The 56,072-nt window shown below is 56.6% G+C and carries 59 protein-coding genes (1 of these 59 running past the window's edge); 19 read left to right on the plus strand and 40 right to left on the minus strand.

Annotated elements, in window-relative coordinates:
* From E0L16_RS12015 to fkpA, 9 genes are all read right to left on the minus strand, one after another.
* Positions 1–87 (minus strand): GTP-binding protein (locus tag E0L16_RS12015; protein ID WP_002436303.1); only part of this gene is annotated, 87 nt, incomplete at its 3' end.
* A 69-nt stretch (positions 88–156) separates the two neighbouring features.
* Entirely contained in the window at positions 157–2,271 is a 2,115-nt protein-coding gene (gene fusA, locus E0L16_RS12020; RefSeq protein WP_063449470.1) for an elongation factor G, read from the minus strand.
* 96 nt (positions 2,272–2,367) lie between these two features.
* Positions 2,368–2,838, minus strand: coding sequence for a 30S ribosomal protein S7 (gene rpsG / locus E0L16_RS12025; RefSeq protein ID WP_003861706.1), 471 nt, complete (start codon positions 2,836–2,838; stop codon positions 2,368–2,370).
* 96 nt (positions 2,839–2,934) lie between these two features.
* Positions 2,935–3,309 carry a 30S ribosomal protein S12 gene (rpsL, locus tag E0L16_RS12030; protein WP_000246815.1) on the minus strand — a complete coding sequence of 125 codons (375 nt, stop codon included), beginning with the start codon at positions 3,307–3,309 and terminating at the stop codon, positions 2,935–2,937.
* Positions 3,310–3,433: 124 nt separating this feature from the next.
* Complete coding sequence (tusB, locus tag E0L16_RS12035) at positions 3,434–3,721, minus strand: sulfurtransferase complex subunit TusB (protein WP_063449471.1); 288 nt, start codon at positions 3,719–3,721, stop codon at positions 3,434–3,436.
* Between the two features lie 7 nt (positions 3,722–3,728).
* Positions 3,729–4,088 carry a sulfurtransferase complex subunit TusC gene (tusC, locus tag E0L16_RS12040; RefSeq protein ID WP_131637004.1) on the minus strand — a complete coding sequence of 120 codons (360 nt, stop codon included), beginning with the start codon at positions 4,086–4,088 and terminating at the stop codon, positions 3,729–3,731.
* Positions 4,088–4,474: a sulfurtransferase complex subunit TusD gene (tusD, locus tag E0L16_RS12045; RefSeq protein ID WP_063865797.1), complete on the minus strand. Its 387-nt coding sequence runs from the start codon at positions 4,472–4,474 to the stop codon at positions 4,088–4,090. The genes tusC and tusD overlap by 1 nt, the downstream gene beginning before the upstream one ends.
* Positions 4,474–5,196, minus strand: a complete 723-nt coding sequence (locus E0L16_RS12050) for a helix-turn-helix transcriptional regulator (protein WP_023333674.1) — start codon at positions 5,194–5,196, stop codon at positions 4,474–4,476. The genes tusD and E0L16_RS12050 overlap by 1 nt, the downstream gene beginning before the upstream one ends.
* Before the next feature lie 166 nt (positions 5,197–5,362).
* A complete protein-coding gene (gene fkpA, locus E0L16_RS12055) occupies positions 5,363–6,181 on the minus strand; it encodes an FKBP-type peptidyl-prolyl cis-trans isomerase (RefSeq protein WP_107534032.1) in 819 nt (272 codons plus the stop codon).
* Between the two features lie 238 nt (positions 6,182–6,419).
* Here fkpA and E0L16_RS12060 point away from each other — a divergent pair, with 238 nt between their 5' ends.
* Entirely contained in the window at positions 6,420–6,638 is a 219-nt protein-coding gene (locus E0L16_RS12060; protein WP_063449475.1) for a protein SlyX, read from the plus strand.
* A 51-nt stretch (positions 6,639–6,689) separates the two neighbouring features.
* Here the strand turns inward: E0L16_RS12060 and slyD are convergent, their stop codons facing one another.
* The 4 genes from slyD to kefG form a co-directional block, all read right to left on the minus strand.
* Positions 6,690–7,274, minus strand: coding sequence for a peptidylprolyl isomerase (slyD, locus tag E0L16_RS12065; protein ID WP_131637005.1), 585 nt, complete (start codon positions 7,272–7,274; stop codon positions 6,690–6,692).
* A gap of 94 nt (positions 7,275–7,368) precedes the next feature.
* Complete coding sequence (locus tag E0L16_RS12070; RefSeq protein ID WP_003861689.1) at positions 7,369–7,569, minus strand: YheV family putative zinc ribbon protein; 201 nt, start codon at positions 7,567–7,569, stop codon at positions 7,369–7,371.
* Positions 7,570–7,582: 13 nt separating this feature from the next.
* Complete coding sequence (kefB, locus tag E0L16_RS12075) at positions 7,583–9,388, minus strand: glutathione-regulated potassium-efflux system protein KefB (protein ID WP_063865786.1); 1,806 nt, start codon at positions 9,386–9,388, stop codon at positions 7,583–7,585.
* The gene (kefG, locus tag E0L16_RS12080; protein WP_074160922.1) at positions 9,388–9,939 is read right to left on the minus strand and encodes a glutathione-regulated potassium-efflux system ancillary protein KefG; all 552 of its coding nucleotides are present in this window, start codon (positions 9,937–9,939) and stop codon (positions 9,388–9,390) included. Before kefG ends, kefB begins: the two co-directional genes overlap by 1 nt.
* Positions 9,940–10,071: 132 nt before the next feature.
* Between kefG and E0L16_RS12085 the strand changes: the two genes are divergently transcribed.
* The gene (locus tag E0L16_RS12085) at positions 10,072–11,976 is read left to right on the plus strand and encodes an ABC transporter ATP-binding protein (protein WP_131637006.1); all 1,905 of its coding nucleotides are present in this window, start codon (positions 10,072–10,074) and stop codon (positions 11,974–11,976) included.
* A gap of 15 nt (positions 11,977–11,991) precedes the next feature.
* Positions 11,992–12,924, plus strand: coding sequence for a LysR substrate-binding domain-containing protein (locus E0L16_RS12090; protein WP_063865781.1), 933 nt, complete (start codon positions 11,992–11,994; stop codon positions 12,922–12,924).
* An 85-nt stretch (positions 12,925–13,009) separates the two neighbouring features.
* Here E0L16_RS12090 and mdcH read toward each other — a convergent pair whose 3' ends face one another.
* The 8 genes from mdcH to mdcA form a co-directional block, all read right to left on the minus strand.
* Positions 13,010–13,906 carry a malonate decarboxylase subunit epsilon gene (mdcH, locus tag E0L16_RS12095; RefSeq protein WP_131637007.1) on the minus strand — a complete coding sequence of 299 codons (897 nt, stop codon included), beginning with the start codon at positions 13,904–13,906 and terminating at the stop codon, positions 13,010–13,012.
* Positions 13,906–14,523 carry a malonate decarboxylase holo-ACP synthase gene (locus E0L16_RS12100; protein ID WP_107534038.1) on the minus strand — a complete coding sequence of 206 codons (618 nt, stop codon included), beginning with the start codon at positions 14,521–14,523 and terminating at the stop codon, positions 13,906–13,908. Before E0L16_RS12100 ends, mdcH begins: the two co-directional genes overlap by 1 nt.
* Positions 14,524–14,525: 2 nt before the next feature.
* Positions 14,526–15,485: an AEC family transporter gene (locus E0L16_RS12105; protein WP_131637008.1), complete on the minus strand. Its 960-nt coding sequence runs from the start codon at positions 15,483–15,485 to the stop codon at positions 14,526–14,528.
* A 123-nt stretch (positions 15,486–15,608) separates the two neighbouring features.
* Positions 15,609–16,409, minus strand: coding sequence for a biotin-independent malonate decarboxylase subunit gamma (gene mdcE / locus E0L16_RS12110; protein ID WP_131637067.1), 801 nt, complete (start codon positions 16,407–16,409; stop codon positions 15,609–15,611).
* Positions 16,409–17,242 (minus strand): biotin-independent malonate decarboxylase subunit beta, encoded by an 834-nt coding sequence (locus E0L16_RS12115; RefSeq protein ID WP_063865774.1) that lies wholly within the window; start codon positions 17,240–17,242, stop codon positions 16,409–16,411. Before E0L16_RS12115 ends, mdcE begins: the two co-directional genes overlap by 1 nt.
* Complete coding sequence (gene mdcC, locus E0L16_RS12120; protein WP_015571419.1) at positions 17,235–17,534, minus strand: malonate decarboxylase acyl carrier protein; 300 nt, start codon at positions 17,532–17,534, stop codon at positions 17,235–17,237. The genes E0L16_RS12115 and mdcC overlap by 8 nt, the downstream gene beginning before the upstream one ends.
* Before the next feature lie 9 nt (positions 17,535–17,543).
* On the minus strand, positions 17,544–18,401 hold the full coding sequence (locus E0L16_RS12125) for a triphosphoribosyl-dephospho-CoA synthase (protein WP_063865768.1): 858 nt from the start codon (positions 18,399–18,401) through the stop codon (positions 17,544–17,546).
* Positions 18,401–20,056, minus strand: coding sequence for a malonate decarboxylase subunit alpha (mdcA, locus tag E0L16_RS12130; protein ID WP_063449487.1), 1,656 nt, complete (start codon positions 20,054–20,056; stop codon positions 18,401–18,403). Before mdcA ends, E0L16_RS12125 begins: the two co-directional genes overlap by 1 nt.
* 228 nt (positions 20,057–20,284) lie before the next feature.
* Between mdcA and E0L16_RS12135 the strand changes: the two genes are divergently transcribed.
* Genes E0L16_RS12135 through E0L16_RS12145 form a run of 3 tightly spaced genes read left to right on the plus strand, consistent with a single transcriptional unit; the run spans position 20,285 to position 22,422 of the window.
* On the plus strand, positions 20,285–21,307 hold the full coding sequence (locus E0L16_RS12135) for a hydrolase (RefSeq protein ID WP_063449488.1): 1,023 nt from the start codon (positions 20,285–20,287) through the stop codon (positions 21,305–21,307).
* Positions 21,304–21,522 (plus strand): YheU family protein, encoded by a 219-nt coding sequence (locus E0L16_RS12140; protein WP_003861664.1) that lies wholly within the window; start codon positions 21,304–21,306, stop codon positions 21,520–21,522. Before E0L16_RS12135 ends, E0L16_RS12140 begins: the two co-directional genes overlap by 4 nt.
* A gap of 30 nt (positions 21,523–21,552) precedes the next feature.
* On the plus strand, positions 21,553–22,422 hold the full coding sequence (locus E0L16_RS12145) for a phosphoribulokinase (protein ID WP_063449489.1): 870 nt from the start codon (positions 21,553–21,555) through the stop codon (positions 22,420–22,422).
* A gap of 85 nt (positions 22,423–22,507) precedes the next feature.
* Here the strand turns inward: E0L16_RS12145 and E0L16_RS12150 are convergent, their stop codons facing one another.
* The gene (locus E0L16_RS12150; RefSeq protein WP_063449490.1) at positions 22,508–22,912 is read right to left on the minus strand and encodes an OsmC family protein; all 405 of its coding nucleotides are present in this window, start codon (positions 22,910–22,912) and stop codon (positions 22,508–22,510) included.
* A gap of 311 nt (positions 22,913–23,223) precedes the next feature.
* Here E0L16_RS12150 and crp point away from each other — a divergent pair, with 311 nt between their 5' ends.
* A complete protein-coding gene (crp, locus tag E0L16_RS12155; RefSeq protein ID WP_000242758.1) occupies positions 23,224–23,856 on the plus strand; it encodes a cAMP-activated global transcriptional regulator CRP in 633 nt (210 codons plus the stop codon).
* Between the two features lie 57 nt (positions 23,857–23,913).
* Complete coding sequence (locus tag E0L16_RS12160; protein WP_131637068.1) at positions 23,914–26,001, plus strand: YccS/YhfK family putative transporter; 2,088 nt, start codon at positions 23,914–23,916, stop codon at positions 25,999–26,001.
* Here the strand turns inward: E0L16_RS12160 and argD are convergent.
* The 4 genes from argD to ppiA all read right to left on the minus strand — a co-directional run bounded on the left by argD (position 25,998) and on the right by ppiA (position 29,162).
* Positions 25,998–27,218 carry a bifunctional acetylornithine/succinyldiaminopimelate transaminase gene (gene argD, locus E0L16_RS12165; RefSeq protein ID WP_207388505.1) on the minus strand — a complete coding sequence of 407 codons (1,221 nt, stop codon included), beginning with the start codon at positions 27,216–27,218 and terminating at the stop codon, positions 25,998–26,000. The genes E0L16_RS12160 and argD overlap by 4 nt on opposite strands.
* Positions 27,219–27,305: 87 nt before the next feature.
* Positions 27,306–27,869 (minus strand): aminodeoxychorismate synthase component 2, encoded by a 564-nt coding sequence (pabA, locus tag E0L16_RS12170; protein ID WP_131637010.1) that lies wholly within the window; start codon positions 27,867–27,869, stop codon positions 27,306–27,308.
* Positions 27,870–27,899: 30 nt separating this feature from the next.
* Positions 27,900–28,484, minus strand: coding sequence for a putative adenosine monophosphate-protein transferase Fic (locus E0L16_RS12175; protein ID WP_063865755.1), 585 nt, complete (start codon positions 28,482–28,484; stop codon positions 27,900–27,902).
* Between the two features lie 105 nt (positions 28,485–28,589).
* Positions 28,590–29,162 (minus strand): peptidylprolyl isomerase A, encoded by a 573-nt coding sequence (ppiA, locus tag E0L16_RS12180; RefSeq protein ID WP_022649614.1) that lies wholly within the window; start codon positions 29,160–29,162, stop codon positions 28,590–28,592.
* A gap of 278 nt (positions 29,163–29,440) precedes the next feature.
* Between ppiA and tsgA the strand changes: the two genes are divergently transcribed.
* The 5 genes from tsgA (at position 29,441) to E0L16_RS12215 (ending at position 35,574) form a co-directional block, all read left to right on the plus strand.
* Positions 29,441–30,625, plus strand: coding sequence for an MFS transporter TsgA (gene tsgA / locus E0L16_RS12190; RefSeq protein ID WP_063449495.1), 1,185 nt, complete (start codon positions 29,441–29,443; stop codon positions 30,623–30,625).
* Positions 30,626–30,885: 260 nt separating this feature from the next.
* A complete protein-coding gene (nirB, locus tag E0L16_RS12200) occupies positions 30,886–33,429 on the plus strand; it encodes a nitrite reductase large subunit NirB (protein ID WP_107534052.1) in 2,544 nt (847 codons plus the stop codon).
* Complete coding sequence (nirD, locus tag E0L16_RS12205) at positions 33,426–33,752, plus strand: nitrite reductase small subunit NirD (protein ID WP_063449497.1); 327 nt, start codon at positions 33,426–33,428, stop codon at positions 33,750–33,752. The genes nirB and nirD overlap by 4 nt, the downstream gene beginning before the upstream one ends.
* A 134-nt stretch (positions 33,753–33,886) precedes the next feature.
* Positions 33,887–35,260: a siroheme synthase CysG gene (cysG, locus tag E0L16_RS12210; RefSeq protein ID WP_063865750.1), complete on the plus strand. Its 1,374-nt coding sequence runs from the start codon at positions 33,887–33,889 to the stop codon at positions 35,258–35,260.
* Positions 35,261–35,403: 143 nt separating this feature from the next.
* Positions 35,404–35,574: a YhfL family protein gene (locus E0L16_RS12215; RefSeq protein ID WP_008503029.1), complete on the plus strand. Its 171-nt coding sequence runs from the start codon at positions 35,404–35,406 to the stop codon at positions 35,572–35,574.
* Between the two features lie 72 nt (positions 35,575–35,646).
* Here E0L16_RS12215 and trpS read toward each other — a convergent pair whose 3' ends face one another.
* From trpS to E0L16_RS12280, 12 genes are all read right to left on the minus strand, one after another.
* Positions 35,647–36,651 (minus strand): tryptophan--tRNA ligase, encoded by a 1,005-nt coding sequence (gene trpS / locus E0L16_RS12220; RefSeq protein WP_023298773.1) that lies wholly within the window; start codon positions 36,649–36,651, stop codon positions 35,647–35,649.
* Positions 36,644–37,405, minus strand: coding sequence for a phosphoglycolate phosphatase (gene gph / locus E0L16_RS12225; RefSeq protein ID WP_107534058.1), 762 nt, complete (start codon positions 37,403–37,405; stop codon positions 36,644–36,646). Before gph ends, trpS begins: the two co-directional genes overlap by 8 nt.
* Positions 37,398–38,075, minus strand: coding sequence for a ribulose-phosphate 3-epimerase (gene rpe, locus E0L16_RS12230; protein WP_003861634.1), 678 nt, complete (start codon positions 38,073–38,075; stop codon positions 37,398–37,400). The genes gph and rpe overlap by 8 nt, the downstream gene beginning before the upstream one ends.
* Positions 38,076–38,114: 39 nt before the next feature.
* A complete protein-coding gene (dam, locus tag E0L16_RS12235; RefSeq protein ID WP_063449500.1) occupies positions 38,115–38,927 on the minus strand; it encodes an adenine-specific DNA-methyltransferase in 813 nt (270 codons plus the stop codon).
* Positions 38,928–38,994: 67 nt separating this feature from the next.
* Complete coding sequence (gene damX, locus E0L16_RS12240; protein WP_131637012.1) at positions 38,995–40,293, minus strand: cell division protein DamX; 1,299 nt, start codon at positions 40,291–40,293, stop codon at positions 38,995–38,997.
* Between the two features lie 92 nt (positions 40,294–40,385).
* Positions 40,386–41,474: a 3-dehydroquinate synthase gene (gene aroB, locus E0L16_RS12245; RefSeq protein WP_131637013.1), complete on the minus strand. Its 1,089-nt coding sequence runs from the start codon at positions 41,472–41,474 to the stop codon at positions 40,386–40,388.
* A 57-nt stretch (positions 41,475–41,531) separates the two neighbouring features.
* Entirely contained in the window at positions 41,532–42,053 is a 522-nt protein-coding gene (aroK, locus tag E0L16_RS12250) for a shikimate kinase AroK (protein ID WP_003861630.1), read from the minus strand.
* A gap of 286 nt (positions 42,054–42,339) precedes the next feature.
* Positions 42,340–43,578 (minus strand): DNA uptake porin HofQ, encoded by a 1,239-nt coding sequence (gene hofQ, locus E0L16_RS12260; protein WP_131637014.1) that lies wholly within the window; start codon positions 43,576–43,578, stop codon positions 42,340–42,342.
* The gene (locus E0L16_RS12265; protein ID WP_131637015.1) at positions 43,490–43,894 is read right to left on the minus strand and encodes a HofP DNA utilization family protein; all 405 of its coding nucleotides are present in this window, start codon (positions 43,892–43,894) and stop codon (positions 43,490–43,492) included. Before E0L16_RS12265 ends, hofQ begins: the two co-directional genes overlap by 89 nt.
* Positions 43,884–44,336 (minus strand): HofO family protein, encoded by a 453-nt coding sequence (locus E0L16_RS12270; RefSeq protein ID WP_131637016.1) that lies wholly within the window; start codon positions 44,334–44,336, stop codon positions 43,884–43,886. Before E0L16_RS12270 ends, E0L16_RS12265 begins: the two co-directional genes overlap by 11 nt.
* 3 nt (positions 44,337–44,339) lie before the next feature.
* The gene (locus E0L16_RS12275; protein WP_131637017.1) at positions 44,340–44,834 is read right to left on the minus strand and encodes a PilN domain-containing protein; all 495 of its coding nucleotides are present in this window, start codon (positions 44,832–44,834) and stop codon (positions 44,340–44,342) included.
* Entirely contained in the window at positions 44,834–45,607 is a 774-nt protein-coding gene (locus tag E0L16_RS12280; protein WP_131637018.1) for a type IV pilus biogenesis protein PilM, read from the minus strand. Before E0L16_RS12280 ends, E0L16_RS12275 begins: the two co-directional genes overlap by 1 nt.
* Positions 45,608–45,727: 120 nt before the next feature.
* Between E0L16_RS12280 and mrcA the strand changes: the two genes are divergently transcribed.
* Positions 45,728–48,280 (plus strand): peptidoglycan glycosyltransferase/peptidoglycan DD-transpeptidase MrcA, encoded by a 2,553-nt coding sequence (gene mrcA, locus E0L16_RS12285; protein WP_131637019.1) that lies wholly within the window; start codon positions 45,728–45,730, stop codon positions 48,278–48,280.
* A gap of 93 nt (positions 48,281–48,373) precedes the next feature.
* Here mrcA and nudE read toward each other — a convergent pair whose 3' ends face one another.
* A complete protein-coding gene (gene nudE / locus E0L16_RS12290) occupies positions 48,374–48,934 on the minus strand; it encodes an ADP compounds hydrolase NudE (RefSeq protein ID WP_063449510.1) in 561 nt (186 codons plus the stop codon).
* A gap of 327 nt (positions 48,935–49,261) precedes the next feature.
* Here nudE and E0L16_RS12300 point away from each other — a divergent pair, with 327 nt between their 5' ends.
* The 4 genes from E0L16_RS12300 to hslO all read left to right on the plus strand — a co-directional run bounded on the left by E0L16_RS12300 (position 49,262) and on the right by hslO (position 53,449).
* The gene (locus tag E0L16_RS12300; protein WP_131637020.1) at positions 49,262–51,400 is read left to right on the plus strand and encodes an intracellular growth attenuator family protein; all 2,139 of its coding nucleotides are present in this window, start codon (positions 49,262–49,264) and stop codon (positions 51,398–51,400) included.
* 64 nt (positions 51,401–51,464) lie between these two features.
* Complete coding sequence (gene yrfG, locus E0L16_RS12305; protein WP_006812237.1) at positions 51,465–52,148, plus strand: GMP/IMP nucleotidase; 684 nt, start codon at positions 51,465–51,467, stop codon at positions 52,146–52,148.
* Positions 52,145–52,546: a ribosome-associated heat shock protein Hsp15 gene (hslR, locus tag E0L16_RS12310; RefSeq protein WP_063449514.1), complete on the plus strand. Its 402-nt coding sequence runs from the start codon at positions 52,145–52,147 to the stop codon at positions 52,544–52,546. Before yrfG ends, hslR begins: the two co-directional genes overlap by 4 nt.
* A gap of 18 nt (positions 52,547–52,564) precedes the next feature.
* The gene (gene hslO, locus E0L16_RS12315) at positions 52,565–53,449 is read left to right on the plus strand and encodes an Hsp33 family molecular chaperone HslO (protein ID WP_006812239.1); all 885 of its coding nucleotides are present in this window, start codon (positions 52,565–52,567) and stop codon (positions 53,447–53,449) included.
* Positions 53,450–53,571: 122 nt separating this feature from the next.
* Here the strand turns inward: hslO and E0L16_RS12320 are convergent, their stop codons facing one another.
* The gene (locus tag E0L16_RS12320; RefSeq protein WP_131637021.1) at positions 53,572–55,329 is read right to left on the minus strand and encodes a DUF4153 domain-containing protein; all 1,758 of its coding nucleotides are present in this window, start codon (positions 55,327–55,329) and stop codon (positions 53,572–53,574) included.
* A gap of 376 nt (positions 55,330–55,705) precedes the next feature.
* Between E0L16_RS12320 and pckA the strand changes: the two genes are divergently transcribed.
* Positions 55,706–56,072, plus strand: the 5' end (the start) of a protein-coding gene (pckA, locus tag E0L16_RS12325) for a phosphoenolpyruvate carboxykinase (ATP) (RefSeq protein WP_131637022.1). It continues 1,253 nt past the right edge of the window; the window shows 367 of its 1,620 coding nt (coding positions 1–367); the start codon lies at positions 55,706–55,708; its stop codon lies beyond the right edge, outside the window.

Raw genomic sequence — 56,072 nt, forward strand, 5'->3', positions numbered from 1 at the left:
AGTCAGGGTAGTTTTACCATGGTCAACGTGGCCGATAGTACCAACGTTGACGTGCGGTTTTGTACGTTCAAATTTTTCTTTAGACACGGCTATATTCCTTACTATAGTGCTCTCCCCTTCGGAGAGAGCACGGGACTTAGGTTTTAATCCTGTGGATTACTTACCACGGGCTTCGATAACGGCCTGAGCAACGTTGTTCGGCGCATCATCATACTTCAGGAATTCCATAGTGTATGATGCACGACCTTTGGTCAGAGAACGCAGCTGAGTTGCATATCCGAACATTTCAGACAGCGGAACTTCAGCGTGGATCTTAACGCCAGTTACTTCGGATTCCTGACCACGCAGCATACCGCGACGACGGCTCAAGTCACCGATAACGTCACCGGTGTTCTCTTCCGGAGTTTCTACTTCAACCTTCATGATTGGCTCAAGCAGAACTGGTTTTGCTTTCTTAAAGCCTTCTTTAAAGGCAATAGACGCAGCCAGTTTAAACGCCAGTTCAGAGGAGTCAACGTCGTGGTAAGAACCGAAGTGCAGACGAACACCCATGTCTACAACCGGGTAACCAGCCAGAGGACCAGCTTTCAGCTGCTCCTGGATGCCTTTATCAACGGCAGGGATGTATTCGCCAGGAATTACACCACCTTTGATGTCGTTGATGAACTCGTAACCTTTAGGGTTAGAGCCCGGCTCCAGTGGGTACATGTCGATCACAACGTGACCGTACTGACCGCGACCACCAGACTGCTTAGCGTGTTTACCTTCAACATCGGTAACTTTCGCGCGAATCGCTTCGCGGTAAGCAACCTGAGGTTTACCCACGTTCGCTTCAACGTTGAATTCACGTTTCATACGGTCAACGATGATGTCCAGGTGCAGTTCACCCATACCAGCGATGATGGTCTGGTTAGATTCTTCATCAGTCCATACGCGGAATGATGGGTCTTCTTTCGCCAGACGGCCCAGAGCCAGACCCATTTTTTCCTGGTCAGCTTTGGTTTTTGGTTCAACCGCGATGGAGATTACCGGCTCTGGGAATTCCATACGCTCCAGAATGATTGGGTGATCCGGGTCACACAGGGTGTCACCAGTAGTCACGTCTTTCAGACCGATAGCAGCAGCGATGTCGCCCGCACGAACTTCTTTGATCTCTTCACGTTTGTTAGCGTGCATCTGTACGATACGGCCAAAACGTTCACGCGCCGCTTTCACGGAGTTCAGGATGGTGTCACCGGAGTTAACCACACCAGAGTAAACGCGGAAGAAGGTCAGGTTACCCACGAATGGGTCGGTAGCAATTTTGAACGCCAGTGCAGAGAACGGCTCGTCATCACTTGCGTGACGCTCAGCCGGAGTATCTTTACCGTCGTCCAGGATGCCGTTGATCGCAGGAACGTCAACCGGGGATGGCAGGTAGTCAACTACCGCATCCAGCATTGCCTGAACACCTTTGTTCTTGAACGCAGAACCACAGGTTACCAGGATGATTTCGTTGTTCAGAACGCGCTGACGCAGAGCAGATTTGATCTCTTGCTCAGTCAGTTCTTCACCACCCAGGTATTTCTCCATCAGCTCTTCAGAAGCTTCTGCTGCGGATTCGATCAGGTTCTGGTGCCATTCGTCAGCCAGGTCCTGCATCTCTGCCGGGATATCTTCGTATTCGAAGGTAACGCCCGCATCTGCTTCGTTCCAGTTGATCGCTTTCATTTTCACCAGGTCGATAACGCCGGTGAAACCTTCTTCAGCACCAATTGCCAGCTGAAGCGGAACAGGGTTCGCGCCCAGACGGGTTTTGATCTGGCCAACAACTTTCAGGAAGTTAGCACCCATACGGTCCATTTTGTTAACGAACGCGATGCGTGGAACTTTATATTTGTTCGCCTGACGCCATACGGTTTCAGACTGTGGCTGAACACCACCAACTGCGCAATAAACCATTACCGCGCCGTCAAGAACACGCATGGAACGTTCTACTTCGATGGTGAAGTCAACGTGCCCTGGGGTGTCGATGATGTTTACGCGATGCGGTTCGTACTGCTTAGCCATACCTGACCAGAAAGCAGTAGTCGCTGCGGAGGTGATAGTAATACCACGCTCCTGCTCCTGTTCCATCCAGTCCATGGTGGCAGCGCCGTCATGAACTTCACCGATTTTATGGTTTACACCGGTGTAGAACAGAATACGTTCGGTAGTAGTGGTTTTACCGGCGTCGATGTGCGCACTGATACCGATGTTACGGTAGCGTGCGATGGGTGTTGTACGAGCCATTTGATTCCTCGTTTATATCTTTAGGCGTTCAGTTAAGTTACCCAGAGCGGGCGGCTTCTCTGAAGCGCCCGCCTGGTGACTACGACTCCGAAGGGATTACCAACGGTAGTGTGCGAACGCCTTGTTGGCTTCTGCCATACGGTGAACGTCTTCACGTTTCTTAACTGCGGTACCTTTGTTTTCCGCAGCATCAGAAAGTTCGTTCGCCAGACGCAGAGCCATGGATTTATCACCGCGTTTACGAGCAGCTTCAACGATCCAACGCATTGCCAGAGCATTACGACGAACCGGACGAACTTCAACTGGAACCTGATAAGTAGAACCACCAACGCGGCGAGACTTAACTTCTACAGTCGGGCGCACGTTGTCGAGAGCGACTTCGAAAGCTTCCAGTTCATTTTTACCAGAACGCTGAGCCAGGGTCTCCAGCGCGCTGTATACGATTGCTTCTGCGGTAGATTTTTTACCATCTACCATCAGGATATTTACAAATTTTGCCAGCAGTTCTGATCCGAATTTCGGATCTGGAAGAATTTTACGCTGACCAATGACGCGACGACGTGGCATGGGATTACTCCGTTGTTAATTCAGGATTGTCCAAAACTCTACGAGTTTAGTTTGACATTAAGATAAATCAGTTTGGCCTTACTTAACGGAGAACCATTAAGCCTTAGGACGCTTCACGCCGTACTTGGAGCGAGCCTGCTTACGGTCTTTAACACCTGAGCAGTCCAGCGCACCACGAACGGTGTGGTAACGAACACCCGGAAGGTCTTTAACACGACCGCCACGGATCAGGATCACGGAGTGCTCCTGAAGGTTGTGACCTTCACCACCGATGTAGGAAGTCACTTCGAAACCGTTAGTCAAACGCACACGGCATACTTTACGCAGTGCGGAGTTTGGTTTTTTAGGAGTGGTGGTATATACACGAGTACATACACCACGTTTCTGCGGGCAGGCTTCCAGCGCAGGCACGTTGCTTTTTGCAACTTTGCGTGCACGTGGTTTGCGTACCAGCTGGTTAACTGTTGCCATTAAATAGCTCCTGGTTTTAGCTTTTGCTTCGTAAACACGTAATAAAACGACCTCATACAATATGAGGACGCGAAATTTTAGGGCTACGTCGAAAAGGTGTCAAGAAATATACAGCGATCTCAAATCACCAGTTCATTTGACTGGCATGCGTCACAGTAAGATTGACGAAATCAGTATAGCCAACCACGTCAATTTTGGCTGAAATTTGACCAGAAAGACCCCGCGCATCCAGATCGTCCTTCAGCGCAGAGACAGTTATGGGGGCATTACTGAGGATTTCAACAAAACGGCTGCCTTCAAGCGCCGCCAGCACGCCATCCTGAATCAGCAGCAGATCGTCGCCTTCGCGCAGCATGCTCAGTAACGTGTCGATATCGCATTGCCACGGTGAACGGCTCAGGGTATGGAGCATGACGGCCTCAGAAAGTCAGAACGGTATCGTAGTGAGAGAGATGTTCGCGCAGCGCCGTAGAGGCGAGGATCGTCACGTCCAGCACGAACGATGTATTCTCGTTTAACCCACGAGCGGCCAGCGAGTCGGCACACACATAGAAGGTTTCAATGTCATAGAGCGGCAGGACCTTAAAGGTCGCAATGTAATCGCGCGCGAGAATAGCCTGCGGCTGTTGGCCGCCCAGAAGCTGGAATACGCCATCGCCTATAAAGAACACGCCGATATCTTCGGTTAATGCCGATGTCGCGAGCAATGCATCCAGCCCTTCGCGACCTGAAGCGCTGCCGTGCGGCGCAGAAGTAAACACAAACGCTACGCGCTTCATCAAAATTGCACCACTCTGTCGCAGGTCAACGCGGCCTGTGCCAATGCACCTAATCCGCTGAGCGAAAAGCCCGGTTGCAGGTTGGCCCCCGCCAGACCGAGGCGTTCGGCTTCGGTCGCATCCGCCACACCGCGACGCAGTGCCGCGGCGACGCAGATATGCAGCTCAACGCCCTGCGTTTCGTTTAATTTTTGCCAGGCGCGCACAAGGTCAAACTCATCGCTTGCCGGAGAGGTAAACTGGTTCGCGTTATACACTCCTTCACGATAGAAGAAGACGCTTGCCAGTTCATGACCGGCATCAAGCAGCGCATGGGCAAACTGTAGCGCGCTGCTGGCCTGCTGGGTTCCGTACGCCGGGCCCGTCACCATTAACGCAAAGCGCATTACTTGTCTTGCCCCAGGAAATCGCCGCTTTTGAACTGGCGAATATAAAGGTAAACCGTGTGTTTAGAGATATTCAGGCGATCGGCTACCTGGTTGATTGCATCTTTGATATCAAAAATCCCTTTCTCATAGAGGTTCAGGACGATCTGACGATTCTTGGCGTTGTTGGATACGTTGCGATCGGCATTCACCTCTTCAATGGTGAACTCCAGCGTCTGGGTCACGAGATCCTCAACAGAGGAAGCAAAGTTCACCGACGAGCCCACATCCGGTGTTTCTGGCGGAATGAAGGTGCTCATGATTTGAGAGAAGGGCACATCAAGGTTCATGTTGATGCACAGCAACCCGATAACCCGGTGGTCGCGGTTTCGAATCGCGATAGTTTCTGATTTCATCAGCACGCCGCTTTTGGCGCGGGTGAAATAGCATTTTGAGACGCTGCTGTCCGCGCCGGTCATGTCATGCAACATACGCAATGCAAGGTCGGTGATTGGCGAACCAATTTTACGGCCAGTGTGCTCACCGTTCGCAATGCGGATAGCGGAACACTTAAGATCTTGCAGGGAATGCAATACGATTTCGCAGTGGGAACCAATGAGCATCGCTAACCCGTCCACTACCGCTTCGTAGGATTTCAGAATATCGAAGTCGGTCTGGTCAAATGGACGTTGATCCAGCAAATCAAGTTCACTGGTTTCGTTGGTTAAAAGCGACCTGGACATGAAAAAAACACTCCTTTTCAGGAGCCTGTCGTTAGGTTTTCAGGGCAGGCTCATTATCTACACGGACAACTAAATTAATACAGCGTGTATAACGCTTTCCAGTGTTAATTATATCTGCCCCACATAAAAAAAACCGCCGCCTGGCAGGCGGCGGTTTTTCTCAGCATTACTTCTTGGCTGCTGCGGCTTTATCGTCAGCCGGTGCGTCTGCTTTCGCATCCGCTTTCGGAGCCGGTTTGATGTCCAGCAGTTCTACGTCAAATACCAGCGTAGAGTTAGCCGGGATGCCCGGAACGCCCGTTTTGCCGTAAGCCAGGTCTGGTGGAATGACCAGCTTGATCTTACCGCCTTTCTTGATGTTCTTCAGGCCTTCAGTCCAGCCCGGGATCACACCGTCCAGACGGAAGGAGAGAGGCTCACCGCGGGTGTAAGAGTTATCGAACTCTTTACCGTCGATCAGCGTACCTTTGTAGTTCACCACAACGGTGTCGCTGTCTTTAGGCGCGTCGCCGGTCCCTTCTTTCTCAACTTTATAGATCAGGCCGGTAGAAGACGTTTTAACGCCTTTCTCTTTAGCAAACTTGTCGCGGTAGGCTTTGCCTTTCGCTTCGTTATCTTTAGCGTCTGCTTCCATCTTGGTTTGAGCGGCGCCTTTCACACGCGCTTCAAACGCTTGCAGAGTCTGCTCGATTTCCTGATCAGAGAGCTTGCTCTTGTCGGCGAACGCATCCTGAACACCGGCGATCAGCTGGTTTTTGTCCAGTTTGATGCCCAGCTTCTCTTGTTCTTTCAGAGAGTTTTCCATGTAACGACCCAGAGACGCGCCAAGTGCGTAGGCGGATTTCTGGTCGTCATTTTTGAATGCCGCTTTGCTGTCTGTAGTCGCAGCAGGCTTCGCAGCAGTATCAGCAGCGAAAGACAGTGGCGCGTTGAGCGCAACGGCCATCGTGGTCGCCAGCAGCGTAACTTTAAACAGTGATTTCATCCATATCTCCAGGACCTGAGGTCTCTCACCCCAGTGTTAAACGTAAATGAGTGACGTACTATAAAACGTTGTGGAAGAAATCTACAGACAGACTCCCCCTATTGTCGCCTCTTTTCAGACTATTTTTGTTTAAATAAGTTTCTTGTCAGGGAGATGGATACTGTACTTAAGGAAAAAGTCAGCTACACTTCGCCGCCGCTGGCCCATTATGGCGTATGAGATATAAACGAGGTGAATGATGAAGGATACAATGATCGAAGCGAGACTGGCTGAGCTGGAAAGCCGCCTGGCTTTTCAGGACATCACCATCGAAGAACTGAACCAGACCGTAACGGCCCATGAGCTTGAAATGGCAAAACTGCGCGATCATATGCGCCTGCTGACGGAAAAGCTGAAGGCCACGCAGCCGTCGAATATTGCCTCTCAGTCGGAAGAGACGCCACCACCTCATTATTGAGGCGTAAAAAAAGCGGGATTATCCCGCTTTTTTATTTTCCGCAGTACGGAATCAGTGGCAACCGCAACCGCCGTTACCGCAACCACCTTTACCGTGGTCGTGGTCGTGACCATGGTCGTGGCCGTGACCACCGCAGCAGCCGTCATGGCCGTGATCGTGGTCGTGACCGTGCGCACCGTGAACGTGGCCATGAGCCAGCTCTTCTTCGGTTGCTTCACGGATAGCAACAACTTCTACGTTGAACTTCAGGTTCTGGCCAGCCAGCATGTGGTTGCCGTCAACCACAACGTGGTCGTCTTCAACTTCAGTGATTTCAACAGGAACCGGACCCTGGTCAGTTTCAGCCAGGAAGCGCATGCCAACCTGCAACTCGTCAACGCCCATGAACACGTCTTTAGGAACGCGCTGAACCAGGTTGTCGTCATACTGACCGTAAGCGTCGTTCGCGCCTACAGCAACGTCGAATTTGTCGCCAACTTCATGGCCTTCCAGCGCAGTTTCCAGGCCGGAAATCAGGGAACCGTGACCATGCAGGTAGTCCAGCGGCGCACTCACCGGAGACTCATCAACCAACACACCGTCTTCTGTACGTACCTGATAGGCCAGGCTGACCACCAGGTCTTTTGCTACTTTCATGATATCTCCTGAGCGTGGGAAAATTACTGGCGCAGATTGTAGCGGAAATCTGCACCCGTGTACCCTTAAGCTTAAAAAAACTCAGAGCATATCGCTAGTCTGGATGAAAAATGCCGATCACTTGCTCTTCTTTGCGAACGTGATCGCGGGCTTCTTTGTCGGCCTCACGCATCTGGTGGCCGCACTTAACACATTCAACGATATCGATATTATTTTCGCGCCACATGGCCAGCGTATCTTGCGCCTGGCAGGACGGGCATTTTGCGCCCGCGATAAAGCGTTTACGTACAGCCATCTTTCGTTACCCTTTATTCAAATTCATCCCAGCCGTCGAGCTGGCGTCGTTCCTGCTGCATTTCACGCTGGAAGATCTCCTCCAGCTCGCGACGCGCTTCCCGCACGCGGGAGATCTGCGCCGTGTCGCTGTGCACGGGCATGAGCTCGCGCAGCATGCGCATATCCAGCCGGCGGAAATGCATCTGGGCCCGCTGGGCCTGGTGAGGATGCATCCCAAGCGAGATAAGCGCCTTACGCCCCAACTCCAGCGCACTGGAAAACGTTTCACGGGAGAAGTGTTTCACACCCGCCTGCAAAAGTTCGTGAGCTTCAACACGTCCGCGGGCACGCGCCAGAATATGCAGATGCGGGAAATGCTGCTGGCACAGCTCCACCAGCTTCATGGTGTCTTCCGGATCGTTGCAGGTGATAATGATGGACTCCGCGGCCTCCGCTCCCGCCGAGCGCAACAGCTCAAGCTGCGTCGCATCGCCGTAGTAGACCTTATAACCGTATTTGCGCATAAGATTGACCGCGCTGATATCGCGCTCCAGCACCGTGATGCGCATTTTGTTCGCCATCAACAGACGGCCAATCACCTGTCCGAAGCGGCCAAAGCCCACGACGATCACCTGCGGCTTATCGTCCTCCACCCACGGAGTTTCATCTTCATCGGTTGCCGGGTTCAGGCGGCGCGACAGCAGTTTATCCACCAGCTTCATCAGCAGCGGCGTGGTCATCATCGACAGCGTTACCGTCACCAGCAGCAGCGCCATCTGGTCATCTTTGAACAGCTTCTGAGACGACGCCGTGGAAAACAGCACAAATGCAAACTCTCCACCCTGGCTTAACACGCTGGAGAACTGCATTCTTTCCGAGCTGCGCAGCCCGTAAATTCTCGCCAGAACATACAGCACCAGCGTTTTCACCGCGACCAGCACCGCCACGCTCATCACGACCCACAGCAGATGGGTATAGAGCACGCCGAGGTTGAGCGCCATGCCCACCGAAATAAAGAATAGCCCTAACAGCAGCCCCTTAAACGGATCGATGGCGGTCTCCAGCTCGTGGCGGTACTCACTTTCCGCAAGCAGCACCCCGGCGATAAACGTCCCGAGCGCCATCGACAGCCCGAGGGCATCCATGAACAGCGCCGAGCCGAGCACCAGCAGCAGCGTTGCGGCGGTAAATACCTCGCGCACGCCGGATGCGGCAATGAACCGGAATACCGGGCGCAGTAAAAACCGTCCGCCAATCAGCATGCCCGCGAAGGCCAGCACCTTCATGGCGATTTTCATCCAGTCGAAATGATCGTCTCCTGAGCCTGCCAGCAGCGGCACCAGCGCCAGCGCCGGGATCACCGCTAAATCCTGGAACAACAGCACCGAAAAGCCCAGCTGCCCCGCCTCGTTGCGGTTCATCCCCTTGTCGCGCATCAGCTGTAGCGCCATCGCCGTCGACGACATCGCAAGACCGATCCCGCCAATCACCGCCGCCTGCCAGGAAAACTGCGTCAGCATCAGCAGGCCCGCCAGAATGGCGGCGCTGAGTAACACCTGCGCCGCCCCGACGCCAAAAATAGATTGCCGCAATTGCCATAGCTTGGAGGGGTTCAGCTCAAGACCGATGATGAACATCAGGAACACCACGCCCAGCTCGGAGAAGTGGAGAATTTCATCCACATCGCTGATGAACCCCAGCCCCCAGGGGCCAATGGCGATCCCCGCCAGCAAATAGCCCAGCACCGCGCCGATGCCGAGACGCGCGGCAAGCGGCACGGCGACCACGGCGGCAAACAAAAACAGCACCCCGGCAAGGAGTAAATTCGAACCGTCCATTAGCGTCCTCCCGCCGGTATCGGTGATGCCAGCCATTCTCCGTAGGCTCTGGCATGGCTCGCCAGCGCCTTTGGTTCCTGCCGCCGCGCCCAGTAAACAATAATCGGGCTCATCCAGTGCATGCGGCACATCGCCGCCGTCAGCTCGAACGGCCTCAGGATGTCGCTCATGGGATAACGGTTCAGCCCGTCGTGACGGTAAGCACTTTCCGGCTCACCGGTGGTAATGACGCTCCGCCAGTACTTTCCCGCCAGCTGGTTGCCTCCCACCCCGCTGGAAAAGCCCCGGCTCAGCACGCGGTCCAGCCACTCTTTGAGCAGCGCCGGACAGCTGTAGGTATAGAGCGGATGCTGGAACACAATCACGTCATGCTGACGCAGCAGTTCCTGCTCGTAAGGAATATCGATAAAAAAATCAGGATAGTGCGCGTAGAGATCGTGCACCGTGACGTTACTGAGCTGTGTGGCCGGCTTAAGCAGCACCCGGTTCGCCACCGAGTCCTGAGATTCCGGATGGGCATACAGCAGCAGCACTTTCGCTGTCTGAGACATCACTCCCCTCCCGGTTCTGTTTTTGTGTATTGTTGTCGTTTTGGGCTACCATGGCGGCCCGGTGGGGAAAATGGCCCACACCTTACATTATCATAATGACAAATTAACATAGTCGGAACATACGGCGCTTCTATGATTGTTTTCTCCTCGTTACAAATTCGTCGCGGCGTGCGCGTCCTGCTGGATAACGCGACTGCTACCATCAACCCGGGCCTGAAGGTGGGGCTGGTCGGCAAAAACGGCTGCGGTAAATCCACCCTGCTGGCGCTGCTGAAAAACGAGATAAGCGCGGATGGCGGGAACTTTACCTTCCCGGGCAACTGGCAGCTTGCCTGGGTGAACCAGGAGACGCCTGCGCTGAGCGAACCCGCACTCGACTATGTTATCGACGGCGACCGCGAATACCGCAGGCTCGAAGCGGAGCTCAATGCCGCCAACGAGCGCAACGACGGCCACGCCATCGCCACCGTTCATGGCAAGCTGGACGCCATCGACGCCTGGACCATTCGCTCCCGCGCCTCCAGCCTGCTGCACGGTCTGGGCTTCAGCAACGAACAGCTTGAACGCCCGGTCAGCGACTTCTCGGGCGGCTGGCGTATGCGCCTCAACCTGGCGCAGGCGCTGATCTGCCGCTCCGACCTCCTGCTGCTCGATGAACCGACCAACCACCTCGATCTCGATGCGGTTATTTGGCTGGAGAAGTGGCTTAAGAGCTATCAGGGCACTCTGATTCTGATCTCCCACGACCGCGACTTCCTCGATCCGGTGGTGGATAAAATTATTCATATCGAACAGCAAAGCATGTTCGAGTACACCGGCAACTACAGCTCCTTCGAACGCCAGCGCGCGACGCGCCTTGCCCAGCAGCAGGCGATGTATGAAAGCCAGCAGCAGCGCGTAGCGCACCTGCAAAGCTTTGTGGATCGCTTCAAGGCTAAGGCGTCAAAAGCCAAGCAGGCGCAGAGCCGCATCAAGATGCTGGAACACATGGAGATGATCGCCCCCGCGCACGTGGATAACCCGTTCCACTTCAGTTTCCGCGAGCCGGAGAGCCTGCCGAACCCGCTGCTGAAAATGGAAAAAGTGAGCGCAGGCTATGGCGATCGCATTATTCTCGACTCTATTAAGCTTAACCTGGTGCCGGGTTCACGCATTGGTCTGCTGGGGCGTAACGGCGCCGGTAAATCCACGCTGATCAAGCTGCTGGCGGGCGAGCTTAACCCGGTCAGCGGCGAAATCGGCCTGGCGAAGGGCATTAAGCTTGGCTACTTCGCCCAGCATCAGCTGGAATTTTTACGCGCGGATGAATCGCCAATTCAGCACCTGGCTCGCCTGGCCCCGCAGGAAATGGAGCAAAAGCTGCGCGACTACCTCGGCGGCTTCGGCTTCCAGGGCGATAAGGTCACTGAAAACACCGCGCGTTTCTCGGGCGGTGAAAAAGCCCGCCTGGTGCTGGCGCTGATCGTCTGGCAGCGTCCAAACCTGCTGCTGCTCGACGAACCGACCAACCACCTGGATCTCGACATGCGTCAGGCGCTGACCGAAGCGCTGATTGAGTTCGAAGGGGCGCTGGTTGTCGTGTCGCACGATCGCCACCTGATCCGCTCCACCACCGACGATCTCTACCTGGTGCACGGCGGCAAAGTGGAGCCGTTCGACGGCGATCTGGAAGATTATCAGCAGTGGCTGACGGACGTGCAGAAGCAGGAAAACCAGCCGGAAGAGTCAGCGAAATACAACGCCAACAGCGCGCAGGCGCGCAAAGACCAGAAGCGCCGTGAAGCGGAGCTGCGCACCCAGACTCAGCCGCTGCGTAAAGAGATTGCCCGTCTCGAAAAAGAGATGGAAAAGCTCAACGCCACGCTTGCCGCCGTTGAAGAGAAGCTGGGCGACAGCGACCTGTACGATCAGCGCTGTAAAGCGGAGCTAACGGACTGCCTGCAAACGCAGGCGAAAGCCAAATCCAGCCTCGAAGAGTGCGAAATGGCCTGGCTGGACGCGCAGGAACAGCTGGAAGCGATGCTGCAAGCCGACTAACACGCCGGGAGGGTTATGGGTTTCGATACCACGAGCGAGATTACGTTCCGTAAGCTCAGCATCTTCATGACGTTCATGGAGAAGGGCAATATCGCGCGTACCGCCGAAACGCTCGGCCTGAGCGGCGTCAGCGTGCACCGGGCGCTGCATACTCTGGAAGAGAACGTCCGCTGCCCGCTCTTTACCCACAAAGGGCGCAACCTGATTGCCCTCCCCTCGGCGTGGACGCTGCTGGAGTATTGCCAGGAGGTGATGCAGGTGATGGAGCGCGGGCTGGAAGAGTCGCGCAAGGTCGCCGGCATTGGTCAGGGGCGGTTACGCGTCGGCACGCTCTACTCGCTGACGCTGGAAACCGTGCCGCGCCTGATCATGGGCATGAAGCTGCGCCGTCCGGATCTGGAGATGGATCTCACGATGGGATCTAACGAAACCTTGCTGCACATGCTGGATGAAGGGTCGCTGGACGCGATTTTAATCTCTATCTCCGAAAGCGATATCGACCGTAACAGCCTCGAAGTGCTGCCGCTGTTCCACGACGATATTTTCCTTGCCGCACCGGCCTCTGCCACGCTCAATACCAGCGGCCCCGCCGATCTGCGCGACTATAAAGATCGGAAGTTCGTCGCCCTCGCGGAAGGGTTCGCCACGTATGCGGGGTTTCAGGAAGCGTTTCATATCGCTGGCTTCGAGCCGGATATTGTGACGCGGGTGAACGATATCTTCTCGATGCTGAGCCTGGTGCAGGCAGGGGTCGGGTTTACGCTAATGCCGGGCAGGATGAAGAAAGTGTACGAAAATTCGGTGCAGCTGTTAAAGCTGGCGCAGCCGTACCAGATGCAGCAGCTGATTGCGATCGTCTTTGCCCGCAACCGCGAGCAGGATCCCAGCCTGCGGGCGCTGGCCGCTGAAGGGCGAATGTATGCCCGCAGTTTGCAGGATGGTGCCTGATGTTATTGCCCGGTAGCGCTACGCTTACCGGGCCTACTCCCGGATTGTAGGCCCGGTAAGGCGCAGCCGCCACCGGGCATCAAACTCACCGCTGAAGCCGCCCTGCCAGATGCACCGCCACGTCCACCCCGCTGCGCTCCAGCGAAATGGATTCCCCTTCCCAGGCCGCCTGACGCGTCAGGCAGGTCAATATGCCCCCTGGCGGCATCTCAATCGCCAGCCGCGCTTCGCGTTCATTGGCGGAAATGACTGCCTCCTGCCAGCGCACGGTGCGCGCCATGTTCATCGCCAGGTCATCGGCAATTTTCTCTGGCTGCCAGAGCACGCGCCCGGTACTGCCGCTCAGGTATGCGCAGCGGGGGCGTGAAAGCGTGACCGATTCAAACGCCGCCACCAGCTTCTGCGCCGGTTCCGCCAGCAGCTCGCAGTGCGACGGCACGCTTACCGCCAGCCGTTTGGCCTTGCTCGCACCCTTCGCCAGCGCGCGTTCGGCTACCTGCGCCATGCCGTCATCGGTTCCGGCTATAACGATCTGCGTTTCGGCATTCAGATTTGCGATATAGGTTCCTGTTCCCTGGATAAGGTTTTCCACCTGCGGCAGGGTCAACCCCATTATCGCCGTCAGGCCGTAGCCGTGCGGATACGCCTGCTCCATCAGATCGCCACGCAGCGCCACCAGCTTCAGCGCGTCCGTAAACGCCAGCGCGCCCGCCACTACCGCCGCGGGATAAGCGCCAATCGATAAACCGCTGACGATATCCGGCGACACGCCGCGACGCTCCAGCTCGCGCGCCCAGGACACGCCGGCAATTAACAGTGAAAGCTGAACCGCGCGGGTATGGGTCAGCGAGGCTGCGCTGTCCAGGGTATCGACTTCCGCCCCCAGCACAGCACGAGCCTGCCCCAGCTCCGTTCCCGGCAGGTTTTGCAGCATACCTTCATGCTGGGTGCCCTGCCCCGGAAAGGTAAACAGTATTTTCATTACTCCTCCCTGTGCCATGGATCCGCCACCAGGCGCGGTCCACGGCGGGTTTTCAGCAGCGTTTTGCCATCGCGTAACCATTCCGCCAGCGCGAATCCGCCCTCGGGCGTATCCACCTGCGTATCCGCCCGGCACAGCGCGCGGCCAAGCTGAGCCTGCCAGCCGGTAAACGCGTCAGGTGACACGGCGTGCGGAGCGCGGATGAGCAGATCGAGATCGCTGTCGGCGTGGATCACCGGAATACCGGTCGCCAGCGCGTAACCCGTACTGCCGGTTATCCCCCACGTCCACGGCCACGACTGCTGAGCAAGCTGGAGCGCCACCTGAACCGGCGGCTGAGTGACAAACGGCGAACGCAGCAGATCGGCGGTGACGCACAAATCTTCAGGCGAAACCACGCGCAGCACGTTCCCGGGCTTCACCCATCCGGCCGCACGCTGGTCGCGACGCAAACCGCGCACGCCAACGGGAATACGGCCTTCACTATCAACATCACGCCGTACCACTACCGGCAGCCCGGTATGCCAGGCCGCGTCCACCCAGGAGTCGGTGACGCCTTCCAGCGCGTCACGCGCGGTAAGCCAGATAAGGTCGTGGGGGCGTAATGTTGTGGTCATGATTACATTCCTGAAGTCAGCGAAATAAACAGCGGCAGCGACAGGATACACAGTACGGAGCTCAACAGCAGCACGGCTTCTGCATCCGGCGACTGCACGCCAAAGCGGTTACCGAACACGACGCCGAAGAAGCCCGCGGACAGCGCAATCATCAGGATGGCGGTGATCGCCACGGAGCCGTGCAGACCGAAGATCAAGACGATACCCCAGGCAATCGCTGGCTGGATCAGCAGTTTAGCGATGGTGGAGGTGATCACCATAGTGTTGATCTGAAGCTTACGCGCGGAGAGGATCACCCCGGTCAGGAACAGCGCCGCAGCGGTCGCGGACAGTCCCAGCGGTTTAATCGCCGCCAGTACCAGCTCCGGCATTGTGATGCCGATAGCGGACAGGATCACACCCAGCAGCGGGCCCATCACGATCGGTTTTTTAATGGAACGCCACATCAGCACCGGCAGCATAGAAAGCGTTGAACCGGAGTTATTGCCTTCGGCGCGGGCTTTCTCACGCTCCAGAATCAGCAGGCAGAACGGGGTCATCAGCACCGAACCACAGGCGATGGAGACCGCCACGGAGAGTGAAGTAGAAGAACTTTCACCCAGCACGCTGCCCAGAATCGGCAGGCCGAGCGCCGCATAGTTTGGCAGGGCGACGGTCAGCGTCAGCACGGCCGCATCCTGCGGGGATTTTTTAAAGACGTTGGTGGCGAGGAAGTAGATGGCCGCATAGGTGATCCACATCGCCAGAGTGAGAACCAGGATCAGCGGCGACTGCGCCACAATGCCGGTCCACGGGGTTTGCACGGTGGCGCTGAACAGCGCGGCAGGGAGTGCAAAATCCATAACGAAGATATTGAGCAGGGAAACATTTTTGTTATCGACCATCTTTGCCTTACCGGCCCAGAATCCCAGCAGCATGATGACGAAAATCGGTGCAAGAGCATGAACAATTACGTAAGTCATAAATCACCTGTAGTAAAAAAGTTTAAGCACTGGCGCGATGTTTATTATTTTCAGGATGCAGCTCCCCGCGTGGACGCAGCGGGTGCGCCCACGGGGTGATGCATCTGGCAGGTCTCTTGTTACTTACCAGCTGGCTCGCATGCGTTCACGTACGAGCGCCGAGCTGCGGCGGTTGTCAGCACCCAGACGGTTTTTCAACGTGGTGTCCTGACGAGCGTCACTGATGGCCTGTTGCAGGGTGGTTTTCACCAGCGTCAGATCGTTATCGGAAGGGGCATCCGGATTGCTGATGTCCAGCAGGTCAGAAAGCAGCCCCAGCGTGGCGTAGTTGCTGATGTCGTACGCCATTGGCGGAATGGTTGCCGCCAGTTTTTCCAGCGCCTCTACGGTACGCAGCGTAATGCGCGCCGCAGACTCTTTGCCCATCGCGTGGATCAGCACGCCTTTATCGTTAAAGGCAATCAGGCGGTTAGCCTGGTAGCCGTGCGCCAGAAACGCGCCGGACATGGCCTTACCGACGATAAGACCAATCACCGGATGCCCCGCTAAACGCGCGTTGGCGTAGGCGGCAGCGGCTCCGGCCAGCGCCTGGTGGATACCAAACGCCTCTTCGCGACGGCCATAGGCCTGGCTTGGGACGTCGATCACCGCCACAATCGGGCGCTTCACGGCTTTATCAGCGTCAGCGGCTACGGTTTCGCTGACCACTTTTGCCAGCGTCCAGCCTTCCAGCAGGCCGACTTCCCCTTGCGCCGCGCGCGGGAAGTGGTTGTTGGCGTCCGGCACCACGGCGACAAAGCGCACCGTTTCACCGTTCAGCTCGGCGTCTGCCGCCTGCACGGACGGGCATAACCCTTCCAGACGTTTGGCGTTAGGGGCGAGGGTTTCCAGCCAGAGTTCGCCACGGCTTATTGAAGTACTCATCATTTCACCTCCCGGGCAAAAAGCGCTTTAATCTGTTCGGCATCGGCCTGTTTGCGGGTGTCGAAATTCGTCAGACGGTTCAGGTAATCGTCGTAGTTATCGGTGCGATGTTTCGCCGGTACGCCTTTGGCGATGGCCTCGTTCATCGCGGCTTTCACCGCGTTCACGCCGTCGCCGACGAGCGCGTCCACCAGCCCGCTTTCATAGCGCACTTCGCCGCCGGTCATGCTCCAGATAAACGGACGGTCGCGGGAGTCGTACTCTTCAATGCCCGCTTCCTGCTCAATAACCTGCGGGCCGTTGAGGCCAAGACGCGCTTCGCGGGTCACAATCAGGTAGCTGCACAGCGCCGCGGCGATAGACATCCCGCCGAAGCAACCTACGGTCCCGGCGACAATCCCGACGACCGGGGTATAGCGACGCAGGTCAACGATCGCGGCGTGGATATCAGCAATCGCCGCCAGGCCAAGGTTGGCTTCCTGCAAACGTACGCCACCGGTTTCGAGGCACAGTACCGCCTGAGTCGGAATGCCGTTGCGGTTATCTTCCGCCGCCAGCTCCAGCGCCGCCGCCATTTTGGCGCCGGACACTTCGCCCATGCTGCCGCCCTGGAAGGTGCCTTCAATCGCCACGACTACCGCAGGCTGGCCGTTGATGGTCCCTTTCGCGACCACCATGCCGTCATCGGACTGAGGAACAATCCCCTGTGGCCCAAGCCATGGAGAGATAATGCCTTCAAACGGATCCAGCAGTTCGCGGTAGCTGCCGTCGTCAAGCAATGCCTGCGCACGCTGGCGCGCTTTTAGTTCGATAAAGCTGCTGTCATCACGCATGATTCACCCCTTCAAAGACCTGTTCGATACGAATGCGCGCCACGCCCGGCGTCGCGCCGAAATCGTGGATGGTCAGTTTGCCTGCGGGCAGGCTGCTGACGGTTTGCAGGCGGTTGAACAACGCCTCCCAGCGTCCGCGGCTGTTGTCGACGGAGGTGGTGATATCAATGGTTAAGGTCTGGCCCGGTTCGGCGGTGAAAAGCGCCTCCATATCCCCGGAACCGACTACCCCTGCCAGCGCCCTGCCGCTTACTTCGCGGCTGGCGGGCACGGTCAATGTAATTTTTTCCATAACATCCTCTTAATGCTTTGAATAGGGCGTTTCGATGCGGTCAAGAAACAGCGTGGCGGCAAGCAGGTCTGCGGCACCGCCCGGCGAGGCGTTGAGCGTCAGCATCTGACGGTCTAACCGCGCCAGCGCCTGCTGCCCGGCAAGCGTTGCGCATCCTCCGGCGTTCAGCACCGCACGGGCACCGTTCTGCATGGCGTCCAGCCCCTCCATGCCGGCGCGCGACAGCACGCAGGTATCGGTGAGCGAGGTCATGATCGCCATCAGCGCGTCAAGCCTGGCGTGCGTTTCGCTGCTGCCGTTGAAACGGCTGAGGCGAAGCTGCGGCAGCGCGCGCTGCATAACGTGCGGAAACGCCTGCTGAGCCTCTTCACGCGCGCCCGGCACGCGATAGCGGTGCGTGGCGCGTAACCCTTTGCTGAACACTTTTGGTGCCGCGTCGTCCGGCAGTTTCGCCAGCTGCGCGGCGGTGTTCGCGACGGCCTGCGCGCTGGCATCACCGCCCAGCATCGCCACCGCGCTCACCAGCAGTCCTAAAGCCCAGATCGCGCCACGGTGCGTATTCACGCCGTCGGTAGCGGCCATCATCTGCCGTTCACCTTCGCGACCCAGGCGGCCAACGGTTTGCCTGAGGGCAATATCCGCCGGACGCTGCCAGCTCTGCTGCGCCAGCGCCTGAAACGTGGGGGTCAGGCTGTGGGCGGAACGCTCCATCAGCGCAAGCGATAAATCGTGGTGCGCGCCGTTCCCCCGGCTGTCCACCAGACCGGGTTTCGGGCTTAAGCGTGCTTCGTCAATCAGACACTGCGTGGCGGTTCGCGCCAGCCATTCGGCACCGCCTTCAACCTGAATCTGGGGCAGAAGTTTCATTACCAGCTCCGGAATTTCGCAGGTGGGTTATACAGACCGCCGGACCACTCAACGAGGTCGGACACGCTGCCTGCGGCCAGCAGAGAGCGGGTGGCGTCGGTGCGGCGAATACCCATATCTTCGGGATAAACCACCTTCCCGCTCTGGCGAAGTTCCGCCACGCGTTTGGCATCCACGCCCAGACCGATATCGGTAATACCCGCCACGGCGGCGACCATCGCGCGACGCTCTTCCAGATCTTTCGCCCGGTAGAGGTACGCAATCCCCTCTTCCGTCAGTACGTGAGTGACGTCATCACCGTAAATCATGACCGGCGCCAGCGGCATACCGGAGGCTTTCGCCACGTCTACGGCGTCGAGTTTTTCCACGAAGGTTGGCTTCACGCCCGCCTGGAAAGTTTCCACCATCTGCACGACCAGCTTTTTACCGCGCTGCATTGGGTCCGGCTCGGTGATCATGTTCAGCCAGGCCGGCGTGGCGTGGCGACGACCGTGCGGATCGTGGCCCATGTTTGGCGCGCCACCGAAGCCGGAGAGACGACCGCGGGTCACGGTTGAGGAGTTCGCGTAACCATCAACCTGTAGCGTAGAGCCGATAAACATATCCACCGCGTACTGACCTGCCAGCTGGCAGAAGGCGCGGTTAGAGCGCATAGAGCCGTCTGCACCGGTAAAGAACACGTCCGGACGGGCGCGGATGTACTCTTCCATCCCCAGCTCGCCGCCGAAGCAGTGGACGCTCTCCACCCAGCCGCTTTCGATGGCGGGGATCAGCGTTGGATGCGGGTTCAGGGTCCAGTGTTTACAGATTTTGCCTTTGAGCCCGAGCTGTTCGCCGTAGGTTGGCAGCAGCAGCTCAATCGCCGCGGTGTTAAAGCCGATCCCGTGGTTCAGGGACTGCACCTGGTGCTCCGCGTAGATGCCTTTAATTGCCATCATCGCCATCAGGATATGTTCCTGTTTGATGAGGCGCGGGTCGCGGGTGAAGAGCGGTTCAATAAAGAACGGCTTGTCCGCCACCACCACGTAATCGATCCACGAGCCCGGGATATCGACGCGCGGCAGGTCGCACTCGTCGTCCACCAGTTCGTTCACCTGTGCGATGACGATACCGTCGTGGAACGCGGCAGCTTCTACCAGCGCCGGGGTATCTTCGGTACTCGCCCCGGTATAGAGGTTGCCTTTGCGGTCCGCTTTAAAACCGGCAATCAGCGCCACGTTTGGCGACAGGTCAACGTAGAGACGTGAATAGAGTTCGATGTAGGTGTGGATCGCCCCGATTTCGAGCTGACCATCTTCCAGCAGCTGCGAAATGCGCAGGCTTTGCGTACCGGAGAAGGAGAAGTCCAGCTTGCGGGCGATACCTTTCTCAAAGATGTCCAGATGTTCGCTGCGGCCCACGCTCGGCATGATCATATGCAGGTCATGTACGATTTGCGGGTTCACTTCCGCCAGTGAACGGGAAAGGAAATCCGCCTGCTTCTGGTTATTACCTTCCAGAACGACTTTGTCGCCTGGTGCGATCAGTTTTTCCAGCATGGCGACAAGATCGCCCGTTGGCAGTACCTTGCCCTGTACCGGTACGGATGCCAGACGACGCGCTTTCTCAGTGCGTCGGGTGTTCCATTGCCGGGTGGGAGTTTGCCCAGATAACATTATTAACCTCCTGATTCAGCACATCATTCTGATTTGCCTGACGTTGAGTAAAGTGTGCGCTCTGGTGAGAAAGGCATCAATTAAGCGTAGGACGGAATCATTAGCCTGAGAGTAATAAACAAGGTAAGGAAATGTGATCGGGATCAGTTCATATTTCGGAAAAACGGGCTAAACGGGGTACAATCCGGAAGGTATAGTTAATTACTGACAAGAATCAGCATCGTCCCTATGACCCAAATCATTCCCTCAGACTTCGACATTGCAGCCGAAGAGAGCGCAGAGTTTGTGCCCATGCGCGGGGTGGCTAACCCCCACCTGCAAACCATGCTGCCGCGCCTGATCCGGCGCAAGGTACGGTTCGCCCCTCACTGGCAACGCCTGGATTTGCCGGATGGCGACTTTTTGGATCTTGCCTGGAGCGAAGATCCGGAGCGGGCCAAACATAAACCTCGTCTGGTGGTGTTTCACGGTCTGGAAGGTAGCCTGCACAGCCCTTACGCCCACGGCCTCATCGAGGCGGCGAAAGCCCGCGGCTGGCTTGGGGTCGTGATGCACTTTCGCGGATGCAGCGGCGAGCCGAATCGCCAGAAACGCATCTATCACTCCGGTGAAACCGAGGACGGCACCTGGTTTCTGCGCTGGCTGAGAGACCGTTTTGGCGCCGCGCCAACGGCAGCGGTGGGATATTCGCTGGGCGGCAATATGCTGGCCTGCCTGCTGGCGAAAGAGAGCGACGCCGTACCGCTGGATGCGGCGGTTATTGTCTCTGCGCCATTTATGCTTGAGCAGTGCAGCTATCATATGGAAAAGGGGTTTTCGCGAGTCTACCAGCGTTACCTGCTCAACCTGCTGAAAGCCAACGCCGCGCGCAAGCTAAAGGCCTACCCGGATACGCTGCCTGTGACGCTGCAACAGCTCAAACGCGTGAAGCGCCTGCGCGAGTTTGATGATTTGATCACCTCGAAAATTCACGGCTTTGCCGATGCAATCGACTATTACCGTCAGTGCAGCGCCATGCCTTTACTGAATCAAATCACGAAACCCACGCTGATTATCCACGCCAAAGACGATCCGTTTATGGATCATCACTCGATCCCCGCGCCCGATTATCTGCCGGCCAACGTGCAGTATCAGCTTACCGAGTTTGGCGGACACGTCGGCTTTGTTGGCGGCACGCTGCGTCGGCCTAAAATGTGGCTTGAGACGCGTATTCCCGACTGGTTAACGGCTTATCTGGACGGTAAAAAATGATTATTCCCTGGCAGGATCTCTCTCCCGAAACGCTCGATAATCTGATTGAAAGCTTTGTCTTGCGCGAAGGCACCGATTATGGTGAACATGAACGTTCGCTTGAACAAAAGGTCAACGATGTTAAGCGCCAGCTTAAAAGCGGCGACGTGGTGCTGGTATGGTCCGAACTGCATGAGACGGTCAATATCATGCCCCGCAACGCGTTTCATGGCTGATCTTAAAACTTTTCCAGTCAGGGAGTTGCTATGTCTGCCAGACATCCGGTTATTGCCGTTACGGGTTCGAGCGGGGCGGGAACCACCACCACCAGCCTCGCCTTCCGCAAGATCTTCGCACAGCTGAATTTACGGGCGGCAGAGGTAGAGGGCGACAGCTTTCACCGCTACACGCGCCCGGAGATGGACATGGCCATCCGCAAGGCGCGCGATCTGGGTAAACACATCAGCTACTTTGGTCCGGAGGCGAATGACTTCGGCCTGCTGGAGCAAACCTTCCGCGAATACGGGCAAAGCGGCACCGGACAGTCCCGCAAGTATCTGCACACCTACGATGAAGCCGTTCCCTGGAACCAGGTACCCGGCACGTTCACGCCCTGGCAGCCGCTGCCGGAACCGACTGACGTGCTGTTTTACGAAGGGTTGCACGGCGGCGTGGTGACGCCTCAGCACGACGTGGCGCGCCACGTGGATTTGCTGGTAGGGGTGGTGCCGATTGTAAACCTTGAGTGGATCCAGAAGCTGACGCGCGACATCAGCGAGCGCGGCCACTCGCGTGAAGCGGTGATGGACTCGGTGGTGCGCTCCATGGAAGATTACATCAACTTCCTGACGCCACAGTTCTCCCGCACCCACATTAACTTCCAGCGCGTGCCCACCGTGGATACCTCTAACCCGTTCGCCGCGAAAAGCATTCCCTCGCTGGACGAAAGCTTTGTGGTGATCCACTTCCGCAACCTGGAAGGCATCGATTACCCCTGGCTGCTGGCGATGCTGCAAGGCTCGTTTATTTCGCACATGAATACGTTAGTGGTGCCGGGCGGAAAAATGGGGCTGGCGATGGAGCTGATCATGACGCCGCTGGTGCAGCGGCTGATGGAAGGGAAGCAGATCGCGTGATTTTTTTGCCCGGTGGCGCTGCGCTTACCGGGCCTACGGTCATTCTTTTGTAGGGCGAGTCAGCGAAGCGCCACCCGCCAAAAGATTAAGCCTCGATCACTTCATACGAATGGGTGATGTTTACCGCTTTCTCCAGCATCAACGCCACGGAGCAGTACTTCTCCGCTGAGAGATCCACCGCGCGTGACACCGCCGCGTCTTTCAGCGCTTTCCCGGTGACAACAAAATGCAGATTGATGTGCGTGAACAGGCGTGGCGCCTCTTCGCGACGTTCTGACGTCAGCTTCACTTCACAATCGGTCACGTCATGACGGCCTTTTTGCAGGATCGACACCACGTCGATCGCGCTGCATCCCCCTGCCGCCATCAGCACCATTTCCATCGGGCTTGGGGCTTTATCGCCTGAGTTACCGTCCATCAAAACCTGGTGCCCGGAGGCCGACTCGCCCAGGAACGTTAACCCTTCAACCCATTTCACACGCGCTTGCATATTCACTCACTCCAACGTTGCATTTTTTATGACAGATTACGTGTACGTTACATTTCTCGCAACGGAAGGCGACCTGCGTCATGCTGAAGCGAGACACCAGGAGACACGCAGCGAAAGCTATGCTAAAACACTCTGGATGCTACAGTAATACATTGACGTTACACATGTATGCAGAGGACATCAAACTTTACTGGCTGCGAAACGTTACGACAGCCGACTTCCCAGGGTATGGGTAAGAATTCGATTGCAACCCCAGAGTCCGGATGCATCTTATGACTCTGGTGACAGCTTATAACAGAGGATAACAGCGCATGGTGCTTGGCAAACCGCAAACAGACCCGACTCTCGAATGGTTCTTGTCTCATTGCCACATTCATAAGTACCCATCAAAGAGCACGCTGATTCACCAGGGTGAAAAAGCGGAAACGTTGTATTACATCGTTAAAGGCTCGGTGGCCGTGCTGATCAAAGATGAAGAAGGGAAAGAGATGATCCTTTCTTATCTGAACCAGGGCGATTTTATCGGTGAACTGGGCCTGTTTGAAGAAGGCCAGGAACGTAGCGCCTGGGTTCGTGCAAAAACAGCATGTGAAGTGGCTGAAATTTCTTACAAGAAATTCCGTCAGCTGATTCAGGTCAACCCTGACATCCTGATGCGTCTTTCTTCCCAGATGGCACGCCGTCTGCAAGTGACCTCTGAGAAGGTGGGTAACCTTGCTTTCCTGGACGTAACCGGTCGTATCGCGCAGACGCTGCTGAACCTGGCGAAACAGCCGGACGCCATGACCCACCCTGACGGTATGCAAATTAAAATTACCCGCCAGGAAATCGGTCAGATTGTCGGCTGCTCCCGTGAAACAGTGGGCCGTATCCTGAAGATGCTGGAAGACCAGAACCTGATCTCCGCCCACGGTAAAACCATCGTGGTTTACGGGACCCGTTAATTCCGGTCAGACGGCGTGCCGCCGCAGGGTGGCACGCCGTTTTTGTCTCTACTCCTCATGTGGCGCAGGCTGATCTATCACCCGGAAGTTAACTACGCACTGCGACAAACGCTGGTGTTGTGTCTCCCCGTGGCCGTGGGCCTGCTCCTCGGACATCTTCAGCAGGGGTTGCTGTTTTCTCTCGTGCCCGCCTGCTGCAACATTGCCGGTCTGGACACGCCGCATAAACGCTTTTTCAAACGCCTGATTATTGGCGGCTGCCTGTTTGCCGGCTGTAGCCTTGCCGTGCAGCTTTTACTGGCCCGCGACATTCCGCTGCCGCTGATCCTGACCGTGCTGGCGATGACGCTCGGCGTCACCGCCGAAATCAGTTCGCTGCACGCCCGCCTGCTTCCCGCGTCGCTGATAGCCGCCATCTTCACCTTAAGCCTTGCGGGCAATATGCCGGTGTGGGAGCCATTGCTGATCTACGCCCTCGGCACGCTGTGGTACGGGCTGTTTAACTGGTTCTGGTTCTGGCTGTGGCGGGAACAGCCGCTGCGTGAATCCCTGAGCCTGCTCTACGTGCAGCTTGCTGAATACTGCGAAGCAAAATACACCCTGCTCACTCAGCATACCGACCCGGAAAAATCCCTGCCGCCGCTGCTGGAGCGGCAGCAAAAAGTGGTGGATCTGATCAGCCAGTGCTACCAGCAGCTGCACATGCTTGCCGCCAATAAAAATCATGAATACAAGCGGCTGCTGCGCACCTTCCAGGTCGGGCTGGATTTGCAGGAGCATATCTCCGTCAGCCTGCATAATCCGGAAGAAGTGCAAAAGCTGGTGGAGCGCAGCCATGCGGAAGCGGTGATCCGCTGGAACGCGCAGACCGTCGCGGCGCGCCTGCGGGTGTTGGCTGATGATATTCTCTATCACCGCTATCCGACGCGCTTTAACATGGATAAACAGCTCGGCGCGCTGGAAAAGATTGCGCGTCAGCACGCGGATAACCCGGTCGGGCAATTTGCCGCCTGGCATTTCAGCCGCATCGCCCGCGTGCTGCGCACCCAGCGCCCGCTTTATGCCCGCGACCTGATGGCCGATAAGCAAAAACGGCTCCCGCTGCTGCCCGCGCTGAAAAGCTATCTTTCACTGAAGTCTTCCGCCCTGCGCAACGCCGCGCGGATCAGCGTGATGCTGAGCATCGCCAGCCTGATGGGAATGGCCCTGCACCTGCCGAAACCCTACTGGATCTTAATGACCGTGCTGTTTGTTACCCAGAACGGCTATGGCGCCACGCGGGTCCGTATACTGCATCGTGCGGGCGGCACGATGGCGGGGCTGATTATCGCGGGCGTGACGCTGCACTTCCACGTGCCGGAGGGCTATACCCTGGCCGGTATGCTGGCGATCACCCTGGTGAGCTATCTGATTATCCGCAAAAACTACGGCTGGGCGATGGTGGGCTTTACGGTGACGGCGGTGTATACCCTGCAACTGCTCACGCTTAACGGGGAACAGTTTATTATTGCCCGTCTGGTCGATACGCTGATCGGCTGTCTGATCGCCTTTGGTGGTATGGTCTGGCTGTGGCCACAGTGGCAGAGCGGGCTGCTGAGGCAGAACGCCCACGACGCGCTGGAGGCCGATCAGCAGGCCATTCGCCTGATCCTGAGCGACGACCCGCAGCCCTCCCCGCTGGCCTACGAGCGCATGAAGGTCAACCAGGCGCACAACGCCCTGTTCAACTCCCTGAACCAGGCCATGCAGGAGCCGGGCTTTAACGCGCACTACCTGGCGGACATGAAGCTGTGGGTCACGCACAGCCAGTTTATCGTCGAGCACATCAACGCCATGACCACGCTGGCGCGCGAGCACACCATGCTGACGCCAGACCTGGCGCAGCGCTATTTGCAGTCGTGTGAAATTGCGTTGCAGAGCTGCCAGCAGCGTCTGGAGTATGACGCGCCGGGCGAGTCAGGAGAGTCAAATATTCTGGAAGCGCCGGAAACACTCACCCACGGCCCGATGAGCACCCTGGAGCAGCATTTGCAGCGCGTTCTCGGGCACCTGAACACCATGCACACCATTTCGTCGGTGGCATGGCGTCAGCGTCCGCATCACGGGATTTGGTTAACCCGCAGGTTAAAGCGGACGGCGTATTAGCCTTTTACAATCTTCGCGACCGCCGCGGAAAAGCGGGTTAACCCGTCTTCAATGTCGTTCTCTTCCACCACCAGCGACGGCGCAAAGCGCATCACGTCCGGCCCGGCGTTGAGCACCATGACGCCTTCATGGGCGGCGGCGTGCAGGAAATCGCGCGCGCGGCCTTTGTACTGCGGCTTCAGCTCGGCGCCGATCAGCAGCCCCATGCCGCGGATCTCGCTGAACACGTCGTACTGTTCATCAATCTTTTTCAGGTGTTTCACAAACAGGTCGCGTTTCGCATTCACGCCGTTCAGAACGTCCGGCGTGTTGATGATGTCGAACGCCGCGCCCGCCACGGCGCACGCCAGCGGATTACCGCCGTAGGTGGAGCCGTGTGAGCCGACGTGGAACGCGGAAGCGATATCCTGGGTGGTGAGCACCGCGCTGACCGGGAAGCCGCCGCCGAGCGCTTTCGCGCTGGTCAGAATATCCGGCGTGACGCCGTAGTGCATGTAAGCGAACAGATCCCCGGTACGCCCCATTCCACACTGCACTTCATCAAACACCAGCAACGCCTGATGCGCATCGCACAGCTCGCGCAGCCCTTGCAGAAATTCCGGGGTAGCCGCCGTGACGCCGCCTTCCCCCTGAATCGGCTCGACCACCACCGCGCAGGTGTGGTCGTCCATCACCGCCTTCACCGCGTGCAGATCGTTAAACGGCACGTGGATGATGTCCGCTGGTTTCGGGCCAAAGCCGTCGGAATACTTCGGCTGGCCGCCCACGGAAACGGTAAAGAACGAGCGACCGTGGAAAGCGTTATGGAAGGCAATGATTTTGGTTTTATACGGGCTGTGGCGCGTGGTTGCGTAATAGCGCGCCAGCTTAAAGGCGGTTTCGTTGGCTTCGGTGCCGGAGTTCATAAACAGCACGCGTTCGGCGAAGGTTGCATCGATGATCTTACGGCCCAGGCGCAGCGCCGGTTCGTTGGTGAAAACGTTGCTGGTGTGCCACAGGGTTTCGCCCTGGGTTTTCAGCGCGTCCACCAGCGCAGGATGGCAATGGCCCAGCGCCGTCACCGCAATACCGCCCGCGAAATCCACGTACTCTCTGCCCTGCTGATCCCACACGCGGCTGCCTTTCCCTTTTACCGGAATAAACTCAGCCGGTGCATAAATCGGCAGGATCACTTCATCGAATGTCGCGCGGGTAATTGCTGGTTGTTCAGTTGCCATGTCATGACCATCCATTTTTATGTCACAGTGATTGTGAAAATATAATCACAAAATATGCATAAAAAATCACAACAAGGCAACAGATATTCAGCGGTTGAGGAAATTCGCCAGCAGCGCGTGCCCCTGCTCGCTCAGGATGCTTTCCGGGTGGAACTGCACGCCTTCAAGATCCCAGTCCCGGTGACGAATGCCCATGATCTCCTGCGTCTCGCTCCAGGCGGTAACCTCAAAGCAGGCCGGGAGCGTCGGCGGATCGATCACCAGCGAATGGTAGCGCGTCACGGTTAGCGGATTGTTGAGTCCTGAGAATACGCCCGTACCGGTGTGCGTGACCGGCGAGGTTTTACCGTGCATGACTTTCGCGGCACGGACAATGGTCGCGCCAAAAACCTGCGCAATGGCCTGATGGCCCAGGCAGACCCCCAGAATCGGCAGCCTGCCCGCGTAGTGGCGGATCGCCTCCAGGGAGACACCGGACTCCGACGGGGTACACGGCCCCGGCGAAATCACGATTTTCCGGGGAGCCAGCGTGTCAATGTCTGCCAGCGCGATCTCGTCGTTACGGCGGACAACCACCTCTGCCCCCAGCTCACAAAAATACTGGTAAAGGTTCCAGGTAAAGGAATCGTAGTTATCAATCAGCAGAATCATGGCGGCCCCCGAAAAAATTGCCGCCCTATTCTACTCAGATCCCCGCGCTTCGCTCACTACTTTAGCAAAGATGGCGTTCAGGGCGGCCAGATCCCCCGTCGCCCCGCTCTGGTTGGCGGCGGCCCAGTCGTCCGGGTCGATACCCTGCCAGTTCAGTACGTAACCCGCATGGATCGCCAGCTGTTCAAAGAAGATCCGCTGGGCCACGCCATTGCCGCTCATAAACGGATGTAGCATGTTGATTTCACAGTAGTAGTGACTCATTTTATCTGTGAAATCCTCTTTCGGAAGGCCGACCAGATATTTATCGGTTTCCAGCGAAGCCATCAGCTCATTCCCCACCTTCTCGATGTACTCGAAATGGCAAAAAGGAATGTCGCCTTTGGAAATATCGGCGGTGCGCAGCTCACCAGCCCCTTTCATTTCGTTGCGGAATAAATGGCGGTGAATAAGGCACAGATGGGGTAAACCCGGTGCAGAAGGCCCCAGTTCCAGCGTCTCAATATCGGGGTCAGCTGGACCCTTGCCTTTTTCAAGAAGGCGACTGGCCTGAAGATTGACGCTACGCTGTTGCTCCCAGAGTCGGGATTTTTGCTTGTCGGTGAGTTTTTTCACTACGCCTCCCTGAATAGTCCGTTTGCCACAAGTATAAGCAGCAAAACGCGCTTTCGCTGGGAGGAGGGAAAGACACGGGCAGGATATGCCCGTGTGGAAGAACGATTACGGCAGCACTTTCGCGGAGAGGATCACCACTGGCTTAGACGGCACATTCTGGTATGGACCGACATCGTGGGTCTGAACCTGAGAGATCTTGTCCGCCACGTCCATGCCTTTCACCACTTTACCGAAGACCGCATAGCCAAAGTCGCGCTGGCCGTGATCCAGGAAAGCGTTGTCCGCCACGTTGAGGAAGAACTGGCTGGTGGCGCTGTCTTTATCCGCCGTACGCGCCATGGAAATAGTGCCGCGCTTGTTCAGCAGGCCGTTATCCGCTTCATTTTTGATTGGCGGGTTAGGCTTTTTCTGCTGCATCTGCTCGTTGAAACCGCCGCCCTGAATCATAAAGCCCGGGATCACGCGGTGGAACGTGGTGTTGTTATAAAAACCACTGTTCACGTAGTCGAGGAAGTTTTTCACGGAAACGGGGGCTTTCTGGCTATCCAGCTCCAGCTCAATATTCCCCGCAGAGGTAGTCAGCAGGACGTGAGGGTCTCCTTTGGCTGCCAGCGCAGCAGGGGAAACGGCAGAAAGAGCAAACACAGCTGCGACAGCCGCCAGTGTTGATTTGAGCATGAGAATTCCTTAACAAAGCGCAGTATAAAAAGCGAATGGCTTGATTCTAAAGAGCAGTATGAACCCAGACCAGTCTTTTACCTAATTTTACGAAATTGAAACAATTATTACCGCGCAAACGATTGTTCAGCACGCGATAGAATGTGATCTTTATCACGTTAAAGCCTGCAATTGTGCTCAAAATTTTCTTAAAAGATTTAATTAGATCACTTTCGCGACTAAAATCTGCCCGCTCAAACGCAGTCCATGCGTTTTTCTTTACTTTTAACAGGCCAGACATGACTAACAGCAATCGCATCAAGCTCACATGGATCAGCTTCTTCTCTTACGCCCTGACCGGCGCGTTGGTGATCGTCACCGGGATGGTGATGGGTAATATCGCAGAGTATTTCCAGCTGCCCGTTTCCAGCATGAGTAACACCTTCACCTTCCTGAACGCGGGGATCCTGATCTCTATTTTCCTGAATGCCTGGCTGATGGAAATCGTGCCGCTGAAAACCCAGCTGCGCTTCGGCTTCGTGCTGATGGTTGCCGCCGTGGCGGGCCTGATGTTGAGCCACAGCATCGCCCTGTTCTCCGCCGCCATGTTCGTGCTGGGCCTGGTGAGCGGGATCACCATGTCGATCGGTACGTTCCTGATCACCCATATGTATGAAGGCCGCCAGCGCGGCGCGCGTCTGCTGTTTACCGACTCCTTCTTCAGCATGGCCGGGATGATTTTCCCGATGGTCGCCGCGTATCTTCTCGCGCGCAGCATTGAATGGTACTGGGTATACGCCTGTATCGGTCTGGTCTATGTCGCGATCTTCATTCTGACCTTCGGCTGTGACTTCCCGGTACTCGGCAAAAAAGCGCAGACCACCTCAGAGCCGGTGGCGAAGGAAAAATGGGGTATCGGCGTGCTGTTCCTCTCCATTGCCGCCCTGTGCTACATCCTCGGTCAGCTGGGCTTTATCTCGTGGGTACCGGAATACGCAAAAGGTCTGGGCATGAGCCTGAACGACGCGGGCAAGCTGGTGAGCGATTTCTGGATGTCTTACATGTTCGGCATGTGGGCCTTTAGCTTCATCCTGCGCTTCTTCGACCTGCAACGTATTCTGACCGTTCTGGCGGGTCTGGCGACCGTGCTGATGTATCTGTTTATCAACGGTTCCCCGGAGCATATGCCGTGGTTCATTCTGACCCTGGGCTTCTTCTCCAGCGCGATTTATACCTCGATCATCACCCTTGGCTCACTCCAGACCAAAGTGGCCTCGCCAAAGCTGGTGAACTTCGTGCTGACCTGCGGCACCATCGGCACCATGCTGACCTTCGTGGTCACTGGCCCGATCGTAGCGCACAGCGGCCCGCTGGCGGCGCTGCATACCGCTAATGGTCTGTACGCCGTGGTGTTTATCATGTGCTTCGTGCTGGGCTTTGTGACCCGTCACCGCCAGCACAATACGGCAACGGCTACCCACTAATCGCCATCACCCCTTTGCGTTCTGCAAAGGGGTTTCACCCTGCTCACCCGCTCTGACTGCCGATTCGTAAAAAACCCCACTAAATTTGCGTAAAAAACAAGCAAGCACAAAAAACGAACAATATCCGCCACTTATAAAAATCCTGACAAATCATAGATATACCCACTAAGGGGTAGGTGCAGGCGTATTTGATTTGCATCAATAAGTGCCTCTGCTGAATCGTTAAGGTAGGCAGTAATAGAAAAGAAATCGAGGCAAAAATGAGCAAAGTCAGACTCGCTATCATCGGTAACGGCATGGTCGGCCACCGCTTTATTGAGGATCTTCTCGATAAAGCCGATGCTGACCAGTTCGATATTACCGTGTTCTGTGAAGAACCCCGCAAGGCGTACGACCGTGTGCACCTGTCTTCCTACTTCTCCCACCATACCGCCGAAGAGCTCTCTCTGGTGCGCGACGGGTTCTACGAGAAGCATGGCGTAAAAGTGCTGGTGGGCGAACGCGCTATCACCATCAACCGTCAGGAGAAAGTGATCCACTCCAGCGCCGGGCGTACGGTTTTTTACGATAAGCTGATCATGGCGACTGGCTCGTATCCGTGGATCCCGCCGATTAAAGGGTCGGAAACCCAGGATTGCTTCGTTTACCGTACCATTGAAGACCTCAACGCCATTGAATCCTGCGCGCGTCGAAGCAAACGCGGTGCGGTTGTCGGCGGTGGTCTGCTGGGCCTGGAAGCGGCAGGCGCGCTGAAAAACCTCGGCGTTGAAACCCACGTCATCGAATTTGCCCCGATGCTGATGGCGGAACAGCTGGACCACATGGGTGGCGATCAGCTACGCCGTAAAATCGAAAGCATGGGCGTGAAGGTTCACACCAGCAAAAACACCAAAGAGATCGTGCAGGAAGGTACCGAAGCGCGTAAAACCATGCGCTTTGCCGACGGCAGCGAGCTGGAAGTGGACTTCATCGTCTTCTCCACCGGTATTCGTCCACGCGACAAGCTCGCCACGCAGTGCGGCCTGGCCGTCGCCCAGCGCGGCGGGATCATGATCAACGATACCTGCCAGACCTCCGATCCGGATATCTACGCCATCGGCGAATGTGCCAGCTGGAATAACCGCGTGTACGGTCTGGTGGCGCCAGGGTACAAAATGGCGCAGGTTGCCGTTGACCATATCCTCGGCAACGAAAACGCCTTTACCGGCGCAGACATGAGCGCCAAGCTGAAGCTGCTGGGCGTGGACGTAGGCGGCATTGGCGATGCGCATGGCCGCACTCCGAACTCCCGCAGCTACGTCTATCTGGACGAAAGCAAAGAGGTCTACAAACGCCTTATCGTCAGCCAGGACAACAAAACCCTGCTCGGTGCGGTGCTGGTGGGCGACACCAGCGACTTCGGTAACCTGCTCCAGCTGGTGCTGAACGCCATTGAGCTGCCGGAAAACCCGGACGCGCTGATCCTGCCGGCACATGCCTCCAGCGGTAAACCGTCGATCGGCGTAGATAAACTGCCGGACAGCGCGCAGATTTGCTCCTGCTTCGACGTCACTAAAGGCATGCTGATCTCCGCCATCAACAAAGGCTGCCACACCGTTGCGGCGCTGAAGGCCGAAACCAAAGCCGGTACCGGCTGCGGCGGCTGTATTCCGCTGGTCACGCAGGTGCTGAACGCTGAACTGGCGAAACAGGGCATCGAAGTGAACAACAACCTGTGCGAGCACTTCGCTTACTCTCGCCAGGAGCTGTATCACCTGATCCGTGTGGAAGGCATCAAATCCTTCGACGAGCTGCTGGAGAAACATGGCCAGGGCTACGGCTGTGAAGTGTGTAAGCCGACCGTCGGTTCCCTGCTGGCGTCCTGCTGGAACGAGTATGTGCTCAAACCAGAGCACACCCCGCTTCAGGACACTAACGACAACTTCCTGGCCAATATTCAGAAAGACGGGACTTACTCGGTGATCCCGCGTTCTGCCGGAGGGGAAATTACTCCGGAAGGGCTGGTCGCCGTGGGCCGTATCGCCCGTGAGTTTAACCTGTACACCAAAATCACCGGTTCTCAGCGTATCGGCCTGTTTGGTGCGCAAAAAGATGATCTGCCGGAAATCTGGCGTCAGCTGATTGAAGCGGGCTTCGAAACCGGTCACGCGTATGCCAAAGCGCTGCGCATGGCGAAAACCTGCGTGGGCAGCACCTGGTGCCGCTACGGCGTAGGCGACAGCGTGGGCTTCGGCGTCGAGCTGGAAAACCGCTACAAAGGCATCCGTACTCCACACAAAATGAAGTTCGGCGTCTCAGGCTGTACCCGTGAATGTGCGGAAGCGCAGGGTAAAGACGTGGGTATCATCGCCACCGAGAAAGGCTGGAACCTGTACGTGTGCGGCAACGGCGGGATGAAACCTCGCCACGCGGATCTGCTGGCGGCGGATCTCGATCGCGATACGCTGATCAAGTATCTCGACCGCTTCATGATGTTCTACATTCGCACCGCCGATAAGCTGACCCGTACCGCGTCCTGGCTGGATAATCTCGAAGGCGGTATCGACTACCTGAAGTCGGTCATCATTGACGACAAGCTGGGTCTGAACGAACAGCTGGAGTCCGAGATGGCTCGCCTGCGCGAGGCGGTGATCTGCGAGTGGACCGAAACCGTGAACACGCCTGCGGCGCAGACTCGCTTCAAACACTTTATCAACAGCACCCAGCGCGACCCGAACGTGCAGGTGGTACCGGAGCGCGAACAGCATCGTCCTGCAACCCCGTATGAACGCATTCCTGTGATGCTGGTGGAGGAAAACGCATGAGCCAGTGGGTAAACATCTGCAACATTAACGACATTCTGCCAGCAACCGGCGTCTGTGCTTTGCTGGGTAACGAGCAGGTGGCGATTTTCCGCCCTCGCCACGATGAACAGGTCTTTGCCATCAGCAATATCGACCCGTTCTTTGAGGCCAGCGTGCTCTCCCGCGGACTGATTGCCGAGCACCAGGGCGACCTGTGGGTCGCCAGCCCGCTGAAAAAGCAGCGCTTCCGCTTAACCGACGGGCGCTGCATGGAAGACGAAAGCTTCTCTGTGAAGCACTACGACGTCCGCGTGAAGGACGGCGAGGTGCAGCTGAAAGCGTAACCCTCCGCCTTTCCAATAGGAAAGGCTTATGACCTCTTGTGGGTAGCAGCAGGAAAAACCGTATGTTCTGTACGATCCCTGCTGTTATCCTGACGTCAATTCTTCCCCCGCCATGAATGCTGTGAGGTAACGTCGTGGATCACCTGCCGATTTTTTGTCAATTACGCAACCGCGACTGCCTGCTCGTGGGCGGCGGCGATGTGGCTGAACGCAAAGCCCGCCTGCTTCTGGAGGCTGGCGCCCGCCTGACCGTTAACGCCCTCACCTTTGCCCCACAGTTTGACGTCTGGGCGCAGGAAGGGATGCTCACGCTGGTGCAGGGCGAATTTGATGAATCCCTGCTGGAAACCTGCTGGCTGACCATCGCCGCAACGGATAACGATGACGTTAACCAGCGCGTCAGCGACGCCTGCGAAGCGCGCCGCATCTTCTGTAACGTGGTGGATGCGCCGAAAGAGGCGAGCTTTATCATGCCGTCGATTATCGACCGTTCACCGCTGATGATTGCGGTGTCGTCCGGCGGCCGCTCGCCCGTGCTTGCGCGCCTGCTGCGGGAAAAACTGGAGGCCGTGCTGCCGCAGCATCTCGGCCAGATTGCCCACTACGCCGGGCAGCTTCGTTCCCGCGTGAAGCAAACCTTCTCAACCGTGGGCGAGCGTCGTCGCTTCTGGGAGAAATTCTTTGTCAACGACAGGCTGGCGCAGTCGCTGGCCAATCAGGACGCAAAGGCGGTTGAAGAGACCACCGAGCAGCTTCTCTCTGAACCGCTGGATCACCGCGGTGAAGTGGTGCTGGTGGGCGCAGGTCCCGGCGACGCAGGCCTGCTGACGCTGAAAGGCCTACAGCAGATCCAGCAGGCCGATATCGTGGTGTATGACCGTCTGGTCTCTGATGACATCATGAACCTGGTACGCCGGGATGCTGACCGCGTGTTCGTCGGTAAACGGGCGGGCTATCACTGCGTGCCGCAGGAGGAGATCAACCAGATCCTGCTGCGGGAAGCGCAAAAAGGTAAGCGCGTGGTACGCCTGAAGGGTGGCGATCCGTTTATCTTTGGTCGCGGCGGCGAAGAGCTGGAAACCCTGTGCAACGCGGGTATTCCGTTCTCCGTAGTGCCGGGCATTACGGCGGCATCCGGCTGTTCTGCCTATTCCGGTATCCCGTTGACCCATCGCGATTATGCCCAGAGCGTGCGCCTGGTAACGGGGCACCTGAAAACCGGCAGCGAGCTGGACTGGCATAATCTGGCCGCTGAAAAGCAGACGCTGGTCTTCTATATGGGGCTAAATCAGGCCGCCACTATTCAGGCGAAACTGCTGGAGCACGGCATGGAAGCAGATATGCCGGTCGCGCTGGTAGAAAACGGTACCGCCATTACGCAGCGCGTGGTTGATGGCGTGCTGACGCAGTTGGGCGAGCTGGCGCAGCAGGTTCAAAGCCCGGCGCTGATCGTTGTTGGACGCGTGGTTGAGCTGCGCGAAAAGCTGAACTGGTTCTCAAACCACTAACCATAGTCTCTCTTCCTGGAGTAGTCCTTATGCGGACTACTCCCTTCATACCTCAGTCGATAACATACCGCCCGCATAATGGAACTTTTCCATTTATTCCCTCGTGTTACATCCAATTTTAGATTTTTAGACAAGGAATGCGTATGTTCAAACTGGCAAAAGCTGCCGTTCTGGTCGGCCTGTTATCAACTCTGACGGCCTGCACCGGTCACGTTCAAAATACTAAAAATAATTGCAGCTATGATTACCTGCTGCACCCGGCGATCTCCATTTCGAAGATCATTGGCGGTTGCGGCCCGGCGGCACAGCAGTAAGCGTTTTTCAGGCATAAAAAAACCGGGAATTTCCCGGTTTTTTTATTGAGTCCGTATTTGTCGGGTAGCGGCTTAAGGTTTCGCCACAAACCCAATCGCCTCGTACACCGCTTTCAGGGTTTCCGACGCGCGCGCGCTGGCTTTTTCTGCGCCCTCTTTCATCACTTTTTGCAGGAAAGCTTCGTCGTTACGGTAACGATGATAACGCTCCTGCAACTCGGTCAGCATACCGGAAACGGCATCAGCCACTTCGCCTTTCAGGTGGCCGTACATCTTGCCTTCGAAGTGTTTTTCCAGCTCAGGGATGCTCTGTCCGGTTACGCCGGAGAGGATGTCCAGCAGGTTGGACACGCCCGCTTTATTCTGCACGTCGTAGCGCACTACCGGCGGCTCATCGGAGTCGGTTACCGCACGCTTGAGCTTTTTCACCACCGATTTCGGATCTTCCAGCAGGCCGATAACGTTGTTGCGGTTATCGTCAGACTTGGACATCTTTTTGGTCGGCTCCAGCAGCGACATCACGCGCGCGCCGGATTTTGGAATAAACGGCTCCGGCACCTTGAACACGTCGCCGTACAGCGCGTTGAAGCGCTGGGCGATATCGCGGCTCAGCTCCAGATGCTGCTTCTGGTCTTCACCCACCGGCACCTGGTTGGTCTGATACAGCAGAATATCGGCCGCCATCAGCACCGGATAGTCAAACAGACCGGCGTTGATGTTTTCAGAGTAACGGGCAGATTTATCCTTGAACTGGGTCATGCGGCTCAGCTCACCGAAGTAGGTGTAGCAGTTCAGCGCCCAGCCCAGCTGCGCGTGCTCCGGCACGTGAGACTGAACGAAAATGGTGCTCTTCTCGGGATCGATACCGCAGGCCAGATACAGCGCCAGCGTATCCAGCGTCGCTTTACGCAGCTTCTCGGGATCCTGACGCGCGGTGATAGCATGCAAATCCACGATGCAATAAATGCAGTGGTAGTCATCCTGCATGCTCACCCACTGACGTAACGCACCCATGTAGTTACCAATGGTCAGTTCACCTGAAGGCTGTGCGCCACTAAAAACGATGGGCTTAGTCATTATTCAATTCCTGATGTTCACTGTGCGAGAGCCCGAGTGCGGGCAACAAATCTTTGAAGTGGTCGAACACAACGTCCGGCTCACTCAGCGTAATGGCCTCACCGTAGTTGTAGCCGTAGGTCAACCCAACAGACGGGCAACCTGCCGCTCTGGCAGCCAGAATATCATTGCGGGAATCTCCGACAAAGAGCAGCTCCGCCGGCGCTAAGGATAATTTTCCTGCCACCAGCAGTAGCGGTTCCGGATGCGGCTTTTTATTCTGCACGTCATCGCCGCCCACAATCACGGAGAAGTATTTCGCGATATCCAGCGCTTCCAGCAGAGGCGCAACGAACGGTGTTGGCTTGTTGGTCACCAGCCCCAGCGGGATGCCTTTCGCGTGCAGCGCGCTCAGGGTTTCCTGGACATCCGGGAACAGGAAACTGCCCTCTTCGACGGTCTCTTCATAGAAACGGTCGAACAGTTTACGCAGAATACGCTGCTGTTCGTCCTGGGGGATATCCGCGAGATCAACGCTCGGTTTTCCCTGTGCGGAACGCTGAGAGGCGCGCTCCTGACGCGCCCAGGTCAGCGCTCGCTCCATCAGCACGTCCGCACCGTTACCAATCCACGTCACGACGCGCTCTTCGCCCGCAACGGGGAGTTCAAGCGCATACAGCGCCCGATCGACGGCGCTGGTTAATCCTGGCGCGCTGTCGACCAGCGTGCCGTCGAGGTCAAATGCTACACCCCGAATAGCCTGCAATTTATCCATGACTTACCTTCGCCAGTTCACGGCGCATTTCATCAATGACTTTTTTGTAATCCGGCTGATCGAAGATGGCGGAGCCCGCGACGAACATATCCGCACCCGCAGCCGCAATCTCACCGATATTATTCACCTTCACGCCGCCGTCCACTTCCAGGCGAATATCATAACCAGACTCATCGATACGGCGGCGCACTTCACGCAGTTTGTCGAGGGTCTGTGGGATAAACGACTGGCCGCCAAAGCCCGGGTTAACGGACATCAGCAGGATCACGTCCAGCTTGTCCATCACGTAGTCGAGATAGCTCAGCGGGGTCGCCGGGTTAAAGACCAGCCCCGCCTTACAGCCGTTCTCTTTGATCAGTTGCAGCGTGCGGTCAACGTGCTCGGAGGCTTCCGGGTGGAAAGTGATGATGCTGGCACCCGCTGCGGCAAAATCAGGCACGATGCGGTCAACCGGCTTCACCATCAGATGCACGTCAATGGGCGCGGTGATCCCGTAATTACGCAGCGCTTTAAGCACCATCGGACCGATGGTCAGGTTGGGAACGTAGTGGTTATCCATCACGTCGAAATGGACGACGTCCGCGCCAGCCGCGAGAGCTTTGGCAGTGTCTTCACCCAGGCGGGCAAAATCGGCCGACAGAATTGAGGGAGCAATCAAAAACTGTTTCATCCGCATCTCCTTGAAATGTGTTTACCGGCGGGCAAAGGCTCAGGGTCGATAAAGCGCCAGAAGTTCGTCCACCTTTTTACGTGTGCCGCCGTTGCTGCTAATGCTACGCCGCACTTTTACCTGAAAATGCTTCGCGGCTTTGTACCATTCGCGCGTATCAGGCGTGTCGTGATTCGAAATTAACACCGGAATTCTTTTGCTGACCAGCTTTTCCGCCAACTCCGCCAGACGCGCCTGCTCGGCAGGGCTAAAGCTGTTGGTATGGTAGGCGGTGAAGTTTGCCGTGGCAGACAGCGGCGCGTAAGGCGGGTCGCAGTAAACCACCGAGTTTACGCCCGCCAGCTCCATGCACTCTTCATAGGAGAGACAATAGAATTCGGCATTCTGCGCTTTTTCAGCAAAGTGATACAGTTCGTCCTGCGGGAAGTAGGGGCGCTTATAGCGGCCAAACGGCACGTTAAACTCGCCACGCAGATTATACCGGCACAGGCCGTTGTAACCATGGCGGTTGAGATAAAGAAACAACAGCGCGCGACGGAACGGATCCTGGCTCTGATTAAACTCAGCGCGGAACTGATAGTAGACGTCCGGGTTGTTGTTCTCTGGCGTAAAGAGCTTCCGCGCCTCTTCCACATACTCATCGGTACGCAGTTTGACGATGTTATAGAGGCTGATAAGGTCGCTGTTGATATCCGCCAGGATATAACGAGAAAAATCGGTATTCAGGAACACCGATCCAGCACCCACGAAGGGCTCGATAAGACACTCGCCTTTCGGCAGGTGCTTTTTAATATCATCGAGCAGGGGGTATTTCCCCCCTGCCCATTTCAGAAAAGCGCGATTTTTTTTCATGCTGACTAACTGATTACACCTTCTCCGGCTGTGGAGAAAGCTCCGACAGCATCCTGCGCTTTAAACATTACTTCAGATCGGCCTGCACCTGATGAATCGGCTTCGCCCACGGATTTTTCGCCTGCACATCGGCTGGCAGCGTGGAGACGGCACGTTTTGCTTCATCTTTAGAAGCATAAACACCGCTTACCAGCACGTACCACGGCTGTCCGTTACGGGTCGTCTGATAAACCACGTAGTTTTTCAGATTCGTTTTCTTCGCCCAGGCGTTAAGGTTGTCGTAGTTAGACGAACTGCTCAGCTGCAACGTGTAGTTGCTGGATGACGCGGCTTTAAGAGAACCCACGTTACCCGTCGTTTTCCCTGCCGCGGTGTTGGATGCGCTAGCGGCTGGCGTTGCAGCGGGTGCCGCAGTTGCCGCAGGCGCGGTTGTGGTCGCCGTTGCTTTCGGTGCAGCGGTTGCCGCAGGCGTTGGCGCTTTAACCGGCTGGCTCACCGCAGGTTTTGTCTGCGCTGGCGCTTTCGTTTCTGGCGCTTTTGCCACAGCCTGTGGTTTCGTCTCACGCTTCGGCTCAATCACGGCCTGCTTACGTTCCTGACGCGGCGCAGTCTGCGTCTGGCGCGGTTTGGTTTCCGTTGCCGCAGTTTGCTGCTGGGCATTGCTGCCATGCACTGGCGCAACGGTGGCCGGTTCAGTTGGCAGCGTGGAGTTCACCACGGCGTTGTTAACCTGCTCCTGATTCTGCGGCTGCATCAGCGCGTTGTTCAGATCGCCCTGAACCTCAACACGCTGCTGGCCTTCAGGCGTAGCGGGTGCCTGGCCCTGAGTCGGGGTAGCAGAGACAGGCGGCAGAGAGATATCCTGACCGGCGCTGGTGTTGCCTGCGGTCTGCTCTGCGGAGGTGGTGCCCGGCGCAGGCTGAGCGCCATTCGCCTGGTTGCTCGCATCGTTACCTGACAGGTCGATGCTCTTCTCGGCAGACGCGGTCTGCTCGGTAGAATGGGTAGAAGGGGCTTTTAGCGCGGAACCAATGCCGACAATCAGCAGTACCAGCACCAGAACGCCAAGGCCCATCATGATGTACTGACGGGAGGCCGGTTTTGCCGCTACCGCTTTTTTACGCTTGCGCGGACGACGTTCAACAGGCTGTTCATCCATTAACTCTTCTTCGGATTCAAACGCCTCGTCTTCACGCTCAGTACGCGCGTTGCGGCTACGCGAAGGGCGACGATCGTCTGCATCCAGATCGACATCGTCAAAGTTGATCTGCGGCTCGTTATCACGTTCTGAAGATTGACGAGAACGACCAGTACGACGATCGCTGGGATCGGGTTTCAGCTCGTCTTCTGGTTTGAATTCATCCATTTAACACCCCACTCAAAGGCTTCTGCCAACGACTCTGCATTTACCTGAAGCTAAAACGACCACCTGTTACAGCGGTCTGACCTTTCTAGTTGTTACGCCTGCTGACAATCAGCAATAGCGCCAAGTACGACTTCGTGCGGCACTCCGCCGCGCACTTCACTTTTCCCTATTGCAAGCGGGAGCACCAGACGCATCTCACCTGCCAATACTTTTTTATCGCGCATCATGTGGGGAAGGTACGCCTGCGCAGACATTTCCTGCGGACCACTCACCGGCAAGCCAGCGCGCTTAAGCAACGCGATGATACGCGCTGTCTCTTCCGGCCTGAACTGCCCCAGACGTTCAGAGGCACGGGCCGCCATAACCATCCCGGCAGCGACAGCTTCACCGTGAAGCCAGTTACCGTAGCCCATTTCGGCTTCGATCGCGTGACCAAACGTATGCCCCAGATTCAGTAAAGCACGTAAGCCGGTTTCACGCTCATCTGCGGCAACGACTTCTGCTTTCAGCTCACAGCAACGGCGAATACAGTAGGCCATGACCTGCCCATCGAGGCGCAGCAGCGCATCCATATTCTCTTCCAGCCAGTTGAAGAACTCACCGTCAAGAATAATGCCGTATTTGATCACTTCTGCAAGGCCAGACGCCAGTTCGCGTGCTGGCAACGTTTTCAGACAGTCGAGATCCACCACCACCGATGCAGGCTGGTAGAACGCGCCAATCATGTTTTTGCCGAGCGGATGGTTAACCGCCGTTTTACCGCCTACAGAAGAATCGACCTGTGACAGCAACGTGGTTGGAATTTGAATAAAGCGCACACCGCGCTGATAGCTGGCGGCTGCAAAACCGGTCAGATCGCCCACAACGCCGCCGCCAAGGGCAAGCAGTGTTGTATCACGACCGTGCGGTTTTTGCAGAAGTGCGGTAAAGACGGTATCCAGTACCGTCAGGCTTTTGTACTGCTCGCCATCGGGCAGAATCACACTGTCGACCTTCACGCCCGCCTGCTCAAGCAGGTGGCGTACACGGTCGAGATAAAGCGGAGCCAGCGTCTCGTTGGTGACCAGCATCGCCTGATCACCCGCTTTCAGTGGTAAGAAGGAAGCTGGATCGTTAAACAAACCAGCCGCGATGGTGATAGGGTAACTACGTTCCCCGAGAGTAACTGTAATCCTCTCCATGACGCGACATCCACCTTAAATGCTTTTACCCGCAGGCGAGTGTATATAAAGCCAGAATCAGTTGCTTTCCAGCATATGAATAATCTGGTTTGCAACCACTTTAGCGCTTTGATCGTCAGTACGAATGGTCACATCAGCAATCTCTTCGTACAGAGGATTGCGTTCATCGGCCAAAGCTTCCAGAACTTCACGTGGCGGTGTTTCAACCTGCAACAACGGGCGCTTTTTATCACGCTGCGTGCGTGCCAGCTGTTTTTCGATGGTCGTCTCAAGATAGACCACTACGCCACGGGCGGAGAGACGGTTGCGGGTTTCGCGAGATTTTACAGAGCCGCCGCCTGTTGCCAGCACAATGCCCTGTTTTTCCGTGAGTTCGTTGATCACTTTTTCTTCTCGGTCACGGAAACCTTCTTCGCCTTCTACGTCGAAGACCCAGCCCACATCCGCTCCGGTTCGTTTCTCAATCTCTTGATCAGAATCGTAAAATTCCATATTGAGTTGTTGAGCTAACTGACGCCCAATAGTGCTTTTGCCGGCACCCATAGGCCCAACCAGAAAGATATTGCGTTTCTCTGCCATTTTTTCGGTACTACTAAGACTATTCGTTAATGGTAATCCCCGCTGCGCAGACACCTGGCGTAGCAGGACATGAACTGAAACCTCATTTGCAATAGAGCGAGAGTCAGACGAAAAATTATCTCAATACTCCGGCTTGTTTGGCAACTGATTAAATCACCGTTCCCGGCGCATAAGGAAATAAGACGTAAGTCCAACTCAAATCGGTACTCCTTGTATGCTAATTCATGCCCCACGTCAAACATCTGCAACAAACTGAATGCAAAATCATTGCGGGGATCGTTACCCATTAATGAATACTGACCAGACGTGGCGTGATAAACACCACCAGCTCGCGCCGTTCGTTATCTTTTCCGTCATGGCGAAACAACTGACCCAGCCACGGTATGTTGCCCAGCACAGGCACGCTATCGCGTCCGGTTTTATTCTTTTGCGAAAAGATCCCGCCCAGCGCGATCGTTTCCCCACTTTTTACTTCTACCTGCGTTTCGATCTCCTGTTTATCAATCGCCAGCGTTTCGCCGTCTGCCTGTTGCAGTACCTGCCCGGGCATATTTTCACTGATATGCAGCTTCAGACGTACGCGGCCGCCTGGCAGCACCACTGGTGTGACCTCCATCCCTAATACCGCCTCTTTAAATTCAACGGATGTCGCCCCGCTCTCGCCGCTGGAAACCTGATACGGAATTTCACTGCCCTGCTTGATGCTGGCCGGCTGCATATGCGACGCCAGCAGCCGCGGGCTGGCGATAATGTCCACCTGCTGCTTTTGCTCAAGCGCAGACAGCTCAAGATCCAGCATCCTGCCGTTGATGCGCCCGATGTTGAACCCCACGTGGGTGGTTGCGCTTGCGACCGACAGATCGGCACCAAGCGTCGTCACCTGCCCCACTTTTCCCGCCTCCGACGCCTCGGCGAGACTCCACTTCACGCCCAGCTCGCGCAGGCTTTTTTCATTGATGGTCACGATTTGCGCCGCCAGCTCCACCTGCTCGATGGGCAGATCCATCTGCGCCGCCCAGCGCGAGAGCGTGTCCACAACCGTCTGGTTATCCCTTATCAGGAGACGATTGGTGCGCTTGTCGACGGACAGACTGCCTTTCGGGCTTAAGAGCTTCTCCGCCGCTTTTTGCAATTCGGCTGCATCCGCCCAGGCAAACGGAATGCTGTGAGAGAGAAGCGGGGCATCGAGCAAACGCTGGGCCCGCTCCTGCTCTTTACGCGTCTGTTGCTCCCGTTGCCAGGCTGCCGTATGCACATAAAAAATGCCGCCCTCTTCCCGCAATACCAGCCCGGCGCTGTTCACTACCGTCTGGAGCGCCTGCCTCCAGGGCACCCGTGTTAAATTTAGCGAAAGCGAACCGCTGACGTCCGGCGAGACCACCAGATTGCGGTCCGCCTGCGCTATCAATGCCTGTAATACCTGCACCACCGGGACATCATCCACCAGCAGGGTGACCGGTTTTGGCGTGGCGGCCCACAGGGGTTGGCTGAGTGCCGTCAGCAACAGCAATATCCTTAACTTCACTTTTTTTCGTTCCTTCTCGTTGCCATGTCCATCGCTTCGGCTCGCACATGTCGCCGACATCAACGGTCAGTTGTTGTTTATCTATCGCACTCACCCGCCAGCCTGGCGGTAACCGCATCTGCGTTTTTACCCGGTGCCAGCGTTTCTGCCCGTCCTGCATAAGGCCGATATCCATGCCGCCACTGACTATCCCCTGATAACGCCACTGGCTCAGTTGCCCTGCGGCGCAGCTCTCGTGTGGCACTGAGAAGGGATCCCGCATCCCGGTCAGGAAAAGCGGAGAAAGCAGGATCAGCAAACGGGCTTTACCGCGCATGACCGACCTCCAGTTGCAGGCTGAGGCGTAGCTGTTTGCCCTGAGGCGTAAGATCAAACGCGCTCACCTGTACGTTATTAAGCGCCAGCCGGGAAAAGAGCGCCGGAACGGCACTCCATGAGACATCCAGCGCCAGCTCTCCCCCACTCTTTTGCGGCTTCCAGTACACCAGTCTTGCGTCCTCACGCTGAAATGCCAGCGGAGAAAAGGGCTGTGAGGGCTTCCCTTGCGTAACCCCCGGTCGCCGTCTGGCTTCTGGCCACAGCGAGGCATTAATCCGCTGTGTACTGATGGCCTGCGCCTGAACATCGGCGTAGCGAAGAGCTGCGGGTCTGAGCAGCAGCCCCCACATCACAAACGCGATGAATCCCGATGCCATCAACCAGCAAAGTACGCGTCGGGAAGGGCGTGCATCAGCCCAGCGTTGATACCAGATCCCCACTGGCTACCTCCGGCTATGCAGCTGAAAAGAGAACATCCATCGCCCCTGGCTATCCTGTTGCAGTTCGCCTTCCGGCCCCGGGTTAAAACCCGCCACCCTTTTTAGCGCATCGGTCATGGCGGAGAGCGTCGGGAGTGAGGAGGCATAACCTGTCAGGATCAGCGAGGGTGGCTGGTAACGCAGCGCCGTCAGCCAAGCCTGCTGGGGCATGGCGCCAGCGAGAGATTCCAGCGCGGGTTGCCAGGCCACCGGCTCGGGCGGCTGAGAAAGGGTATTCAGCGCCGCAGGCTGCGGCTGACGGGCTTTCAATACCTTCTGCACCGCACGCGTGCCCGCCAGATCGCTTTGCAACGCCTGTGACGATAGAGACTGAGCCGCCCGCAGGCTAACGCCGCCCGCCAGCATCACCAGCAACGAGGCGACGTACAGCAGGCCCCAGAAGCGCAGGCGCCGAACACGCTGTTTCCGACGCCACGGTAAAAGATTGGGCATGCTCATCAACGTGCCTCGCTCATGGCCAGCGCCAGGGCGACGGTGTACTCAGCACCGCATTCAGGCAGCGGCGGCTGACACAGCGTCACCGCTTCCCAGGGATCACGAGCAGCATCAAAAACGGCGATGTCAGAAGCAGACAGCGCAAGCAGCGCCGCCAGCTCATTCACCGTCGCCGCTTCTGTGGTATAGCGCCGCCCCCACTGATGGCGCATCGCCCATAACCACTGGTCTTCATCCCTCCAGGCCACGCACCGGGCGGGTTCAACAGCAGAGAGAAGATTAGCCAGCGCGCCGGCATCCGGGGCGATGGCGGCCAGGCGCAAACGCAGCGCTTTCGCCAGCGACAGCAGAGTATCGACCTCTCTGTTTTGCGCCGCGGTGACATGAAATGTGTTGCTGAACGTATCCTGCGCGTAGTCAAAGCAGAGCGTATCGGCGGGCATCTCCAGCTCACGTGCTAATGTGGCCCCTACCCAGGTGAGCTGTTCGCTGTCGCGCAAGGCTACGTTGGGCCGGGGCAACGTGCGTTGCAGCACGCGCGTCGCCGGAAATGAGAGAAAAACCCGATGCGCGTGCGGCAACGTTTTCCGCCAACCGCGTAATGCATTAACCAGTTGATCGGGCTTGAGTATTTTCCCTTCCCCGATAATGCCGTCCGACAGCGGCACGGCCCACCAGCGGCGTAAACGCCAGCCGGCCCGCTCCCGGGTCAGCGCCACCGCGACCACCTTATCCTGTTGAATATGAACGCCTGTTTGCCACGTTTTAAAAGCCATGCTTCACGATCTCCTTATCGCCCGTCGGAGTGACGGCTATATCAATGAATCAGGCTTGCCTTTATACTACCGCGCGATTGTTTAGAAACTGCCCAGGCTAAACCAAATGGGAAATCTCCGGTGAAGTTCGTAAAGTATTTATTGATCCTTGCAGTCTGTTGCATTCTGCTGGGAGCAGGCTCGATTATTGGTTTGTACAAATATGTCGAGCCGCAACTACCTGATGTCGCCACGCTTCGTGATGTGCGGCTCCAGATCCCTATGCAGGTCTATAGCGCCGACGGTGAACTGATGGCGCAATACGGCGAGAAACGTCGTATCCCGTTGACCTTAAATGAAATTCCGCCCGTCATGGTGAAGGCCTTTATCGCCACCGAGGACAGCCGTTTTTACGAGCACCACGGTGTGGATCCGGTCGGTATTTTCCGTGCGGCAAGCGTGGCGCTGTTCTCTGGTCATGCCTCTCAGGGGGCAAGTACCATTACCCAGCAGCTGGCGCGTAACTTCTTCCTTAGCCCGGAAAAGACGCTAATGCGTAAGATCAAAGAGGTGTTCCTCGCGATCCGCATTGAGCAACTGCTGAGCAAAGACGAGATCCTTGAGCTTTACCTCAACAAGATCTATCTGGGCTACCGCGCCTATGGCGTAGGGGCAGCGGCGCAGGTCTATTTTGGTAAGTCGATCGATCAGCTCACGCTGAGCGAAATGGCGACCATTGCCGGCCTGCCAAAAGCGCCGTCCACGTTTAACCCGCTCTACTCGCTGGACCGCGCCACCGCGCGTCGCAACGTGGTGCTGTCGCGTATGCTGAGCGAAGGCTACATCAGCCAGGATGACTACAATCGGGCGCGCGGCGAGGTTATCGACGCCAATTACCATGCGCCGGAAATTGCTTTCTCATCGCCGTATCTGACGGAAATGGTTCGCCAGGAGATGGTGCGCCGTTACGGCGACAAAGCGTATGAAGACGGCTATCGCGTTTACACCACCGTGACCCGCAAGGTGCAGCAGGCTGCCCAGCAGGCGGTGCGTAATAACGTGATGGATTACGATATGCGTCACGGCTATCGCGGCCCGTCTAACGTGCTGTGGAGAGTGGGCGAAGGCGCATGGGACAGCAAAAAAATCACTGATTCCCTGAAGGCGCTGCCGACCTATGGCCCGCTGCGTCCGGCGGTGGTAACCCAGGCCGATCCGCAGGAAGCGGTGGCAATGATGGCCGATGGCACCTCTGTGTCGCTGCGCATGGAGGGTGTCCGCTGGGCGCGTCCGTACCGCTCCGACACTCTTCAGGGCCCGACGCCGCGTAAAGTGACCGATGTCGTACAAATCGGACAACAAATCTGGGTACGTCAGGTCGGTGATGCCTGGTGGCTGGCGCAGGTGCCGGACGTCAACTCTGCCCTGGTCTCCATCAATCCGCAAAACGGTGCCGTGATGGCGCTGGTGGGCGGGTTCGATTTCAACCAGAGCAAATTTAACCGCGCAACCCAGGCGCTGCGTCAGGTCGGTTCGAACATCAAACCGTTCCTGTATACCGCGGCGATGGACAAAGGGCTGACGCTCGCCAGTATTCTCAACGACGTGCCAATTTCCCGCTGGGATGCCGGTGCGGGCTCTGACTGGCAGCCGAAGAACTCCCCGGCGCAATACGCTGGCCCTATCCGTCTTCGTCAGGGGCTTGGCCAGTCGAAGAACGTGGTCATGGTTCGCGCGATGCGTGCGATGGGCGTTGATTATGCAGCAGAGTATCTGCAACGCTTCGGCTTCCCGGCGCAAAACATCGTCCATACCGAATCTCTGGCGCTCGGCTCCGCGTCCTTTACGCCGCTTCAGGTCGCGCGTGGATACTCGGTGATGGCGAACGGCGGCTTCCTGGTCGATCCGTATTTCATCAGCAAAATCGAGAACGATCAGGGCGGCGTGCTGTTTGAAGCGAAGCCGAAAATTGCCTGCCCTGAATGCGATATCCCGGTGATTTACGGCGACACGCCAAAATCTAATGTCCTTGAAAACAAGGATATGGAAGATGTGGCGATCTCTCAGGAACGTCAGAACCTGACGGTGCCGCAGCCTCAGCTGGAACAGGCTAATCAGGCGCTGGTCGCCCAGAGCGGCGCGCAGGAGTATGCTCCGCACGTCATCAGCACCCCGCTGTCGTTCCTGATTAAGAGCGCGCTGAACACCAACATCTTTGGCGAACCGGGCTGGCAAGGCACCGGGTGGCGAGCGGGCCGCGATTTGCAGCGCCGCGACATTGGCGGCAAAACCGGCACCACCAACAGTTCAAAAGATGCCTGGTTCTCAGGTTATGGCCCGGGCGTTGTCACCTCGGTCTGGATTGGTTTTGACGATCACCGCCGTACTCTGGGGCGCACAACCGCTTCTGGCGCGATTAAAGATCAGATTTCCGGTTACGAGGGCGGGGCGAAGAGTGCGCAGCCGGCCTGGGATGCTTACATGAAGGCCGCTCTTGACGGCGTACCGGAGCAGCCGCTAACGCCTCCGCCGGGCATTGTCACGGTCAATATTGACCGCAGCACCGGGCAGCTGGCGAATGGCGGCAACAGCCGCGCAGAGTATTTCATCGAGGGCACGCAGCCAACCACGCAGGCGGTGCACGAGGTGGGTACCGAAATCATTGATAACGGCGAAACGCACGAGCTCTTCTGACGCCGACAAAAAAGCCGGGTGGCGACGACGCCTGACCCGGCCTACAGCGTAATGCAAAACGGCAACCATCGGTTGCCGTTTTTACGGGTGGCGCTACAAACGCCCCTGCCCCTTCAGCCACTCCCGCACCAGGAACAGTGCGCTCACGTTGCGCGCCTCGTTAAAGTCAGGATCTTCCAGCAAATCCATCAGGTGGGCCAGCGGCCAGCGAACCTGCGGCAGCGGTTCCGGCTCGTCTCCTTCCAGCGATTCAGGATAGAGATCTTCCGCGACAACAATGTTCATTTTGCTGGAAAAATAGGATGGCGCCATGCTCAGCTTTTTCAGGAACGTCAGCTCCTTCGCGCCAAAACCGACTTCTTCTTTCAGCTCCCGGTTTGCTGCTTCAAAAACCGTTTCGCCCGGGTCGATCAGTCCTTTGGAAAAGCCCAGCTCGTAGGATTCAATGCCCACGGCGTATTCACGAATGAGGATCAGGTGCTCGTCGACAATGGGCACAATCATCACCGCTTCGCGCGTGGAGGGGCGCATACGTTCATAAACACGACGCACGCCGTTGCTGAATTCCAGATCCACGCTTTCAACATTAAACAGACGCGATTTCGCGACGGTTTCAACATTCAGAATGGTGGGCTTTTGTAAGGGTTTGGTCATCTTGACGGGTCTTTGCTGGGTGAACTGGCTTTATTGTGCGATACGCCGCACGGTTTCGGCAATGTCAATTGCTCTTTATTTACATTTATGCAACGTAACTGAATGCGATTCTCATTTCAAAACAAATGTCAAGAGGTTGAAATGTTTCCAGGAATTTGCTGATATCGCGCCGGAACAGGCTTTGGTATCATTACCGGTCACTGGGATGCGCGTCAACATGCTCAAGTTAGACTCCATACTTGCCGATAGCCGACCACAGAATCTCATTCATTGTACAAAAGGTGCGACTGACAACACCTGTAAGAAGATAAGTAAGATGGGGAAAGCATGAGCACCATTTTGATTTTTCTCGCTGCTGTGCTGGCCTGCGCGTCGATTGCGGTGTGGGTATTCAGGCGCCGCGTACATCGCCGTTATCGGCTGCCCTTTTTAAACGCGTTCGCCGGGGCAAACACGCGCAAGCTCTCGCCAGAGGAACGCAGCACCGTTGAGCAGTATCTCGACACGCTGAACCGATCCCGGCTTTCGCCTGGCCCTACCGGCGCCAGCACCGCCCCCGTATCGCTTAACCTGAACGCACAAAGCGACACCGTTCTGTGCGTGACGCGCTCCATTACCCGCTACGGCATCACTACCGACGATCCCAACAAGTGGCGTTACTATCTCGATTCTGTTGAAGTCCACCTGCCGCCCTTCTGGGAGCAGTATATTAACGATGAAAACAGCGTCGAGCTCATCCATACCGATACGTTGCCGCTGGTTATTTCCCTTAATGGTCATACCCTGAGCGAATATGTTCAGGAAGCGCCACGCTTTGCGCTGGAGCGCGCGAGCGGAACGCAGGCCTCCATTCGCGGTGAAGAGACAGAGCAGATTGAACTGCTGAACATCCGTCAGGAGACGCATGAAGAGTACATCCTGAGCCGCCCGGATGGCATTCGCGAAGCGGTGCTGATTGTCGTCTCGTTCCTGCTCTTTTTCATCTGCCTGCTGACGCCGGACGTGTTTGTTCCGTGGCTCGCGGGTGGCGCGGTACTGCTTCTGGCCGCCGGACTGTGGGGCATATTTGCCCCGCCGGCAAAAACCTCGTTACGTGAAATTCACTGCCTGCGCGGAACCCCAAAACGCTGGGGACTGTTCGGCGAGAACGATCAGGAACATATCAACAATATCTCGCTCGGGATCATCGATCTTATCTATCCGCGCCACTGGCAGCCGTGGATTGCGCAGGACCTGGGCCAAAAAACGGATATTGATATCTATCTCGACCGCCACGTTGTACGCCAGGGACGTTATTTGTCCCTGCACGATGAAGTGAAAAACTTCCCGCTTCAGCACTGGCTTCGCAGCGCGGTGATTGCCGGTGGTGCTGCGCTCGTCTTCGTTATGCTGCTGCTCTTCGTGCCGCTGGATATGCCAATTAAGTTTACCCTGTCGTGGATCAAAGGGGCGCAAACCGTGGAAGCCACCAGCGTCCAGCAGCTTGAAGAAGCGGGTGTCCGCGTGGGAGATACGTTGCGGCTGAAAGGTACCGGGATGTGTAATATCCACACACCGGGCGCCTGGAACACGCGCCAGAACTCGCCGTTCGCGCCGTTCGACTGCTCTCAGATCATCTGGAATAATGCCTCTCCGCTGCCGCTGCCGGAATCGGATGTGGTCAATAAGGCCACCGCGCTCACCCAGACGATTAATCGCCAGCTCCATCCGAAACCGGATGATGATTCTCGCGTGAGCCCTGCCCTGCGCTCGGCCATTCAGAAGTCGGGCATGGTGCTGCTGGATAACTTTGGCGAAATCGTCCTGAAAACTGAAGATCTCTGTTCCGCTCAGGATGACTGTATCCGGCTTAAGAACGCGCTGGTCAACCTCGGCAACAGCAAGGACTGGGATGCGCTGGTGAAACGCGCCGAAGCGGGACGCCTCGACGGCGTGAACGTGCTTCTGCGTCCGGTCAGCGCCGAGTCGCTGGATAACCTGGTGGCGACGTCTACCGCCCCCTTCGTGCTGCGAGAAACCACCCGTGCGGCCCAGGCGCTTAACAGCCCGGCGCCAGGCGGATTTGTGATTGCCAGCGATGAAGGCAGCGACCTGGTGGATCAACCCTACCCGCAGGTTTCACTTTATGACTATCCTGCTCAGGAACAGTGGAGCGAATTTCAGCGTCTGGCGCAGATGCTGATGCGAACGCCGTTCAGCGCAGAAGGGATCGTCACTACCCTGTTTACCGACGCCAACGGCACGCGTCATATTGGCCTGCACCGCATGCCGGACAGCGCTGGCCTGTGGCGCTACGTAGGAACATCTCTGCTGCTGATTGCGATGCTGGCGTGCATTGTCTGGAACGGTTATCAGGCCGTACGCCGCTACCAGCGCTCCCGCACGCGACTGGCAGACATCCAGGCCTACTACGAAAATTGCCTTAACCCGAAACTGATCTCCTCTTCTGAGAGCCTGATCGGATAACGTCCCTGCGCGACAAGTTGTGCTACCCTGTCGCGCACGTTTCTTCTGGCTGGAGTTCCCCCTTATGCATCTTGATATCGACTGGCAGGCGGTCGATACCGTCCTGCTTGATATGGACGGCACGCTGCTCGATCTCGCCTTTGATAACTATTTCTGGCAAAAGCTGGTCCCGGAAACATACGGTGAACAGCAGGGGATCTCCCCGGCGGAAGCGCAGGAATTCATTCGCTCGCAATATAGCGCGGTGCAGCATACGCTAAACTGGTACTGTCTTGACTACTGGAGCGAGCGACTCGGTCTGGATATTTGTGCCATGACCACCGCCCAGGGCGCACGCGCCGTACTGCGTGACGATACGGTCCCGTTTCTGGACGCGCTGAAAGCCTGCGGTAAGCGCCGCATTTTGCTGACAAATGCGCATCCCCATAACCTGGCCGTGAAGCTGGAACATACCGGTCTTGCTTCACACCTTGATTTATTGCTTTCCACCCACACATTTGGTTATCCGAAAGAGGATCAGCGGTTGTGGCATGCCGTGGTGGAAGAGACCGGTTTACAGCCGGAACGGACGCTGTTCATTGACGACAGCGAGCCCATTCTGGATTCTGCGGCCGCATTTGGCATTCGCTATTGCCTGGGCGTGACCAATCCTGATTCCGGCCTGGCTGAAAAAAGCTATCTGCGACATCCGGGGCTGAACGACTATCGCCGGATGATCCCCTCACTTACCGTGAAGGAGACGCCATGAAAGAAAAACCCTCTGATGGGGTAAGACTGGATAAATGGCTGTGGGCCGCCCGTTTTTATAAAACGCGCGCCCTTGCCCGTGAAATGGTTGATGGCGGAAAGGTGCATTACAACGGCCAGCGCAGCAAACCGAGCAAGCTGGTTGAACTGAATGCCACGTTGACGCTTCGCCAGGGCAACGATGAAAAAACGGTCGTGGTGAAAGCCATTACCGAACAGCGGCGGCCCGCAACCGAAGCCGTTTTGCTTTATGAAGAGACGGCCCAGAGCATAGAGAAGCGTGAGAAAACCGCGCTGGCGCGCAAAATGAATGCGCTGACCATGCCTCACCCGGACCGGCGACCGGATAAAAAAGAGCGCCGCGATCTGATGAAATTTAAACACGGTGAGAACGAGTAACCCTCACCTGCACGAGAGATGAAAATGGCCCAACACGACCAATTACACCGCTATCTGTTTGAACAATTCGCCGTGCGCGGCGAGCTGGTCACCGTATCCGAAACCTGGAAACAGATTCTGGAAAACCACAACTACCCGCTGCCGGTGAAAACCCTGTTGGGCGAACTGCTGGTTGCCACCAGCCTGCTGACCGCCACGCTGAAATTCGCAGGCGATATTACCGTACAGTTGCAGGGCGATGGCCCAATGTCGCTGGCGGTAATCAACGGCAATAACCAGCAGCAAATGCGCGGCGTGGCGCGCGTTCAGGGCGATATCCCTGAAAATGCCGATCTGAAAACGCTGGTCGGTAACGGCTACCTGGTCATCACCATCTCGCCTGAAGAAGGTGAGCGCTATCAGGGCGTGGTCGGTCTGGAAGGCGATACGCTTGCCGCCTGCCTGGAAGATTATTTCATGCGTTCCGAACAGCTGCCAACCCGCCTGTTCATCCGTACCGGTGAAGTTGACGGCCAGCCTGCCGCCGGCGGTATGCTGCTCCAGGTTCTGCCTGCGCAGGATGCGCAGACCAATGATTTCGAGCATCTGGCAACGCTGACGGAAACCATCAAAGCGGAAGAGCTGTTCACCCTGTCGGCGACCGACGTGCTGTGGCGTCTGTACCACGAAGAAGAAGTGACGGTTTACGATCCGCAGGCGGTGGAATTTAAGTGCACCTGCTCTCGCGAGCGTTGTGCTGGCGCACTGAAAACCCTGCCGGATGAAGAGATCGACAGCATCATGGCGGAAGACGGTGAAATCGATATGCACTGTGACTACTGCGGTACGCACTACGTGTTCAATTCGATGGATATCGCGGAGATCCGCAATAACGCCTCTCCGGCGGATCCGCAGGTTCACTAAGCTCTGAGCCAGTTGCCCGGCGGCGCTATGCTCGCACGGGCCTACAATGAATGGTGCAATTTTTTAATATGATTGCTAATTGTAGGCCGGGTAAGCGTAGCGCCACCCGGCAAGAAAGAGCGCTAACGCCACTGCGCATTGTTGTAACTGTCGTAGCTCATATCGACACGCTCCCCAAAAATCTCAATATCCGCCCAGGGCTTCACGACAGATTTCACTTTCCTCTGCCTTAATGCGCGGTCAAGTTCTTCTCTGGTCAACGCCTCCGGCATTTTCCACGCGTCCCCGGCGAGCCTCCAGCCCGTGTCGGTTTGTGTGTAAGCCATAATCGTGCGATCGGTAAATTGAAATAGCACGGCTTCCGGCTTGCCGTCGCTGTTAAGATCCAGCGGCATGAGTAAACAGTTACTCTGGGCGCTATCGCAGCTCTCAAAGCGATACTGATTGCTGAGCATGGCTTGCCACAATGCCTTATCAGGACGCGCCATTCCCGGTGCGAGCTGAACCTGTTTTTCCAGCATCGCGGCGGTCATCTTACCTGCTCCGCCAGCGTTCCCGGAGAGAAGACCATTTATTTCACGCTGGCGTTTTGGGTTAGAGATAAACTGCGGATCGTTTTGCAGCGTGAGCATCGCCTCCCGCCCCTTTCGTCCAGCGTTACTGAGCATATACAGGCTGACTTGATCCGCAGTTATTCTGCCGTCCTGATAGCGGGCCATATGGCTTGCTACGCTTATTCGCCACGGATCCAGCACGGGGGTATGGATCAACGCCAGGAAGACGAGGGAAAGCAGCCCGGTCGCCGGAATGACGTACGCATGGATTTTCTGCGGTTCACGGCGCTGAATCAGAACGCTGGCGCAAAAACCGACCGCCCAGACCAGCGCCACGATGGTTATTAATACCCCGTACAAACGCTCGGGTGACCAGCCGTATTGCGAAATGCGTAGCCACAGCGCCCATCCCGCCAGAACCGGATACGCGGGTACGATAGCTACGGCAAGGCGAATCATCCCTCGCAGCGGGGCATAGTAAGGCAGCGCTTGACGCTGTGGATGCCACACTATCGTCACCAGGAATAACAGCAGCAGCGCTAAGGTGGTCAGCAAGCCCGCGGCGGATATTCTGGCTGAAATGGATTCAAAGCCGACAAAAGGCAACGCGCCAATAAAGAGCAGCGCCAGCGCCGCCATCAGGGGAAGCAGACCGGTGGCGATGAGGGTCAGCAAATTTTGCAGGGCAAGGATTAACCTTACCTGCATGCGCGTGAGCACGGCCGCACTGGCAGAAACCACGCCAATCGCCACTGAAATAAACCCGTCAGAATGGAAGAAAAGCCGATCAAAAAAGCCGATGCCGATAAGTTCGAAAAGCTCGGCCCAGAGGAAAAGCACCAGCCAGAAGAGACCATTCGAAACAAAAATAATGAGCAGCGTCAGTGCGTTATGCCAGTTTCGTTGATAAAAGTCGCTGTAGAACGAGGTAGTCGGGACAGGATCCAGACGCCGCTGAAGCCATGGCAACACCAACAGCGTCATCAGCAGCAGATGAAAGCCGAAAACGAGCATCTCATCTCTGAGACTCCAGCTTTCGAGTCCTGCAACGCTCCACTTAAGCCAGCCGCCCATACCCGCGACTGCCGCGCCGATCAACCCGAGCGCCAGCCACAAAAAAGGCTTCCTGAACGATGTCACAGCAAGCGACATCGTGGTCGTCATTACCACGGTGGCAGGAATGACGCACATCAACCACAGCGTATCAGACGGCAATTTCGCATGCCCGATGTACCAGGTAATGGCATAGCAGAGCACTCCCTGTAAAGCGCCCGCCAGCACGACGGCCAGCCGCGTGGAAGGGGATAACGTTTCACTGTTGTCCATCTTTTCATCCCTTGCTTACGAAAAATACAGTGTCCCATTAAAGCGATATCAGGGTGTCAACGGCAATATCTGAAATCATAGTTGCAGGAGACATGAATCGTTTTCCCAATGTAACCCTTACGTAATTTTCTTTCATGTATGCGATTACATTCACATTCTTCCGGATAAATTCACCAGAGATTAACCTTTTAAGAACATTTTCCCCAACCAAAAAGCGATTCCTGCGATAATCTGCCCGCCCTGTGACTGGAGTCGCAGCGTTTTCCGTTAGTAAGGGTTTTGACCAGATACATAAATCTATGAGCCCCGTCGCGGTTAACATCCCCAGAAAAACCCTACAATTTCAGGCAGTACATATTGGCTAAGGAGCAGTGATATGCGTGTTAATGGTTTAACCCCGCAAGATCTCAAGGCTTATGGTATTCACGACGTCCAGGAAGTGGCCTACAACCCCGATTACGATACGCTGTATCAGGAAGAGCTTAATCCCGCGCTGGAAGGGTACGAGCGAGGTGTGTTGACGAATCTTGGTGCTATCGCCGTCGATACCGGTATTTTTACCGGCCGTTCGCCGAAAGATAAATACATCGTCCGAGATGATACCACCCGCGATACGCTGTGGTGGGCCGATAAAGGCAAAGGGAAGAACGATAACAAACCGCTCTCTCCTGAAACCTGGCAGCATCTGAAAGGGCTCGTCACCCATCAGCTTTCCGGCAAGCGTCTGTTCATCGTCGATGCTT

The organism is Enterobacter quasihormaechei, from assembly GCF_004331385.1.
Lineage (GTDB): Bacteria > Pseudomonadota > Gammaproteobacteria > Enterobacterales > Enterobacteriaceae > Enterobacter > Enterobacter quasihormaechei.

Excerpts from the sequence above, each read along its gene's own strand:
- rpsG (WP_003861706.1), bottom strand. The coding sequence starts at position 2,838 with ATGCCACGTCGTCGCGTCATTGGTCAGCGTAAAATTCTTCCAGATCCG.
- E0L16_RS12060 (WP_063449475.1), top strand. The coding sequence starts at position 6,420 with ATGAAGGATACAATGATCGAAGCGAGACTGGCTGAGCTGGAAAGCCGC.
- tusC (WP_131637004.1), bottom strand. The coding sequence starts at position 4,088 with ATGAAGCGCGTAGCGTTTGTGTTTACTTCTGCGCCGCACGGCAGCGCT.
- aroB (WP_131637013.1), bottom strand. The coding sequence starts at position 41,474 with ATGGAGAGGATTACAGTTACTCTCGGGGAACGTAGTTACCCTATCACC.
- E0L16_RS12070 (WP_003861689.1), bottom strand. The coding sequence starts at position 7,569 with ATGGCTGTACGTAAACGCTTTATCGCGGGCGCAAAATGCCCGTCCTGC.
- E0L16_RS12150 (WP_063449490.1), bottom strand. The coding sequence starts at position 22,912 with ATGCAAGCGCGTGTGAAATGGGTTGAAGGGTTAACGTTCCTGGGCGAG.
- kefB (WP_063865786.1), bottom strand. The coding sequence starts at position 9,388 with ATGGACGGTTCGAATTTACTCCTTGCCGGGGTGCTGTTTTTGTTTGCC.
- E0L16_RS12215 (WP_008503029.1), top strand. The coding sequence starts at position 35,404 with ATGTTCAAACTGGCAAAAGCTGCCGTTCTGGTCGGCCTGTTATCAACT.
- slyD (WP_131637005.1), bottom strand. The coding sequence starts at position 7,274 with ATGAAAGTAGCAAAAGACCTGGTGGTCAGCCTGGCCTATCAGGTACGT.
- yrfG (WP_006812237.1), top strand. The coding sequence starts at position 51,465 with ATGCATCTTGATATCGACTGGCAGGCGGTCGATACCGTCCTGCTTGAT.
- E0L16_RS12090 (WP_063865781.1), top strand. The coding sequence starts at position 11,992 with ATGGGTTTCGATACCACGAGCGAGATTACGTTCCGTAAGCTCAGCATC.
- E0L16_RS12275 (WP_131637017.1), bottom strand. The coding sequence starts at position 44,834 with ATGAGCATGCCCAATCTTTTACCGTGGCGTCGGAAACAGCGTGTTCGG.
- mdcA (WP_063449487.1), bottom strand. The coding sequence starts at position 20,056 with ATGTTATCTGGGCAAACTCCCACCCGGCAATGGAACACCCGACGCACT.
- E0L16_RS12125 (WP_063865768.1), bottom strand. The coding sequence starts at position 18,401 with ATGAAACTTCTGCCCCAGATTCAGGTTGAAGGCGGTGCCGAATGGCTG.
- hslO (WP_006812239.1), top strand. The coding sequence starts at position 52,565 with ATGAAAATGGCCCAACACGACCAATTACACCGCTATCTGTTTGAACAA.
- E0L16_RS12160 (WP_131637068.1), top strand. The coding sequence starts at position 23,914 with ATGTGGCGCAGGCTGATCTATCACCCGGAAGTTAACTACGCACTGCGA.
- kefG (WP_074160922.1), bottom strand. The coding sequence starts at position 9,939 with ATGTCTCAGACAGCGAAAGTGCTGCTGCTGTATGCCCATCCGGAATCT.
- E0L16_RS12135 (WP_063449488.1), top strand. The coding sequence starts at position 20,285 with ATGACCCAAATCATTCCCTCAGACTTCGACATTGCAGCCGAAGAGAGC.
- damX (WP_131637012.1), bottom strand. The coding sequence starts at position 40,293 with ATGGATGAATTCAAACCAGAAGACGAGCTGAAACCCGATCCCAGCGAT.
- E0L16_RS12085 (WP_131637006.1), top strand. The coding sequence starts at position 10,072 with ATGATTGTTTTCTCCTCGTTACAAATTCGTCGCGGCGTGCGCGTCCTG.
- mdcC (WP_015571419.1), bottom strand. The coding sequence starts at position 17,534 with ATGGAAAAAATTACATTGACCGTGCCCGCCAGCCGCGAAGTAAGCGGC.
- pabA (WP_131637010.1), bottom strand. The coding sequence starts at position 27,869 with ATGATTCTGCTGATTGATAACTACGATTCCTTTACCTGGAACCTTTAC.
- nudE (WP_063449510.1), bottom strand. The coding sequence starts at position 48,934 with ATGACCAAACCCTTACAAAAGCCCACCATTCTGAATGTTGAAACCGTC.
- E0L16_RS12050 (WP_023333674.1), bottom strand. The coding sequence starts at position 5,196 with ATGTCCAGGTCGCTTTTAACCAACGAAACCAGTGAACTTGATTTGCTG.
- crp (WP_000242758.1), top strand. The coding sequence starts at position 23,224 with ATGGTGCTTGGCAAACCGCAAACAGACCCGACTCTCGAATGGTTCTTG.
- mdcH (WP_131637007.1), bottom strand. The coding sequence starts at position 13,906 with ATGAAAATACTGTTTACCTTTCCGGGGCAGGGCACCCAGCATGAAGGT.
- E0L16_RS12100 (WP_107534038.1), bottom strand. The coding sequence starts at position 14,523 with ATGACCACAACATTACGCCCCCACGACCTTATCTGGCTTACCGCGCGT.
- rpsL (WP_000246815.1), bottom strand. The coding sequence starts at position 3,309 with ATGGCAACAGTTAACCAGCTGGTACGCAAACCACGTGCACGCAAAGTT.
- E0L16_RS12105 (WP_131637008.1), bottom strand. The coding sequence starts at position 15,485 with ATGACTTACGTAATTGTTCATGCTCTTGCACCGATTTTCGTCATCATG.
- nirD (WP_063449497.1), top strand. The coding sequence starts at position 33,426 with ATGAGCCAGTGGGTAAACATCTGCAACATTAACGACATTCTGCCAGCA.
- trpS (WP_023298773.1), bottom strand. The coding sequence starts at position 36,651 with ATGACTAAGCCCATCGTTTTTAGTGGCGCACAGCCTTCAGGTGAACTG.
- tusD (WP_063865797.1), bottom strand. The coding sequence starts at position 4,474 with ATGCGCTTTGCGTTAATGGTGACGGGCCCGGCGTACGGAACCCAGCAG.
- E0L16_RS12115 (WP_063865774.1), bottom strand. The coding sequence starts at position 17,242 with ATGCGTGATGACAGCAGCTTTATCGAACTAAAAGCGCGCCAGCGTGCG.
- fkpA (WP_107534032.1), bottom strand. The coding sequence starts at position 6,181 with ATGAAATCACTGTTTAAAGTTACGCTGCTGGCGACCACGATGGCCGTT.
- rpe (WP_003861634.1), bottom strand. The coding sequence starts at position 38,075 with ATGAAACAGTTTTTGATTGCTCCCTCAATTCTGTCGGCCGATTTTGCC.
- fusA (WP_063449470.1), bottom strand. The coding sequence starts at position 2,271 with ATGGCTCGTACAACACCCATCGCACGCTACCGTAACATCGGTATCAGT.
- E0L16_RS12265 (WP_131637015.1), bottom strand. The coding sequence starts at position 43,894 with ATGCGCGGTAAAGCCCGTTTGCTGATCCTGCTTTCTCCGCTTTTCCTG.
- nirB (WP_107534052.1), top strand. The coding sequence starts at position 30,886 with ATGAGCAAAGTCAGACTCGCTATCATCGGTAACGGCATGGTCGGCCAC.
- E0L16_RS12145 (WP_063449489.1), top strand. The coding sequence starts at position 21,553 with ATGTCTGCCAGACATCCGGTTATTGCCGTTACGGGTTCGAGCGGGGCG.
- aroK (WP_003861630.1), bottom strand. The coding sequence starts at position 42,053 with ATGGCAGAGAAACGCAATATCTTTCTGGTTGGGCCTATGGGTGCCGGC.
- E0L16_RS12320 (WP_131637021.1), bottom strand. The coding sequence starts at position 55,329 with ATGGACAACAGTGAAACGTTATCCCCTTCCACGCGGCTGGCCGTCGTG.
- ppiA (WP_022649614.1), bottom strand. The coding sequence starts at position 29,162 with ATGCTCAAATCAACACTGGCGGCTGTCGCAGCTGTGTTTGCTCTTTCT.
- E0L16_RS12140 (WP_003861664.1), top strand. The coding sequence starts at position 21,304 with ATGATTATTCCCTGGCAGGATCTCTCTCCCGAAACGCTCGATAATCTG.
- gph (WP_107534058.1), bottom strand. The coding sequence starts at position 37,405 with ATGGATAAATTGCAGGCTATTCGGGGTGTAGCATTTGACCTCGACGGC.
- tusB (WP_063449471.1), bottom strand. The coding sequence starts at position 3,721 with ATGCTCCATACCCTGAGCCGTTCACCGTGGCAATGCGATATCGACACG.
- hslR (WP_063449514.1), top strand. The coding sequence starts at position 52,145 with ATGAAAGAAAAACCCTCTGATGGGGTAAGACTGGATAAATGGCTGTGG.
- tsgA (WP_063449495.1), top strand. The coding sequence starts at position 29,441 with ATGACTAACAGCAATCGCATCAAGCTCACATGGATCAGCTTCTTCTCT.
- mdcE (WP_131637067.1), bottom strand. The coding sequence starts at position 16,409 with ATGAGTACTTCAATAAGCCGTGGCGAACTCTGGCTGGAAACCCTCGCC.
- dam (WP_063449500.1), bottom strand. The coding sequence starts at position 38,927 with ATGAAAAAAAATCGCGCTTTTCTGAAATGGGCAGGGGGGAAATACCCC.
- E0L16_RS12280 (WP_131637018.1), bottom strand. The coding sequence starts at position 45,607 with ATGGCTTTTAAAACGTGGCAAACAGGCGTTCATATTCAACAGGATAAG.
- E0L16_RS12300 (WP_131637020.1), top strand. The coding sequence starts at position 49,262 with ATGAGCACCATTTTGATTTTTCTCGCTGCTGTGCTGGCCTGCGCGTCG.
- argD (WP_207388505.1), bottom strand. The coding sequence starts at position 27,218 with ATGGCAACTGAACAACCAGCAATTACCCGCGCGACATTCGATGAAGTG.